Source organism: Microvirga sp. 2YAF29, assembly GCF_052114605.1.
Classification (GTDB): Bacteria; Pseudomonadota; Alphaproteobacteria; order Rhizobiales; family Beijerinckiaceae; genus Microvirga.
The window spans coordinates 1-55489 of sequence record NZ_JBFRFB010000004.1 but is presented as its reverse complement, the minus strand read 5'-3'; the positions used below and the strand labels follow the sequence as shown (position 1 = coordinate 55489).

At 62.6% G+C, this 55489-nt stretch carries 57 protein-coding genes, 2 tRNA genes and 1 pseudogene (1 of these 60 cut by a window edge); 29 read left to right on the top strand and 31 right to left on the bottom strand.

The window, feature by feature from the left end; genetic code table 11:
* Together AB4Y85_RS06580 and AB4Y85_RS06575 are read left to right on the top strand one after the other, a co-directional pair.
* A protein-coding gene (locus AB4Y85_RS06580; RefSeq protein WP_441984073.1) for a magnesium transporter CorA family protein crosses the window boundary here: on the top strand, positions 1-818 show its 3' portion. It extends 178 nt beyond the left edge of the window; the window shows 818 of its 996 coding nt (coding positions 179-996); its start codon lies beyond the left edge, outside the window; its stop codon occupies positions 816-818.
* A gap of 238 nt (positions 819-1056) precedes the next feature.
* Complete coding sequence (locus tag AB4Y85_RS06575; protein ID WP_441984072.1) at positions 1057-1809, top strand: SOS response-associated peptidase; 753 nt, start codon at positions 1057-1059, stop codon at positions 1807-1809.
* Positions 1810-2068: 259 nt separating this feature from the next.
* On the opposite strand, the gene AB4Y85_RS06570 is transcribed toward AB4Y85_RS06575, so the two are convergent.
* Both AB4Y85_RS06570 and AB4Y85_RS06565 read right to left on the bottom strand, forming a co-directional pair.
* On the bottom strand, positions 2069-3937 hold the full coding sequence (locus tag AB4Y85_RS06570) for a TRAP transporter large permease subunit (RefSeq protein ID WP_441984071.1): 1869 nt from the start codon (positions 3935-3937) through the stop codon (positions 2069-2071).
* Between the two features lie 112 nt (positions 3938-4049).
* Positions 4050-5105, bottom strand: coding sequence for a LacI family DNA-binding transcriptional regulator (locus AB4Y85_RS06565; RefSeq protein ID WP_441984070.1), 1056 nt, complete (start codon positions 5103-5105; stop codon positions 4050-4052).
* Between the two features lie 106 nt (positions 5106-5211).
* Between AB4Y85_RS06565 and AB4Y85_RS06560 the strand changes: the two genes are divergently transcribed.
* The 4 genes from AB4Y85_RS06560 to AB4Y85_RS06545 all read left to right on the top strand — a co-directional run bounded on the left by AB4Y85_RS06560 (position 5212) and on the right by AB4Y85_RS06545 (position 9422).
* Positions 5212-6228, top strand: coding sequence for a TRAP transporter substrate-binding protein (locus AB4Y85_RS06560; protein ID WP_441984069.1), 1017 nt, complete (start codon positions 5212-5214; stop codon positions 6226-6228).
* Between the two features lie 85 nt (positions 6229-6313).
* Positions 6314-6853: a VOC family protein gene (locus AB4Y85_RS06555; RefSeq protein ID WP_441984068.1), complete on the top strand. Its 540-nt coding sequence runs from the start codon at positions 6314-6316 to the stop codon at positions 6851-6853.
* 8 nt (positions 6854-6861) lie between these two features.
* Entirely contained in the window at positions 6862-8121 is a 1260-nt protein-coding gene (locus tag AB4Y85_RS06550; RefSeq protein WP_441984067.1) for a ribulose-bisphosphate carboxylase large subunit family protein, read from the top strand.
* A 14-nt stretch (positions 8122-8135) separates the two neighbouring features.
* Positions 8136-9422 carry a four-carbon acid sugar kinase family protein gene (locus tag AB4Y85_RS06545; protein ID WP_441984066.1) on the top strand — a complete coding sequence of 429 codons (1287 nt, stop codon included), beginning with the start codon at positions 8136-8138 and terminating at the stop codon, positions 9420-9422.
* A gap of 10 nt (positions 9423-9432) precedes the next feature.
* Here AB4Y85_RS06545 and AB4Y85_RS06540 read toward each other — a convergent pair whose 3' ends face one another.
* Both AB4Y85_RS06540 and AB4Y85_RS06535 read right to left on the bottom strand, forming a co-directional pair.
* The gene (locus AB4Y85_RS06540; RefSeq protein ID WP_441984065.1) at positions 9433-10689 is read right to left on the bottom strand and encodes a class I SAM-dependent RNA methyltransferase; all 1257 of its coding nucleotides are present in this window, start codon (positions 10687-10689) and stop codon (positions 9433-9435) included.
* Positions 10682-11410 carry a TlyA family RNA methyltransferase gene (locus AB4Y85_RS06535; protein ID WP_441984064.1) on the bottom strand — a complete coding sequence of 243 codons (729 nt, stop codon included), beginning with the start codon at positions 11408-11410 and terminating at the stop codon, positions 10682-10684. Before AB4Y85_RS06535 ends, AB4Y85_RS06540 begins: the two co-directional genes overlap by 8 nt.
* Positions 11411-11517: 107 nt before the next feature.
* On the opposite strand from AB4Y85_RS06535, the gene AB4Y85_RS06530 reads away from it, so the two are divergent.
* Positions 11518-12231 carry a superoxide dismutase gene (locus AB4Y85_RS06530; protein WP_441984063.1) on the top strand — a complete coding sequence of 238 codons (714 nt, stop codon included), beginning with the start codon at positions 11518-11520 and terminating at the stop codon, positions 12229-12231.
* A gap of 188 nt (positions 12232-12419) precedes the next feature.
* On the opposite strand, the gene dxs is transcribed toward AB4Y85_RS06530, so the two are convergent.
* The 9 genes from dxs to ygfZ all read right to left on the bottom strand — a co-directional run bounded on the left by dxs (position 12420) and on the right by ygfZ (position 23213).
* Positions 12420-14330, bottom strand: a complete 1911-nt coding sequence (gene dxs / locus AB4Y85_RS06525; protein WP_441984062.1) for a 1-deoxy-D-xylulose-5-phosphate synthase — start codon at positions 14328-14330, stop codon at positions 12420-12422.
* A gap of 95 nt (positions 14331-14425) precedes the next feature.
* The gene (locus tag AB4Y85_RS06520; RefSeq protein WP_441984061.1) at positions 14426-14674 is read right to left on the bottom strand and encodes an exodeoxyribonuclease VII small subunit; all 249 of its coding nucleotides are present in this window, start codon (positions 14672-14674) and stop codon (positions 14426-14428) included.
* A gap of 36 nt (positions 14675-14710) precedes the next feature.
* Entirely contained in the window at positions 14711-17401 is a 2691-nt protein-coding gene (locus AB4Y85_RS06515; RefSeq protein WP_441984060.1) for a DUF2339 domain-containing protein, read from the bottom strand.
* 47 nt (positions 17402-17448) lie between these two features.
* A complete protein-coding gene (locus AB4Y85_RS06510) occupies positions 17449-17967 on the bottom strand; it encodes a tyrosine phosphatase family protein (RefSeq protein ID WP_441984059.1) in 519 nt (172 codons plus the stop codon).
* 176 nt (positions 17968-18143) lie between these two features.
* Complete coding sequence (locus AB4Y85_RS06505) at positions 18144-18737, bottom strand: YfbR-like 5'-deoxynucleotidase (RefSeq protein ID WP_441984058.1); 594 nt, start codon at positions 18735-18737, stop codon at positions 18144-18146.
* A complete protein-coding gene (locus AB4Y85_RS06500; protein WP_441984057.1) occupies positions 18737-19345 on the bottom strand; it encodes a DNA-3-methyladenine glycosylase I in 609 nt (202 codons plus the stop codon). Before AB4Y85_RS06500 ends, AB4Y85_RS06505 begins: the two co-directional genes overlap by 1 nt.
* Positions 19346-19534: 189 nt before the next feature.
* Positions 19535-20170: an FMN-binding negative transcriptional regulator gene (locus tag AB4Y85_RS06495; RefSeq protein WP_441984056.1), complete on the bottom strand. Its 636-nt coding sequence runs from the start codon at positions 20168-20170 to the stop codon at positions 19535-19537.
* A 95-nt stretch (positions 20171-20265) separates the two neighbouring features.
* Positions 20266-22212 carry a PAS domain S-box protein gene (locus tag AB4Y85_RS06490; RefSeq protein WP_441984055.1) on the bottom strand — a complete coding sequence of 649 codons (1947 nt, stop codon included), beginning with the start codon at positions 22210-22212 and terminating at the stop codon, positions 20266-20268.
* Positions 22213-22319: 107 nt separating this feature from the next.
* A complete protein-coding gene (ygfZ, locus tag AB4Y85_RS06485) occupies positions 22320-23213 on the bottom strand; it encodes a CAF17-like 4Fe-4S cluster assembly/insertion protein YgfZ (RefSeq protein ID WP_441984054.1) in 894 nt (297 codons plus the stop codon).
* A gap of 74 nt (positions 23214-23287) precedes the next feature.
* On the opposite strand from ygfZ, the gene AB4Y85_RS06480 reads away from it, so the two are divergent.
* Entirely contained in the window at positions 23288-24622 is a 1335-nt protein-coding gene (locus AB4Y85_RS06480; protein ID WP_441984053.1) for a dihydroorotase, read from the top strand.
* 166 nt (positions 24623-24788) lie between these two features.
* Here the strand turns inward: AB4Y85_RS06480 and AB4Y85_RS06475 are convergent, their stop codons facing one another.
* From AB4Y85_RS06475 to pdxH, 7 genes are all read right to left on the bottom strand, one after another.
* A complete protein-coding gene (locus AB4Y85_RS06475) occupies positions 24789-25205 on the bottom strand; it encodes a GIY-YIG nuclease family protein (RefSeq protein WP_441984052.1) in 417 nt (138 codons plus the stop codon).
* A 55-nt stretch (positions 25206-25260) separates the two neighbouring features.
* Positions 25261-25524, bottom strand: coding sequence for a hypothetical protein (locus AB4Y85_RS06470; RefSeq protein WP_091135465.1), 264 nt, complete (start codon positions 25522-25524; stop codon positions 25261-25263).
* Between the two features lie 235 nt (positions 25525-25759).
* The gene (locus AB4Y85_RS06465; RefSeq protein ID WP_441984051.1) at positions 25760-26341 is read right to left on the bottom strand and encodes a TIGR02301 family protein; all 582 of its coding nucleotides are present in this window, start codon (positions 26339-26341) and stop codon (positions 25760-25762) included.
* On the bottom strand, positions 26338-26787 hold the full coding sequence (locus tag AB4Y85_RS06460; protein WP_441984050.1) for an NUDIX hydrolase: 450 nt from the start codon (positions 26785-26787) through the stop codon (positions 26338-26340). Before AB4Y85_RS06460 ends, AB4Y85_RS06465 begins: the two co-directional genes overlap by 4 nt.
* Complete coding sequence (locus AB4Y85_RS06455) at positions 26784-27218, bottom strand: hypothetical protein (RefSeq protein WP_441984049.1); 435 nt, start codon at positions 27216-27218, stop codon at positions 26784-26786. Before AB4Y85_RS06455 ends, AB4Y85_RS06460 begins: the two co-directional genes overlap by 4 nt.
* A gap of 10 nt (positions 27219-27228) precedes the next feature.
* Positions 27229-27984 carry an SDR family NAD(P)-dependent oxidoreductase gene (locus AB4Y85_RS06450; RefSeq protein ID WP_441984048.1) on the bottom strand — a complete coding sequence of 252 codons (756 nt, stop codon included), beginning with the start codon at positions 27982-27984 and terminating at the stop codon, positions 27229-27231.
* 62 nt (positions 27985-28046) lie between these two features.
* The gene (gene pdxH, locus AB4Y85_RS06445) at positions 28047-28655 is read right to left on the bottom strand and encodes a pyridoxamine 5'-phosphate oxidase (RefSeq protein ID WP_441984047.1); all 609 of its coding nucleotides are present in this window, start codon (positions 28653-28655) and stop codon (positions 28047-28049) included.
* A 45-nt stretch (positions 28656-28700) separates the two neighbouring features.
* On the opposite strand from pdxH, the gene AB4Y85_RS06440 reads away from it, so the two are divergent.
* The 5 genes from AB4Y85_RS06440 to AB4Y85_RS06420 all read left to right on the top strand — a co-directional run bounded on the left by AB4Y85_RS06440 (position 28701) and on the right by AB4Y85_RS06420 (position 32705).
* Complete coding sequence (locus tag AB4Y85_RS06440) at positions 28701-29216, top strand: RT0821/Lpp0805 family surface protein (RefSeq protein ID WP_441984046.1); 516 nt, start codon at positions 28701-28703, stop codon at positions 29214-29216.
* 95 nt (positions 29217-29311) lie between these two features.
* Entirely contained in the window at positions 29312-30256 is a 945-nt protein-coding gene (locus tag AB4Y85_RS06435; RefSeq protein ID WP_441984045.1) for a DnaJ C-terminal domain-containing protein, read from the top strand.
* A 135-nt stretch (positions 30257-30391) separates the two neighbouring features.
* Complete coding sequence (gene fabI / locus AB4Y85_RS06430; RefSeq protein ID WP_441984044.1) at positions 30392-31216, top strand: enoyl-ACP reductase FabI; 825 nt, start codon at positions 30392-30394, stop codon at positions 31214-31216.
* A gap of 29 nt (positions 31217-31245) precedes the next feature.
* On the top strand, positions 31246-31839 hold the full coding sequence (locus AB4Y85_RS06425) for a histidine phosphatase family protein (protein WP_441984043.1): 594 nt from the start codon (positions 31246-31248) through the stop codon (positions 31837-31839).
* A 473-nt stretch (positions 31840-32312) separates the two neighbouring features.
* The gene (locus tag AB4Y85_RS06420) at positions 32313-32705 is read left to right on the top strand and encodes a hypothetical protein (protein ID WP_441984042.1); all 393 of its coding nucleotides are present in this window, start codon (positions 32313-32315) and stop codon (positions 32703-32705) included.
* 47 nt (positions 32706-32752) lie between these two features.
* On the opposite strand, the gene AB4Y85_RS06415 is transcribed toward AB4Y85_RS06420, so the two are convergent.
* Entirely contained in the window at positions 32753-33676 is a 924-nt protein-coding gene (locus AB4Y85_RS06415; RefSeq protein WP_441984041.1) for a DMT family transporter, read from the bottom strand.
* 103 nt (positions 33677-33779) lie between these two features.
* On the opposite strand from AB4Y85_RS06415, the gene AB4Y85_RS06410 reads away from it, so the two are divergent.
* The 3 genes from AB4Y85_RS06410 to ribB all read left to right on the top strand — a co-directional run bounded on the left by AB4Y85_RS06410 (position 33780) and on the right by ribB (position 37809).
* Positions 33780-35192, top strand: coding sequence for an aminotransferase-like domain-containing protein (locus tag AB4Y85_RS06410; protein WP_441984040.1), 1413 nt, complete (start codon positions 33780-33782; stop codon positions 35190-35192).
* A 141-nt stretch (positions 35193-35333) separates the two neighbouring features.
* Positions 35334-36449, top strand: coding sequence for a chorismate synthase (aroC, locus tag AB4Y85_RS06405; RefSeq protein ID WP_441984039.1), 1116 nt, complete (start codon positions 35334-35336; stop codon positions 36447-36449).
* Positions 36450-36516: 67 nt separating this feature from the next.
* A complete protein-coding gene (gene ribB / locus AB4Y85_RS06400; RefSeq protein WP_441984038.1) occupies positions 36517-37809 on the top strand; it encodes a 3,4-dihydroxy-2-butanone-4-phosphate synthase in 1293 nt (430 codons plus the stop codon).
* A gap of 160 nt (positions 37810-37969) precedes the next feature.
* On the opposite strand, the gene AB4Y85_RS06395 is transcribed toward ribB, so the two are convergent.
* Entirely contained in the window at positions 37970-38911 is a 942-nt protein-coding gene (locus tag AB4Y85_RS06395; protein WP_441984037.1) for a histone deacetylase family protein, read from the bottom strand.
* Between the two features lie 201 nt (positions 38912-39112).
* Here AB4Y85_RS06395 and AB4Y85_RS06390 point away from each other — a divergent pair, with 201 nt between their 5' ends.
* Positions 39113-39700: a L,D-transpeptidase gene (locus tag AB4Y85_RS06390; RefSeq protein ID WP_441984036.1), complete on the top strand. Its 588-nt coding sequence runs from the start codon at positions 39113-39115 to the stop codon at positions 39698-39700.
* 67 nt (positions 39701-39767) lie between these two features.
* Here AB4Y85_RS06390 and AB4Y85_RS06385 read toward each other — a convergent pair whose 3' ends face one another.
* The 4 genes from AB4Y85_RS06385 to AB4Y85_RS06370 form a co-directional block, all read right to left on the bottom strand.
* A complete protein-coding gene (locus AB4Y85_RS06385; protein ID WP_441984035.1) occupies positions 39768-39959 on the bottom strand; it encodes a hypothetical protein in 192 nt (63 codons plus the stop codon).
* Between the two features lie 130 nt (positions 39960-40089).
* Positions 40090-40575, bottom strand: coding sequence for a DoxX family protein (locus tag AB4Y85_RS06380; RefSeq protein WP_441984034.1), 486 nt, complete (start codon positions 40573-40575; stop codon positions 40090-40092).
* Positions 40576-40634: 59 nt separating this feature from the next.
* Entirely contained in the window at positions 40635-41480 is an 846-nt protein-coding gene (locus AB4Y85_RS06375) for a patatin-like phospholipase family protein (protein ID WP_441984033.1), read from the bottom strand.
* A 5-nt stretch (positions 41481-41485) separates the two neighbouring features.
* Positions 41486-41974, bottom strand: coding sequence for a MarR family winged helix-turn-helix transcriptional regulator (locus tag AB4Y85_RS06370; protein ID WP_441984032.1), 489 nt, complete (start codon positions 41972-41974; stop codon positions 41486-41488).
* A gap of 200 nt (positions 41975-42174) precedes the next feature.
* On the opposite strand from AB4Y85_RS06370, the gene AB4Y85_RS06365 reads away from it, so the two are divergent.
* The 3 genes from AB4Y85_RS06365 to AB4Y85_RS06355 are packed head-to-tail and all read left to right on the top strand — an operon-like array spanning position 42175 to position 45257.
* A complete protein-coding gene (locus AB4Y85_RS06365; RefSeq protein WP_441984031.1) occupies positions 42175-43389 on the top strand; it encodes a DUF898 family protein in 1215 nt (404 codons plus the stop codon).
* Between the two features lie 9 nt (positions 43390-43398).
* Positions 43399-44478, top strand: coding sequence for a M48 family metallopeptidase (locus AB4Y85_RS06360; RefSeq protein ID WP_441984030.1), 1080 nt, complete (start codon positions 43399-43401; stop codon positions 44476-44478).
* Entirely contained in the window at positions 44478-45257 is a 780-nt protein-coding gene (locus tag AB4Y85_RS06355; RefSeq protein WP_441984029.1) for a DUF1499 domain-containing protein, read from the top strand. The genes AB4Y85_RS06360 and AB4Y85_RS06355 overlap by 1 nt, the downstream gene beginning before the upstream one ends.
* 7 nt (positions 45258-45264) lie before the next feature.
* Here AB4Y85_RS06355 and AB4Y85_RS06350 read toward each other — a convergent pair whose 3' ends face one another.
* Positions 45265-46176, bottom strand: a complete 912-nt coding sequence (locus AB4Y85_RS06350) for an MBL fold metallo-hydrolase (protein WP_441984028.1) — start codon at positions 46174-46176, stop codon at positions 45265-45267.
* Between the two features lie 176 nt (positions 46177-46352).
* On the opposite strand from AB4Y85_RS06350, the gene AB4Y85_RS06345 reads away from it, so the two are divergent.
* The gene (locus AB4Y85_RS06345) at positions 46353-46955 is read left to right on the top strand and encodes a biotin transporter BioY (RefSeq protein ID WP_441984027.1); all 603 of its coding nucleotides are present in this window, start codon (positions 46353-46355) and stop codon (positions 46953-46955) included.
* A gap of 75 nt (positions 46956-47030) precedes the next feature.
* Here the strand turns inward: AB4Y85_RS06345 and AB4Y85_RS06340 are convergent, their stop codons facing one another.
* On the bottom strand, positions 47031-47321 hold the full coding sequence (locus AB4Y85_RS06340; RefSeq protein WP_441984026.1) for a hypothetical protein: 291 nt from the start codon (positions 47319-47321) through the stop codon (positions 47031-47033).
* 201 nt (positions 47322-47522) lie between these two features.
* Here AB4Y85_RS06340 and AB4Y85_RS06335 point away from each other — a divergent pair, with 201 nt between their 5' ends.
* A complete protein-coding gene (locus tag AB4Y85_RS06335; protein WP_441984025.1) occupies positions 47523-48209 on the top strand; it encodes a hypothetical protein in 687 nt (228 codons plus the stop codon).
* A gap of 164 nt (positions 48210-48373) precedes the next feature.
* Here AB4Y85_RS06335 and AB4Y85_RS06330 read toward each other — a convergent pair whose 3' ends face one another.
* Positions 48374-48775, bottom strand: a complete 402-nt coding sequence (locus AB4Y85_RS06330; RefSeq protein ID WP_441984024.1) for a DoxX family protein — start codon at positions 48773-48775, stop codon at positions 48374-48376.
* 580 nt (positions 48776-49355) lie between these two features.
* Here AB4Y85_RS06330 and AB4Y85_RS06325 point away from each other — a divergent pair.
* Positions 49356-49679, top strand: a complete 324-nt coding sequence (locus AB4Y85_RS06325; protein ID WP_441984023.1) for a hypothetical protein — start codon at positions 49356-49358, stop codon at positions 49677-49679.
* Between the two features lie 63 nt (positions 49680-49742).
* Here the strand turns inward: AB4Y85_RS06325 and AB4Y85_RS06320 are convergent.
* A tRNA-Pro gene (locus AB4Y85_RS06320) sits at positions 49743-49819 on the bottom strand.
* Positions 49820-49963: 144 nt separating this feature from the next.
* On the opposite strand from AB4Y85_RS06320, the gene AB4Y85_RS06315 reads away from it, so the two are divergent.
* The 6 genes from AB4Y85_RS06315 to AB4Y85_RS06290 all read left to right on the top strand — a co-directional run bounded on the left by AB4Y85_RS06315 (position 49964) and on the right by AB4Y85_RS06290 (position 55295).
* Positions 49964-50038 (top strand) — tRNA-Gln (locus AB4Y85_RS06315).
* 189 nt (positions 50039-50227) lie between these two features.
* Positions 50228-50866, top strand: coding sequence for a glutathione S-transferase family protein (locus AB4Y85_RS06310; protein WP_441984022.1), 639 nt, complete (start codon positions 50228-50230; stop codon positions 50864-50866).
* Positions 50867-51122: 256 nt separating this feature from the next.
* Entirely contained in the window at positions 51123-52184 is a 1062-nt protein-coding gene (gene rfbB / locus AB4Y85_RS06305; RefSeq protein ID WP_441984021.1) for a dTDP-glucose 4,6-dehydratase, read from the top strand.
* Positions 52185-52205: 21 nt separating this feature from the next.
* Positions 52206-52763 carry a dTDP-4-dehydrorhamnose 3,5-epimerase gene (gene rfbC, locus AB4Y85_RS06300; protein ID WP_441984333.1) on the top strand — a complete coding sequence of 186 codons (558 nt, stop codon included), beginning with the start codon at positions 52206-52208 and terminating at the stop codon, positions 52761-52763.
* A gap of 52 nt (positions 52764-52815) precedes the next feature.
* Positions 52816-53688 carry a glucose-1-phosphate thymidylyltransferase RfbA gene (gene rfbA, locus AB4Y85_RS06295; protein ID WP_441984020.1) on the top strand — a complete coding sequence of 291 codons (873 nt, stop codon included), beginning with the start codon at positions 52816-52818 and terminating at the stop codon, positions 53686-53688.
* Between the two features lie 149 nt (positions 53689-53837).
* Entirely contained in the window at positions 53838-55295 is a 1458-nt protein-coding gene (locus AB4Y85_RS06290; RefSeq protein ID WP_441984019.1) for a phosphomannomutase, read from the top strand.
* 45 nt (positions 55296-55340) lie between these two features.
* On the opposite strand, the pseudogene AB4Y85_RS06285 reads toward AB4Y85_RS06290, so the two are convergent.
* Positions 55341-55489: pseudogene (locus AB4Y85_RS06285) on the bottom strand (UDP-glucose 6-dehydrogenase); the annotation flags it as partial.

Below are 55489 nucleotides of genomic sequence, written 5' to 3'. Positions count from 1 at the left end.
GCGAGGAAATGGCGGATATCGAACCGTCCGAAATTCTCTATCGCGAGAACAACGCGAGCTACATGACCGCGCGTGTGCTGTGCAGCTCCGATACGGACAATCCCAAGCTCATCGACGTGTCCTTCATCCTGACCGAGCGCGCCCTCGTGACCGTGCGCTACGGCGAGCCGCGTTCGTTCAACATGTTCATGGCCCGCGCCGGCAAGCCTGGCGGCTGCCGCCACCAACCGGAGGCGGTTCTGGACGGGCTGATCGAGACCATCATCGACCGGGCAGCGGAAATTCTTGCCCTGATAGGCAAGCGGATCGACCGGCTTTCGCAATCGATCTTCGAGACGGAGAGGCATAAGGCCCGACGCACCGCCGCCTTCCGGGCGGCCCTGAAATCCATCGGGCGCAAGGGCGATGTGATCTCGAATGTGCGCGAGAGCATGGTCTCCGTGGAGCGCCTGCTGCTGTTCCTCTCCGCCACCATGCCGCGCCCGCAGAAGGCGCGCGGCTATCAGGCCGAATGGCGTACAACCTTGCGCGACGTGCAATCCATCGAGGAGCATGCGACCTTTCTTTCCAACAAGGTCCAGTTTCTTCTGGATGCGACCCTCGGACTCGTCGCCATCGAGCAGAACGACATCGCCAAGATCTTCTCGGTGATGTCCGTGATCTTTCTGCCGCCGACTCTCGTATCGTCGCTCTACGGCATGAATTTTCACAACATGCCGGAGCTGGAGTGGAAGCTCGGCTATCCTTGGGCCATCGCACTTATGATCTTTGCCGCCGTGGTGCCTTACCTGATCTTCCGCTGGCGGCGGTGGCTGTGAGGATTTGACTTTCGCGACCTATTCTGGACGCTTAGACCTCACCCGTTCCACCACACAGCCTCACCCTGAGGAGGTCACGGAGTGACCGTCTCGAAGGGCGGGGCGTCTCCAGTGTTCTCTGGACGATCCTTCGAGACGCTGCCTTCAGCGGCTCCTCAGGATGAGGGCGGAGGGGTGGAAAGCAAGTAGGCGTGGATGGCCGGATCAAGTCCGGCCATGACGAGAGGGGTCATCAACCATGTGCGGACGCTACGCGATCACCCTGCCTCCCGAGGCCTATCGGGATTTCTTCGGCTATTCCGAGCAGCCGAATTTCCCGCCGCGCTTCAACGTAGCCCCGACGCAGCCGGTGCCCATCGTGCTGGAGGAAAAGGGCGAGCGTCATTTCATGCTGGTGCGGTGGGGCTTCCTGCCGTCCTGGGTGAAGGACCCGAAGGATTTTCCGCTCGTCATCAATGCGCGTGGCGAGACGCTGGAAACGAAGCCGACCTTCAAAGCGGCGGTCAAGCGGCGGCGCTGCATCTTTCTCGTGGACGGTTTCTATGAATGGCGGCGGGAGGGGCGCGAGAAGACACCGTTCCTCATTCGCCAGCGCAACCGCAAGCCGCTGCCGATGGCGGGATTGTGGGGGACCTACAGCAGTCCCGATGGTTCCGAGATCGACACCGCTGCCATTGTCACGACGGACGCCAATGGCATCATGTCCGCCGTTCACGACCGGATGCCGGTCATCCTGTCGGAGGAGGATATCGCCGCCTGGCTCGATGTGCGGGACGAGCGCGCCGATGTGATGCGTCTCGTACGGCCGTGCCCCGACGACTGGCTCGATCTGGTGCCGGTGTCGAGCCGCGTGAACAAGGTCGAGAACGACGATCCCGGCCTGCTGGAGCCGCTTTCCGCGCCCGAGCCTGCGCCGGTCAACGAGAAGAAGCCGAAAGCGAAAAAGCCACTCTCCAGCGATGAGGACGATCAGGGGCAGTTGCCGTTCTGAAAGAGGTGCGGCGCTATTTTCATGTATCGCCGCTAAAGAATGAAGCGTGGGTTTCCCTCCCCCCCTTGTGGGGAGGGCCAGGGTGGGGGTGGCGGCGGCACGCTGGTCCAGTTCGTCGCCAACACCCCCACCTCCAACTCCTCCCCATCGCAAGTCGGGTGTTCCCGACTTGCGATGGGCGAAAGACAAGTCTCGGGCAAGCCCGAGGCTTGTGGGGGAGGAGGGTTAGGTCGGTGCATCCAGAACTAGCTTGTCATGCTCAGAGATAAGCAATCGACAGGGCGGGCACCAAGGCGATGATCAGCAGACCGATGAACAGGGCGCCGATATAGGGCCAGATCGCGCCCATGGCCTCGTCCGGCGAGACATTGCCGATCTTGCACGCGATGTAGAAGCCGACCCCGATGGGCGGCGCCATCAGGCCGATATTCATCGCGGTGACGACCACCATCGAATAATGGATGTCGTTGATGCCGAGATTCTTCGCGATGGGGTACATGATGGGCGCCAGCAGCACGATGGCGGGCAGGCCCTCCAGCACGCAGCCCAGCACCATGAACACGGCAATCGTGACCATCATGTAGGTGACCCAGCCGCCCGGAAGATCGGTCACGAGGGCAGCCATCTTGAAGGCGAAGCCGGTCTGGGTGAGTGCCCAGGCCATGGCCGAGGCCGTGCCGAGAATGATGAGGATCGCGCCGGAGAGGGCGGCGGTCTCCACCAGCATGTCGTAGATTTTCCCGGGACGGATGCCGCCATAGAGCACCATGCCGATGACCATCGCGTAGACGACGGCGATGGTGGAGACTTCCGTCGCCGTTGCGATGCCGCCGCCGACCGCGCTGCGGATCAGGAAGGGCAGAACCAAGGCAGGGGCCGCAACCACGAGGGCCTTGCCGACCGCTTTCATCGGAGCGCGCCGAATGCCGTCCATCACTTCTCCGCGTGCCTTCCAGCGCGCGAGGATGGCGAGCACGGCGAGCAGCACCATCGCGATCACGAAGCCGGAGGTGAAGAGGCCCGCAATCGAGACACCCGCCACGGAACCCAGCACGATGAGCACGATAGAGGGCGGCACCGTATCGGCCATGGCCGCGCCCGTTGCGAGAAGCGCGATCATCTCCTTTGGCTTATGTCCGCGCCGCTTCATCTCCGGGAAGAGGGCGGGCGCGACGGTCGCCATGTCGGAGACTTTCGAGCCGGAAATTCCGGATACGAGGAAGAGCGAGCCCAGCAGAACATAGGACATGCCGGCTTTTACGTGGCCCAGAAGAGAGGCCAGGAATTCCACGATGGCCTTGCCCATGCCCGTCGCGTCCAGGATGCAGCCCAGCAGCACGAAGATCGGAACGGATACGAGAACAAGGCTCGACATGCCTTCATCGATGCGCCCGATCATGACGATGTTCGGCAGCGGGCTCGTGAAGGTCATGAAGGCCAAAGCGCCGAGGCCGAAGCAGAAGCCGATCGGCACGCCGATGGCGAGGAAGAAGGCCACAAAGCCGACGAGGAAGATGAGGATGTTGAAATAGCCGAGGGAGGGTAGCGATGGCGACAACAGCCACAGGATCAGCAAGGCTACCGCAATCACGCCAGCTGCTGCCGCGAGATTCGTGACACTGGAATTGCGGACCGCGTCGCGGAGAGCCAGCGCTGCCATCAATGCAATGCCGACAGGAAGTGCCGAGACGCGCCAGCTCATGGGAATGCCGAGCGCTGCTGCGGTAATGTATGATTCCTCGATGACGTAATCGATGGCAGGCCAGAGCATCCCGAGCAGGAACACCGCGACGAGCAACGGACCGAGCGCCGAGAAGAAACTGCGGATCCGCTCCGGCATCATCTGGAGGAAAAGGGTGAGGCGCAGGTGCTCGTTGCGGTCGATGGCGATGACGGCGCCGAGCATGGCGAGCCACAGGAAGCAGATCGCCGCGGCCTCATCGATCCAGACTACGGGAAGCGAGAGCACATAGCGCGACGTGACGCCCATGAGCAGGAGGCCGACAATCGTCACCAGAAAAAGCGCGGCGATGAATTCGACCGGGCGTAAAAACCGCGATCCGCCTTGAAGTCCGATAGGCGGCGCTTCCAGCGCCTCCATTTGCATGCTCTCAGTGGCCATGGTCATTTGCTCCTCCCAAAATCTTTGCCGTTATCTTCGTCTGCATGGCTGTGACAGTCGTCATTGAAATCGTGCGGCGCTTGATGATGCGCTCTTCTTGGTCTTGTGATGCTGCATGTCAGGGCAGGTTTTCCCTAAATACCACCTCGACCCGCATCGGGTCCGAGGCGCTTTCCACCTTGCGGCCTTCGCGCAGATCCCTGAACAGGGTCGCGCATTTGAGGATGGTGTCTTCCGCGCTCTGCGTGATGACGGCATCCATCGTTCCGTCGAGCAGGAATTCGCGCGTATCGCTCGTCAGGCCGTGGCCGACGAAGACCACATCGCTCTCGCGCCGCGCATCCTTCAGCGCACGCCCGATGCCGGAAGCGCCGCCGCCGATATTGTAGATGCCGTCGAGATCCGGGTGATGCGTGAGCAGCGCGCGCATCTGTCGGTAGTTGAGAGCCTCATCGTCGTGGCCTTCGCGCAGGCCCACCACGTTGATGTCGGGGTAGAGCTCCTGAAGGATGTCGAGGAAGCCCATCTCGCGCTCGCCATGGGCGCGGTAGCTCAGGCTTCCGGCAATCATCGCCACTTTCGCCGGACGCTTGCTGATGAAGCGCGCGAGAAGATAGCCGGCCATGCGGCCCGCCGCGCGGTTATCGAGGCCGAAATAGGCGGTGCGGCCTGGGCTCGCTACATCGGAGATGAGCGTCACCACCGGCGTGCCCGCCGCCGTGATGCGATTGACGGCTTCGCGCACCATGGGATGCTCGATAGCCATGAAGGCAATGCCGTCCGCCTGCTTGGCGTGGCGCTGGAGCGTTTTCGCTAACAGGTCCGGGTTGAAGCTCGGGATGTATTCGACAGTCGGCTTGATGGAGAAGCGCTCGAGTTGCGGCCCCATCTCGGAGACCATGCGGCCGAGCATCGTGATGTAGCGGTTGTTCCCCTCGGGCAGGATGAACGAGATCTGCGACAGCGGGCGCACATCGCGGGCGCGCTCATCGCTCTCGTCCACATAGCCGAGTTCCGCCGCGGCCTTCATCACGCGCTTGACCGTCAGCGCTTTCACGCCGGAGCGGCCGTTGAGCACGCGGTCTACGGTGGCCGTCGAGACATCGGCCAGCTTGGCGATATCCACGATGGTGACCTTGCGGCTCAGAAGGGAAGTGTTGATGAGAATGCTCATTTAGTTACATCAAAAACCATCAAATTTATGATTTGACCACATCAGTAATATGACTGATTTTTGTTTTCGGAAAGAGCAAAACATCTTTTTGGGAGGATTTACGCCAATGACGATCTCCAGAAGGTCACTCATCAAAGGCCTCGCCGCAGCACCTGCCGCCGTCAGCCTTTTCACGATTCCGCGCTATGCGAAGGCCGCTGAAATCACCCTACGCTACGGCAACAATCTGCCGCTCTCGCATCCGCTGAACATCCGCGCCAAAGAAGCTGCGGACCGGATCGCGAAGGAGACGGATGGCCGCGTGGAGATGCTGATCTTCCCGGCGAACCAGCTCGGCGGCGACACCGACATGCTGTCGCAGGTGCGTAACGGCGCGCTCACCTTCTTCACGCCTTCCGCGCTCGTTATCGCGACCCTCGTGCCGGTGGCGGCGATCAACGCGGTCGGCTTCGCGTTCAAGGATTACAACCAGGTCTGGGCGGCCATGGATGGCCCCGTCGGCGCATATGTGCGCAAGGCCATCGCCGATTCGCGGCTGTATGCGCTCGAGACCATGTGGGACAACGGCTTCCGCCAGATGACCACGAGCGGCGCGCCCATCGAGAGCGCCGCGAGCATGAAGGGCCTGAAGATCCGCGTGCCGGTGAGCCCGATCAGCGTATCGATGTTCTCCGGCCTCGGCGCCGCACCCGCCAGCCTTCAGTTCAGCGAAGTCTACACCGCGCTCCAGACGAAGGTGGTGGACGCGCAGGAAAACCCGCTGCCGATCATCCAGGTCGCGAAGCTCTACGAGGTGCAGTCTTCCTGCGCGCTCACCAACCACATCTGGGACGGCTACTGGTTCATCGCCAACGGTCGCCAATGGGCCGGGATGCCTGCCAATGTGCAGGAGATCGTCTCTCGCGCCATCAACGAGGCAGGCCTCAAGCAGCGTGGCGACATCAAGGCGCTCAACGACTCGGTTCAGGCCGATCTGCAGAGCAAGGGCCTCAAGTTCAACCAGTGCGACACCGAGAGCTTCCGCGCGAAGCTGCGCGAGGCGGGCTTCTACACTGAGTGGAAGCAGAAGTTCGGCGCCGAGGCTTGGGGCCATCTCGAAAGCGTCGTCGGAACGCTCGCTTAAAAACCATCACGGGATCCGGGCGAAACCCGGATCTCTTCTTTCCCTGCGCGGAGTTGTCCGCGCTTAAAGATTCCGCAGGTCGAGAATGAGCCGATTTCTGGGTGAGATCAGGCAGGCCGGTTATGTCGTCGACGACATCGAGGCCGCCATGGATTATTGGACGCGCGTGCTGGGCGTCGGCCCGTTCTTCTACAAGGAACGCGTGCCGATCGTGAATTACACCTATCGCGGCAAGTCCTACGAGCCGCACAATTCGGTGGCGCTCGCGAATTCCGGCCCGCTCCAGATCGAGCTGATCCAGACCCGCAACGATGCGCCGTCCATGTATCGCGACTTCAAGCAGGCCGGTCATCGCGGCCTGCAGCATATGGCCTATTGGACTGAAAACTACGACGCCGATCTCGAACGCCTGATGATTCAGGGCTTCAAGCCCGTCATGAGCGGCGAAGTGGGCGAGCGCGGACGCTTCGTCTATTTCGATACCGAATACCACCCTGGTACAGTCATCGAGCTGTCGGAAGTGGCTGGCCCGAAGGGCAAGATGTTCCAGATGATCCGCGACGCCTCCGAGACATGGGATGGAAGCGATCCCGTGCGTCCGTTCCCGGATCTTTCCCAACTCTGAGAAGCGCGATGTCTGACGCACATTACGAGGCCACATATCTCGTCGAGACGCCTCTGCCGCTGGAAAAGGTCGCCGAGGTCATGGCCGGCGAGCAATCCTGCGGCACCTTCACCCGCGTCGAGGGTGAAACCGATGAGCTGCGTGCGCGAGCCCGCGCCACCGTCGTTTCGATCCACGACAAGGGCGAAGTCGAAGGCGCTGTGCGCAGCGCCTGGCTCGACCGCAAGGGTTATCCGACCAAGTCGCGCCAGGGCGTGATCGTGGTGCGATTTCCGGTGGCGAATGTGGGCGTCAACCTGTCGACGTTGGCTGCCACTGTCGCGGGCAACCTCTTCGATCTCGGCGAGGTCACGGGCCTGCGTCTGGAATCGATCAGGCTGCCGAGTGCCTATCGCAATCAATATGTCCTGCCGCGTCATGGCGTGCAGGGAACGCGTAAGCTTACCGGTGTCGCGTCGGGCGCGCTGATCGGCTCGATCATCAAGCCCAATGTCGGTTTGTCGGCTGAGGACATCGCATCCCTGGTGGAGCGCCTCTGCGCAGCCGGTCTCGACTTCATCAAGGACGATGAGATCGCGGCCAATCCGGTTCATGCGCCGCTCGCCAAGCGCATTCCCGCCGTGATGGCAGCCGTCCGTCGTCATCAGGACAAGACCGGCAAGCATGTGATGGTCGCGTTCAACATCAGCGACGAGACCGACGCCATGCGCCGCCATGCTGACCTCGTCGCGCGAGAGGGCGGAAGCTGCGTGATGGCGAGCCTCAACTGGTGCGGCTATTCCAGCGTTGAGACCCTGCGCCGCAGCACCGATCTCGTGATCCATGGACACCGCAATGGCTACGGCGCTTTCTCGCGCCACCCCGCGCTCGGCATCGGGTATCAGGCCTACCAGACGCTATGGCGTTTGGCGGGCGTCGACCACATGCATGTGCACGGCCTTGGCGGAAAATTCGCGCAGGAAGACGCGGAAGTTGTGGCGAGTGCGCTCGACTGCCTGAACCCGATGTCCGATGTGGACGATAGGGTCATGCCCGCCTTTTCGTCCGGCCAATGGGCTGGAACCGTGGAGCAGACCTATCGCGCGGTCGGCACGTCCGATCTGCTGTTCATGGCGGGCGGCGGCGTGATGGCGCATCCCGGCGGTCCTGCCGAGGGTGTGGCGAGCATCCGTGAGGCTTGGCGCGCGGTCGAGGCGGGCGAGGATCTGGCATCCGCGCGCAAGCAGCACCGCTCGCTGGACGATGCCTACGCCTTCTTCGCCAAATAAAACGGGAGGCAGCATTGGCCCCGTCCTACGGATGGTATGGCGACGATTTCACCGGTGCGACGGATACATTGGCAACAATCGCCCGTCGGGGCAGGCGCGCCTTTCTGTTCTTGCGCGTGCCGGAGGAACGGCACCTTTCCGAGCTGAACGATCTCGACGCCATCGGCATCGCCGGTGCGGCACGCACCATGACGCAAGCCGAGATGCAGGCGGAGCTTGCACCCGTCGGCGCGTTCTTCCGCAAGACCGGCGTGAGCGTGCTGCATTACAAATGCTGCTCCACTTTCGACAGCGCGCTGGAGCGCGGAAACCTTGCGGCGGCGGTCGCAACTCTGCGCGATTATGTGGAGAGCACGACGATTGCCATCATCGGCGGTCAGCCATCGCTGGGGCGCTATTGCGCCTTCTCCAATCTCTTCGCAACGTTTGGTGCGAAGGGAGAAGCATTCCGCCTCGACCGTCACCCGACCATGAGCCGCCACCCGGCGACGCCGATGAATGAGGCCGATCTGGCGAAGCACATCGCTTCGCTCGGGCTGTCAGATGTCGGTTCCGTTCACTGGCCGCTCATCGATCAGGGCGTTGAAGCTCTTGCCGCCGAGTGGGAGCGCTTGTCAGGCAGCGCCTCCGCTGTGCTGTTCGATGCGCTCACGCCGGCGCACATCGCAGCTATCGGGCAGCTGTGCCGCGCGGTGAGCGGCAAGCGTTCCTTGCTGATCGTCGGCGCAAGCAGTGTCGCGCAGGCCTGTTTCGAGGAGACGGGGGCAGCAGCCGTTAGGCCAAATGTTTCAGCCGAGGGGCCGGTTCTCGCTTTCGTCGGCAGCTTGTCGCCCATGACGCGGATCCAGGTTGCCGCCGCGCAATCCTATCACCGCATCTCCATCGATCCTGAGAGCCTCACCGCGAGCGAAGCCGCGCGTGAGCAGATCATCGGGAAAGCGGTTGAGGGGCTGTCGCAAGGTCTCAACGTCATGCTTTCGACCGCGCCGGAATCGGGCGAAGCGCCGAAATCTTCCATGGATACCCTCGCGGATTGCAGCGCCGCTCTCGTCGATGGCGTTCTCAAGCGCCATCGCGTGAGCCGCCTCGCGGTCGCGGGCGGCGATACGTCGAGCAAGATCGTCGGACAGCTTGGCTTCTGGGGCCTCGCCTATCACGGACAGATCAGCAACGGCGTCGCGGTGAGCCTTGCGCGTAGCGACGACCGGGACCGGGACAACATGATCGTCATGCTCAAAGGCGGCCAGATGGGTCACGAGCAGCTGTTCGAGACATTCCTTGAACGGGATCCGGCCTGGTAGAGAGCCAACGTCACCGCCTGCGCGTGGGCTTCGCTTTCTCGCGCGTCAAGATTCCGACGACCTCCAGATGCGGAGAGTGCTTGAACTGATCAACGGGGATCACCCGTTCCAGCTTGAAGCCAGCGCCGATCAGGATCGCCGCATCTCGCGCGAAGGTCGCGGCATCGCAGGAGACGCTCACGACGAGCGGCACCTTCGACGCGGCAATCTGCTTCACCTGCGCCTCCGCACCCGCGCGCGGCGGGTCGATCACCACCGCATCGAAGGTGTTGAGTTCGAGCGTCAGCAGCGGTCTGCGGAAAAGGTCGCGCGCTTCCGTGCTCACGCGGCGCAGGCCCGGTGTTGCCCGAAACGCCTTGTCGAGGGCCGCCATGGAGCCTTTGTCGTATTCGACCGCATGCACTTCCGATTTTTCGGCAAGCCGCAGCGAGAACGGTCCCGATCCGGCAAAGAGATCGGCCACGCGCTTCGCGCGTCCGCAAGCCTCGGTGACGTAAGCAGCCAGCGTTTCCTCTCCGAGGCGCGTCGCCTGAAGGAACGTTCCGGCGGGCGGCACTACCGAGGCGCGGCCCATCGCGATGGCGGGCGGGCGTCTTTCTACGATCACGTCGCCATGCATCGACAGGCGCGACACGTCGAGCTTGCCCGCCAGATCGATGAGGCGCAGACGTTCCTGATCCTTGATCGGACCATGCCCGCGCACATCCACGTCGAAGCCGGTCTGCGTGTTGGTGATCTGAATGTCGAGCGGCTTGCGGGCGCCCTTCAGGTGCTCGCCGATGGCGCGCGCGATGACGGGCGCTTGCTCCTTTAAGGCGGGCTCGGCGATGGGACAGAATTCGATCTCGACGATTGTGTGGCTTCGCGGGGCCATGAAGCCCACATGCATGGCGCGATCCGGGAAGCGCACATGCAATGTCACGCGGCGGCGGCCTTCTCCATGTGCATCCACCATCGCATCGATGGGCGCTTCGAGGCGGGCCTGACGCAGGGTGTGAACGAGCGTTTCCTGCTTCCACGCCTGATAGAAGCCGTGCTTCATGTGCTGCGTCGCGCAGCCGCCGCATTCATCGAAATAGGGACAGAAGGGTGTCTCGCGCTCAGGCGATGGAACATCCACGCTGATGAGATGCGCATGCGATCCGTCGCGTTCGATGGTGACGGTCTCACCCGGCAGCACCTTCGGCACGAAGACGGGGCCGGATGCGGTATCCGCAATCCCGTCAGCCTTTGCGCCGAGGCGCTTGATCGTTACCTGCTCAGCCACGGCGAGCTCCCAATAAGAATTCACGATTGCCGTCACCGCCTTCGATGGGGGAGGGCACGATATCCATTACATTAAACCCAAGCGAGACGACGAAGGCCTTGATGTCATCGCACACGTCGCGATGCACGGCCTCGTCGCGCACGATACCCTTCTTCACGCGCTCGCGCCCGGCCTCGAATTGCGGCTTCACCAGCAATGCCAACTTGGCACGCGGCTTCAGCAGCGCGATGGCGGGCGGCAGGACGAGTTTGAGCGAGATGAAACTTACATCGGAAACCAGAAGATCCGCCGGTTCGGGGATGAGTTCCGGCGTCAGCGCCCGCGCATCGGTGCCCTCAAGGTTGGTCACGCGTGGATCGTCGGCCACCTTCGGATGCAGCTGGCCGCGGCCGACATCGACTGCGTAGACATGGGCGGCATCCCGCATCAGCAGCACTTCGGTAAAGCCGCCTGTGGAGGCACCGATGTCGAGGCAGGTCATACCTTTGGGGTCGATGCCGAACGCATCCAGGGCGGCTGCGAGCTTCACCCCGCCGCGAGAGACGTAAGGATGCGGCTGCACCGCCGTGAACACCGCATCATCGGGCACGGTCTCGGAAGCCTTGCGGACGGCGATGCCGTTTACAGTCACGAGGCCGGCCGTGATCGCCTCCTGAGCCCTGGCGCGGCTCTGGAAGAAACCTCGCTCGACCAGAACCACGTCGGCACGCTTATTCGTCATGGCTGGGTACTTCCCAAGACATCACAATTCCTTCAGGGGTCGGAACCAACCTCCGCCCTATCTCATATCCGTTCAACGCCCGAGATTGGCCAAGCGGAGACCGCCCCATGATGAGCCGCCGACATCTTCTTGCCGGAGCAACCCTGCTCGCGACCAGCGCTGCCATCCCGCGCGCCTGGGCGCAAGCCCCATCAGCGCCCTTCAAGCTCGATCCTCTGCCATATGCTCCGTCCAAGAACGAGCCGCATATCGACGCGCAGACCATGGAACTGCACCATGACAAGCACCATGCGGCCTATGTCAACAATCTCAACACGGCGCTCAGCCAGAACGGCGAGGCCGCGAATGTGCCGTTGCATGAGATGCTGGCCAATCTCGATAAAGTGCCCGAGAGCATCCGCACCACTGTCCGCAACAGCGGCGGAGGCCACGCCAACCACACCATGTTCTGGCAGATCATGGGCGGCTCCGGCGGCGAACCGAGCGGCAATCTGAAGAGCGCCATCGACCGGGATCTCGGCGGTTTCCAGAAGTTCCAGACCGATTTCAACACGGCGGGCGAGAAGCAGTTCGGCTCCGGCTGGGTCTTCGTGACGGTTGCCCGCGACGGCAAGCTCGGCATCATCGCCAAGCCCAACCAGGACACGCCGCTCATGGACGGCCAGCGCGTGCTGATGGGCAACGACGTGTGGGAGCACGCCTATTACCTGAAGTACCAGAACCGCCGGCCGGAATATCTGAAGGCGTGGTGGAATGTGCTTGATTGGAGCAAGATCGGCCAACGCTATGCGGCTGCGAAGGCGGGGACGCTGACGATTTGAAGATCGGTTGTCATTCCGGGGCGAGCAATAGCGAGAGCCCGGAACCCATAAACACGGCGATGCAGAAGAAAGCCGTACGCCTATCGCGTCATTCTGCGATGTTGGCGGTTATGGGTTTCCACGTCTTCGGCGCGGCCCTTCGGGTCGGGCTCGCCTGCGGCGCCCCGGAATGACAGAGGTTTTGTGCTTCAAGCCCGCGCCTTGCGCGTCTCTTCCCGGCCGAGCGCCTCGAACACCTTGGTGACGATCCCTGCCGCGTCGAGGCCCGCCTGCGAATACATGCGCTCGGGCTTGTCCTGATCCTGATAGATGTCCGGCAGCACCATGGAGCGCACCTTCAGCGTCCCGCGATCCAGCGCGCCCTTGTCGGCGAGCAATTGCATCACGAAGGAGCCGAAGCCGCCGATGGAGCCTTCCTCGATGGTGACGAGAACCTCGTGGTCGCGGGCAAGGCGAAGGATCAGTTCCTCGTCGAGGGGCTTGGCGAAGCGGGCATCGGCCACGGTGGTGGAGAGGCCTCGCGCCTCCAACTCCTCGGCGGCCTTCAGTGCTTCGGCAAGACGCGTGCCGAGCGAGAGAAGGGCGATGCGGCTGCCTTCCTTGACGATGCGGCCCTTGCCGATCTCCAGCGGAATGCCCTTCTCGGGCATGTCGACGCCCACACCTTCTCCGCGCGGATAGCGGAAGGCGATGGGTCCGGTATCGTAGGCCGCGGCGGTCGCCACCATGTGCACCAACTCCGCCTCGTCGGCGGCGGCCATGATGACCATGTTGGGCAGGCAGCCGAGATAGGCGATGTCGAAGGAGCCTGCATGGGTCGCGCCATCGGCGCCCACAAGGCCCGCCCGGTCGAGGGCGAAGCGCACCGGCAGGTTCTGGATCGCGACGTCGTGCACGATCTGGTCGTAGGCGCGCTGCATGAAGGTGGAATAGATCGCGCAGAACGGCTTGTAGCCTTCCGTCGCCATGCCGGCGGCAAACGTCACCGCGTGCTGCTCGGCGATGCCGACATCGAAGGTGCGGGCCGGGAATTCCTTGCCGAACATGTCGATGCCCGTGCCGGTGGGCATGGCGGCTGTCACGGCGACGATCTTGTCGTCGGCTTGCGCTTCCTTGATTAGGCTCTCGCCGAACACCTTGGTGTAGGAGGGCGCATTGGCCTTGGCCTTGGTTTGCGCGCCGGTCACCACGTCGAAGGTGACGACGCCGTGATACTTGTCGGCGGCGGCTTCCGCGGGCGCGTAGCCCTTGCCCTTCTGCGTGACCACATGGACCAGGATCGGGCCGGTGCCCGTATCGCGCACGTTCTTCAGGATCGGCAGCAGGTGGTCGAGGTTATGGCCGTCGATGGGGCCGACATAATAGAAGCCGAGCTCCTCGAACATCGTGCCGCCGGTCCAGAAGCCGCGGGCGAATTCCTCGGCGCGCTGGGCCTTCTCGTAGATGAATTTCGGCAACTTTTTCGCCAGCTGCTTGGCGGTCTCGCGGATGCCGCGATAGGTGCCGCCGGAAACGAGGCGGGCGAGATAGGACGACATGGCGCCGGTGGGCGGCGCGATGGACATGTCGTTGTCGTTGAGGATGACGATGAGGCGCGAATGCATGGCGCCTGCGTTGTTCATGGCCTCATAGGCCATACCGGCGGACATGGCGCCGTCGCCGATCACGGCGATCACGTTGTTCTTCCGGCCCTCCAAGTCTCGCGCCACGGCCATGCCGAGGCCCGCCGAGATCGAGGTGGAGGAATGGGCCGCGCCGAAGGGGTCGTATTCGCTCTCCGAGCGCTTGGTGAAGCCCGACAGGCCATCGGCCTGCCGCAGGGTGCGGATGCGGTCGCGGCGGCCGGTGAGGATCTTGTGCGGATAGGCCTGATGGCCCACGTCCCAGATCACCCGGTCGTTGGGGGTGTCGAACACGTAGTGCAGGGCCACCGTCAGTTCCACGACGCCTAAACCCGCGCCGAGATGGCCGCCGGTCACAGACACGGCGCTGATCGTCTCGGTCCGCAGCTCATCCGCCACCTGCCTGAGCTGATTCTCAGGAAGCTGACGGAGGTCTTCCGGGGTCTTGATGGTGTCGAGGAGGGGTGTGGACAACATACTCTCGCGCGGATTTACGCCCAGGGGCAAACCATGGAGATAAGGAGGAGGGCAGGCCCGGTCAAATGAAGTCCAGGCATTTCCTCGAACCTTGACTATTCGGCCACGTCGAGCGGGGCCGTGCCGGAGGCGACGCCGTCGGGGCCGATGGTGATCTTCTCGATGCGGGCTTCCGCCTTCTTGAGAAGCTGCTCGCAATGCTTCTTCAGGGCTTCGCCGCGCTCGTAGATGGCAATCGAATCTTCCAGAGGCACGTCTCCGCGCTCCAGCCGGCGGACGATATCCTCAAGCTCGGCTAGGGCCTTCTCGAAGGGGAGGGTCTTGATGGACGTGGTATCGGTCATGCAGTGATCCGCCAGAAATGTCGTTGGGCCGCTCTCTCACGAGATTGCGGCATTGCTCGGTCGTTGTGCGAGGAGCCTCTGATAAACGAGGCCGATGCCGATGAGAACAAGCCCGAGGCCGATAAATGACAGGGCTCGCATCACGCCCTCCAGGTTAGCGAGGTCGATGATGAACACCTTCAGAACGGCGAGAACAAGGTAGACCGCCGAGGCGAGGCGCGCAAAGCGGTTGTCCCGCAGCAGGCCGAAGCCGAGCAGGGCGATGCCGATGACGAGGAGCGCCACCGAATAACTCCATTGCTCGCCCTGGCTGAAGCCTCGCCAGAAGATGCCAAGGTGAGGACCCTGGAAAATCAGCCGAATTTGCAGGGCCACATAGGCCCATTGCAGGGCGAGAGCGAGAATTGCGGAGGCCATGGAATACGACCATGGCCGGACATTCCGCTCCGTCAGGGCCAAGGCTCCGGCCAGGATCGAGGGCAGCAGATAGGCGATGATCAGGCTGTTGAAAACGATCCCACCCACAATCTCGTCGTTGGTGATGAGCGGGTTCTCGACCACGAGGAGCCCGATGGCCGCGAGCCCGAAAGAGACGACCTTGAAGATCAAGGAACCCCAACGGTAGACCGGATCGGCCCTTCTCACGTCGAGGCGGGTGAGCAGGATCGCGAAGACGAGACTTTCTGTCGCAAGGAGGCCCGCCTCCATGAGGCTGAAATCCGTGGCCAGAGGATTGCCCGCGTGGAGCGCGTGGCGGATCTCGAAGAAGACCAGGAAGACCGCAAAGACGATGCTCAAGCTCTCAGTCAGCTGCACGATACGGTCGCGACCGGAGCGCTCCAGCAGGCGGCTTGCCAGCAGGAAGGCAATTGCCGGAAAGCCATAGCCCCATAGCAGCCAGTTGAAGATCACCGGCCCAGGGTCCCCACCGACGATGGTCGGGCTCCAGATGAGGCGGCCGAGGATGATGAGGCCGATGGCACCCACCGCGTAGCGAAGGGTCGGGATTGCGATGCGCTCCGAAATCCAGGCTGTGCCAAGCGCGGCGAGCGCGAAGGCGACCGTCAGCATGCCCTTGTCGAGAGCGAAGGTGAGGCCGAGCGCCAGGGCGGCCAGCGCGGCGGAGGCCGTTGCGCCGAGGCCGAGGCGGATGGCGCCGTTCTCGCTCCGGCGCATCAGCCATTGCGAGGCCAGCACGAAGGCAAGGCCCACCACGCCCGCGACCACGGCAAAGGACAGGCTGCGCTCGAAATTCGTGACCCGCCAATAGGCGGCGATGAGCGCGAGCAGCGGCCCGACGCTTGCGGCACCGGCATACCAGGCGGCAACCGGCAGGCGCAGGTTTCGCGATATGGCCAGCCGCAACAGGGACGCACAGGCGATGAAAGCCGGCAGAAGCGCGGCGAGGATCAGGTAGGTGCTGAGCGCGTGCGGACGAACGGCGAAGGCGTCCCCGGACTGGTAGAACAGGTTCTCCGGCGTATCGCCGATGTCGCTTGCGAGCGGCCAGACCAGAAGGGCTCCCGCTGCCAGCAACGCCGCGCTGGCTGTCGCCGAAGCGACGGAAGCGGCGCGAAAGCCCGCCGCCAGCAGCACGAAGGCCAGGGCCGTCACGAAGACCGGGCGTCCGTCGCCCGTCACGACGGCACTCGCCACGACGATGCCCGTTGCCGCAAAGGCGGCGAGCACCGCGCTCGCGAACCTGTCTGTCCGTGCCTCTTCATCCGGCACATGACGATAGGGATCGATGCCGAGGAAGAAGGCGGCGAGACCGGCCTGGAGCACGAGATGCACCATGGCGGGCAGGGTGTTGGATGGTTCGATGAAGAAAATCGGGAAGGCCCACATCAGGGCTCCGACAGAGGCGGCGAGCGCCAGCCAGCGCCAGAGGCGCAGGCGCGCCACGCCGAAGGCGGGCAGCATCACGAAGGCGAGATAGATCACGAGTGCCCAGGGCTGCGGATCGTCCGAGGAGACGAGGAGCGGGCTTCCCATGGCGCCAATGAGGCCGAGCGCCGCCAGCACCGGGCCATGGAGCGTCGCGGCCACCATGGTCAGGACTGCGATGATGCCGAGCAGCACGAAGGTCGCGGCAGAGCTGATCAGGTCGTAGAGCGCATAGGCCGCGTAGGCCGTGGCAAAGGCGGTGCAGGTTCCGGCGGCGGTCAGGATGCTCGGCACATTGGCGCTGGGAATGCCGGGCAGCGCGAAAGCGCTCTCGCGGCGGCGCAGCCACTCGCCGGTGCCGATGAGCGCCAGAGCGAAGAGACCGCCAAGCGCAATGCGGGTTTCCGGCTGAAGAAGATTCTGCTCGATGGAATAACGCACGAGGAAGATGCCGCCGAGCGCCAGCGCCACGCCGCCGACCCACACGGCCCAACGGGAACCGAGCTTTTCCTCGAAACCCTGGCGCGGTGGCGCAGGCTGTGCCGGTGCTGCCGGAATGGCGGGAACAGGTGCGGTGAAACGAGGCTCTTCCGGTTGCGCAGGATGCGTTTCAATGATCGGGGCCGCTTCCGCTGCCTGCGTCGTCGGCTCCGACGGGGGAGGAGCTGCCTGCGCTTTCAACAGGCGCAACTCACCTTCCATCCTGTTGAGACGATCCTGAAGAACAACCAGGCTCTTCTTGGCGGATATCCCGACCACGAGGGCCACGATCACGCCGACGATGATGCCCAGCGGCAGCACGCCGATGGCCAGGATGAGAAGAAGTTCGAGCGCGTCCACGGATGGCCTCTTGATGGTCCGGGACGGCCCGGCATAAGCGGAATCGGTTAGTTCCTGCTAAGCTGTAACATGAAGGGCGTGCCCTCCATAGCGTCCGCCCCGCGCCCGATGGCGCTGATGGCATCGACCATGCGGCCGTTGCGGCCGAGAAGATCGTCGGCCAGGGCCACGAAGCGCGCATTCGGCGTGGCCATGGGCGAGGCGGCTCGAAGTGTATTCGCGATCTCCGCCTCGTCGCGCTCCGGCGCCAGGGCGCAGGCGGCGATATAAGCGCCCGCGGTCGAGCGGCTGATGCCGGCCCAGCAATGGATCACGATGGGACGCTCCCGATCCCAGCCTCGCACGAAGGTGAGAACCTGCTCCATGTGACTGGCTTGAGCGAGAATATGCCCCTCCAGCGGCTCGACGATATCGCTGACGCCGATGAACAGATGACGATCCGCCGCAATGGCGGCAGGCCGCTCGATCTTCGCTCCCGTTCCCATGAGGCTGAGCACATGAGAGGCGCGCGTTTCGGCAACCGTAACGTGGAGGCGGGAGAGGGGGCTGACGTGGAGAGTGGGCATGTGATCCGGCTCGTGTGAGGCGGAGACTTACACGATTCCGCAAATTGGCGCACGCGTTGGTGAGCACGGGCTCTCAAGTCAAGAATTGAGCGACTGAAGCGTCCGCCAGTTTACCCACGTCATCACCGGCCATAACGTCGAGGGGTGGTTGTCTCTTCACCCTATAAGACTCCGCCTCAACTCCCCAAAGCCGCAACCACATGCTCCTGAAACATCTCCTCCGCCTGCGCCACGGGCCAGGGTTCGAGGAATGTGAGCACGCTGCGGGGCAGGGGATCGGGTCGGCCGAAGAACTTGATGGCTTCCTCGTGGCCGAAGCCTGCGAGATGCGTGGCTTCGAGAAAGGCGGCCTGCCGGTCTGCCTGCTTGATGAAACGCTTCAGGGCCGCGCTTTGCGATGCAGGCAAGCCGAAATGCAGATGGATCGCGCCGAGCAATCCTGCCTCGATGGATTTATAGGCATCGCCGATCACTGCCTTGAACGGCGAGATGATGTCGCCGATCACGTATTCCGGCGCGTCGTGCAAGAGCACCGCAAGCCGCGTGGCGCGCGGCATTTCGGGGTCGAGATGGTTTGCGATCGCTTCGACAAGCAGGCTGTGCTGCGCGACGGAGAAGATATGCGCGCCGATTGTCTGCCCGTTCCAGCGCGCGACGCGCGCAAGGCCGTGGGCGATGTCGTCGAGTTCCACGTCGAGCGGCGAGGGATCGAGCAGGTTGAGGCGGCGGCCTGAAAGCATCCGCTGCCAGACGCGGGGTTCCTTGGCCATCAAAGCTTCTCTGCGAGCGCCGCACATTCCGCGTGACGATAGCAGCCGGTAAGATGGTCATTCGCCATGCCGACCGCCTGCATGAAGGCGTAGACGATAGTGGGGCCGACGAAGTTGAAGCCTTCCGCCTTCAGAGCCTTGGAGATGCGCCGCGACACATCCGTTTCAGGCTGTACGTCGCGGCGGCTTTTCAGGTTGTTCTGAATCGGGCGACCGTCGATGAAATTCCAGAGATACTGCGAGAAGCCGCCGCGCTCCTGGATATCGAGCCATGCGCGCGCTCCTGCAATCGTCGCAACGATCTTGGCGCGGTTGCGCACGATGCCGGGGTCTAGCATCAGCGCTTCGACCTGGGCATCGTCGAAACGGGCGATGATTGCAGGATCGAAACCGGCAAAGGCGCTGCGGAAATTCTCGCGCTTGCGCAGGATCGTGATCCACGACAATCCGGCCTGGAAACCGTCGAGGATCAGCTTCTCGAACAGGGCGCGGTCATCGAATTCGGGCACGCCCCATTCGGTGTCGTGATACTCGACATAGAACGGGTCCGTGCCGGGCCACCAGCAGCGGGTCTTGTTATCGGGATGTAGGATCAGGCCATCGGTCATGGGCAAGGTTTATCCGCAACCGGCGCAAACGGGAAGAGGCGGGTCAAGTGCCACAATCACCAACCTCATCCTGGGAGTCTGGCCGGAAAAGGATAGAGCGCAGGTTTCCCTCCCCACAAGGGGGAAGAGGGTTGCCAGCGCTTTATCGGCCAGACACTCAGGATAAGGGCTATGGGGTAGAGGAAGGCGCTATGCGCCCCGCTTGTCCACCAGCTCCGCCATGCGATGCGCGGCCTCATCGCCCGCGACACGCAGTCCCTCCGCAACTCCACGGCGGTCGGCCTCCGACCGGTTCTGGCTGACCTTCCATTTGCCCTCGATCCGTGTGATCTCGACCTCAATGCCGACGATGCCCTTGAGCTGTCCAGCCAGATAATCGGAAGGTGCGTCGTTGACGGACCAGGGCTCTGCGCGACTTGCTTCCCGCACATCCGTGATCGCGGTGATCTGCTGCAGGAGCCAAGCGGGATCATCGACGGTCTTCATGCGGCCATAGGCCTGCACGATGGCGTAGTTCCAGGTCGGCACGACCTTGCCGTGCTCGCGCTTCGTCTCGTACCAGGATGGTGTGATGTAGGTCTCGACCCCCTGGAACACGACCAGCACTTCCTGCTTAGGGTCGAAATCCTTCCATTGCGGATTGGCTCGCGACAGATGAGCCCGCAAGGTGCCCAGCGACGATGCGGTCGGATCGAGTGCGAACGGAATCGGATTCGCGAACAGCCCCGACCTGCCGTTCGTGACGAGTAGCCCGAGCGGATGGGCTCTGATGAGGGCGTGCTGGACCTCGAGGCGGTCTTCGCGGAAATGGGGCGGCTGGTACATGGCAATCCTGCTTTCGCAGGAAAGCTAGCGTCAGGAGCAGGCCGGACGCCAATCAAATTTCCCGATCCTTCCCATCACCGGAGGCGATGAATTGCCTACCCCGTTCGCAGCAGGCGCAGCTTGTCGGCGAGTTCGGTCCATCGATAAGGCTTGCTGATGAAGGAAACACCATCGTCGAAACCATGCGATGGTAGCGTCGACATGGGGTAGCCCGAGGCCAGCAGGACCTTGATCCCGGGCCGCATCTCGCGGGCCCGGCGGGACAGTTCCACACCGTTCATGCCGTTGGGCATGATCACGTCGCTGAAGAGCACATCGATGGATCCCTCGCGGCCGAGGACATCGAGCGCGGCGATGGCGTCGGTCGCGGTCAGGACATCGTAGCCGAGGCTGTCGAAGATCTGGGTAGCGACATCCAGCACTGCCGGCTCGTCCTCGACGATCAGCACAGTGCCGGCGCTGTCGCGGGTCACATAGATCTCGTCCGGGGCCTCGTCTTCGCTCTCTCCTCCACCGCCCTCGATGGCCGGCAGAAGCATGGTGATCGTGGTGCCGAGGCCGGGCACGCTCCCCACGTCGATATGGCCGCCCGACTGGGTGATGAAGCCGTAGACCTGGCTCAGGCCGAGACCTGTGCCCTTGCCCACTTCCTTGGTCGTGAAGAACGGCTCGAAGACCCTGGCCGCCACATCCGGCGCCATGCCGGTGCCCGTATCCTGAACCTCGATGCTCACATAGCGGCCCACCGGCATGCCGAGCGCACGGGCCTCGCCCTCTTCCAAGGTCCTGTTCCTGGTTGCAATTGTCAACATGCCGCCTTCCGGCATGGCATCACGCGCGTTGACGACGAGGTTGAGGAGGGCAGCCTCGAACTGCGCGCCGTCCACGCTGATGGAGGCTGTCCGCGAACCTAGGGAGAGGTGAAGACTCACCATCTCACCGCATGCCCGGCGCAGTACCGACTCGAAGCCTCCGATGAGCATATTTGGATTGTGAGACGAAGGCTGGAGCGGCTGGCGGCGAGAGAAGGCGAGAAGCTGCTGCGTCAGCTTTGCACCGCGCGCAGCGGCATGCTGCGCGCTCTCGATCAGCTTGATCTCGCGCGACCCGGTTATGTTGCGGGTGAGGAAGTCGAGATTGTTGACGATGATCGTCAACAGGTTGTTGAAATCGTGGGCGATGCCGCCGGTGAGCTGACCGATGGTCTCCATTTTCTGGGCCTGAAACAAGGCAGCCTGAGCCTCCTCCAACGCCTCCTGCGTCTTGCGGCGCTCGGTGATGTCGCGGGTAATCTTTGCGAAGCCGATCAGCTCTTTCCGCTCGTCGTAGATCGGATCGATGATGACGCTGGCCCAGAACCGGGTACCGTCCTTGCGGATGCGCCAGCCTTCGGCCTCGAACCGCCCGTCGCGTTTCGAGATTTCGAGCGCGCGTGCGGGGCGCCCCGAGGCACGATCCTCTTCAGTATAGAATTGTGAGAAATGGCGGCCGGTAATCTCTTGTTCCTGGTAGCCCTTGATGCGCTGCGCCCCGGCGTTCCAGTTCGTGACATAGCCCTCCGGATCGAGCATGTAGATGGCGTAATCGGTGACGCCCTGCACAAGCAGGCGAAAGCGCTCTTCGCTTTCCTTAAGCTCCCGTTCCGCCTTACGGCGCTCGGTAAGGTCACGGGTGATCTTGGCGAAGCCGAGCAGATTGCCTTTCGAGTCGATGATCGGGTCGATGACCACATGGGCCCAGAAGCGGGTGCCGTCCTTGCGGATGCGCCAGCCTTCGGCTTCGAACTTGCCCTCACGATAGGCCGTATCCAGGGCCCGCTGAGGCATACCCGCCGCGCGATCTTCCTCTGGGTAAAAGCGTGAGAAATGTTGCCCGAGAATCTCGCTCTCGACATAGCCCTTGAAACGCTGGGCTCCGGAATTCCAGCTCGCGATGATCCCGATTGGATCGAGCATGTAGATCGCGTAATCGGTGACGGAGTCGACAAGAAGCTGGAAGCGCTCCTTCTCAGGCGCCGCATCGTGCGCTTTCTCGGCAATCATTCAATAAACCCCTTGGCCGGCCCACCCCGCACCTTCATTTTTGCGCATCGACGGCCCGATTAGAGTCAACGCACAACGGCGATTGAAGTTCCTGGAAATGGAGTCCGTCAGCCATGCCCCGCCTCGGTTCCGGTAGCAACTTCCCCAGGGAAAGGAAAGCCGATCCAGGAGGGCTTTTCGAGGGTCACGGGAATGCCCCCGGCCCGAATGACATGGCCCGCCGCCAGGGCATCGGTTGCGCGGTCGAGGCGGATCATGATGAGGCCACGCCCGTTGATGCCGGTGCCGGTGGTGCCCAGCGCCTTGTCTCCCGCCGTCACCTCCACGCCTACATCCGCCGCGAAGCCGCCTTCATAGACGGCAGGCACGATCCGCGTGCGGGCCGTGCCCCGGTGCTGCATGCGGGAGACGACTTCCTGGCCCACATAGCAGCCCTTGTCGAAATCGACCCCATGCAGCTGGTCCATGAGGGCTTCGTGAGGGAATGCATCGCCGAACAGGAAATCCCGTCCGCCCTCCGGTACGCCGAGCGCGATCCGACGGACGTGGTAATGTTGAGCCTCTTCGCCCGCGAATTCCGCTGCGTCCTGCGCGGCGATGATGGCACGCCAGCCAAGCTCCGGCAGGCGAGGGTCTTCCGACACCAGGCCGACCTCGTCGTCGGGTTTCGGATCGACCCAGCCGGCCACGACGGCCATGGCATCCGACATATCCTCGACCGTCACCTTGGCGCGGAGCTTGTAGAAGCCAAGCCGCTTGGCCAGATCGGGTGCGAAGACCTTCAAAACATCGAGATAATAACCGCCGCCGATCTCGTCGGGGGCCTGGAAGACGATGAAGTCGAACAGAATCTTGCCCTGGGGCGTCAACAGGGCGCCGAACCGGGCTGTGTGCAGTGACACACGGCCGAGATCGCAGGTGATCAGGTTGTCGAGAAAAGTCTTGGCGTCCTCGCCCGAAACCCTTACCACGCCCCTGTCGGCTAAATGGACTGACGGCATGTCCCGCTCCGGTTGCAATGCTTCAAGGCGAGACATATGCCCCCTTTGCTTCAGCCTCAAGGGATGAGATTGCCATGCCCCAAACCTTCGACACGATCCTCAAGGGCGGTATCGTCGTAAACCACGATGGACGCGTCGAGCGCGATGTCGGAATCAGGGGCGGCACCATCGCCGCCATCGGGGACCTGTCCCAGGCCTCCGCGGGGCGGGAGATCGATTGCCACGGGCTGCATATCCTTCCCGGCGTCATCGACACCCAGGTCCATTTCCGCGAGCCCGGCCTCGACCATAAGGAAGATCTGGAATCCGGCTCCCGCGCCGCCGTCATGGGCGGCGTCACGGCGGTGTTCGAGATGCCCAACACCGACCCGCAGACCACCACGCCCGAGACGCTCGCCGACAAGGTGCGGCGCGGCCATCTCCGCATGCATTGCGACTTCGCCTTCTGGGTCGGCGGCACGCACGAGAACGCGAAGGACGTTGCCGAACTGGAGCGTCTGCCGGGTGCTGCCGGCATCAAGGTCTTCATGGGCTCCTCCACCGGCTCGCTCCTGGTCGAGGACGACGAGGGCATCGCCAAAATCCTCCGCAACACCCGCCGCCGCGCCGCCTTCCATTCGGAAGACGAGGCGATGCTGCGCGACCGGAAAGGTTTGCGCGTCGAGAACGATCCGCATTCCCACCCCGTCTGGCGCTCGGCGGAAGTGGCGCTCGCCTGTACGCAGCGACTCGTGCGGATTTCGCGTGAAACCGGCGCGCGCATTCACGTGCTGCACGTCACGACGGCGGAAGAGATGGCGTTGCTGCGCGACTACAAGGATCTCGTCTCCGTCGAGGTCACGCCGAACCATCTGACCCTCGTCGCGCCGGAAGATTACGAGCGGCTGGGCACCTTCGTGCAGATGAACCCGCCCGTGCGCGACGAACATCACCGCGCCGCGATCTGGCAAGGGCTTGATGAAGGCATCGCCGACATTCTCGGCTCCGACCACGCGCCGCATACGCGCGAGGAAAAGGAGAAGGCCTATCCCAACACGCCGTCCGGCATGACTGGCGTGCAGACGCTCGTTCCCATCATGCTCGATCACGTGAACGCCAGCAGGCTCACGCTGGAGCGTTTCGTAGACATGACGAGCGCGGGCCCCAAGCGCCTTTTCGGCATCGCCCGCAAAGGCCGCATCGCCGTGGGCTACGATGCCGACTTCACCATTGTCGACCTGAAGCGCACCGAGACGATCACCAAAAACTGGATCGCATCGAAATCCCAGTGGACGCCCTTCGACGGCAGAAGAGTCACCGGCTGGCCCATCGGCACCATCGTGCGCGGCAATGTGGTGATGTGGGATGGCGGGTTGGAAACACCTTCGAAGGGTGAGGTGGTGCGGTTCGAAGAGACGATCGGCGGGTGAAATGGTAAGAGTTCATTCACTTACTCGCGCTCGTTGAGAATACCACCACAGCCTCATCCTGAGGAGGTCGCATGTCGACCATCTCGAAGGCCGAGGCGTCTCCAGCGCTCTCTGGATGATCCTTCGAGACACCTGCTTCGCAGGTTCCTCAGGATGAGGGTGGAGGTTATGAAGACTGTGTAGATGGGCTTCTCTTCGAGAGCCTCTGCAACGACTCGAAATCACCTCTGATCAACGCTTCCTTCTTGGCTCTCGACCAGCCTTTGACCTGCCGTTCGTAAGCGATGGCATCCGTAATCCGATCGAAGTGCACAGAGTATGCGAGTGTGACGGGAAGGCGTTTCGCTGTGTAGCCACCGAACAAACCTGCATTGTGCTGGCTCAGGCGTGTCTCCAGATCATCTGACCGGCTCGTACCTGTGTAGTAGCTGCCGTCAGTGCACCGCAGGATATAGAACCAGCAGCCGCTAATGCTTCTCGCGCCTCCAACACCGCCCTCATCCTGAGGAGCAGCCGTAAGGCTGCGTCTCGAAGGATCATCCAGAGAGCACTGGAGACGCCTCGTCCTTCGAGACGCGAGCAAGCTCGCTCATCAGGATGAGGCTGTGGTGGGAATTGGGTCGGATTTCGTGCTTGGCCTAATGCTTCAGCGAAACCGCCATTGAGAACGCACCGCTGCGGATCTTGTCGGCGAGCGTGGCGGCATATTCCGCCACCGCGTCCTCGCCGTAGGTGGTGACGAGTTCCGTGAAGGCGGCGAAGAGCGCGGCCTGGGCCATGCAGTCGGCATCGAGGCCGTCGAGCTCGGCCTCGGCGAAAGCCTCGGTCACATAGCTTAGGGCCGCCTGCTTGATGGCGCTGAGTTCGGGCAGCTCGGTGAGGGGGACGTCGTTATCGTTCATGATCCAGGCCCCTTTATAAAGGGGCGACGCGCGGGTTCGGTTGATTCGAACTTAAACATCGCGCCGCCCCGAGGCCAGCATCACCTTGCAACGAGGTTAATGCGAGGGGTAATGGGCCGAAAAATGTGGATAATAAGGGGAGTGCGTCGTTTTTGCCACATTCCCGAGAGTGGGCCTTGAGATGGTGTGCCGCATTTTTTGACGGCAAATCGGATCCACTTTGCCGAAAAATACTCTAGCCGCCGTAGCGCCCGGTGATGTTGCGGGCGAGCTGCTCGCCTTCCTGGAGGAAACGGGTGGAGGCCTCCTGCGCCGCAGGTGTGCACACCCGGTAGGTGAGGGCATAGGCCTGGTAGCCCTTGTTATAGGAACCGGCAAGGCGCTCCTTGCGGCCGGGTGTCGTGCCTTCCGTATCCAGCAGGATCTGCATGCGCCGGCTCCATTCCTTGGCGTCGGGCGCGGTGCAGAGAGGGCGCAGCATCGCGAGCGAACCCATGATCTCGGCAAGCCGCAAGAGTTCCTTCTCGTAGGGCGCTGGCGGCGGTTCGACCACGGGCGCGGGCTCGGCCTGTTGCTGCTGGCTGGGAGCCTGCTGCTGCGGGGCCGATTGCTGCGGACGCCGCTGCTGCGGCTGCGGGCGATACTGAGGTTGAGGCCTGTATTGCGGTTGTGGTTGTGGTTGTGGATAGGGCTGCTGCGGCGCGTTCGGCTGGCGCGGCGGTCCGAAGAGGCGCTCGAAGAAGCCCTGGGCCGAAGCCGGCTGGATCGTCGAAACAAGTACCGCGAGACCGGCGATGAGGAGACGCGAAAGCCTCATGCGGGTGCGTCCTCGCGAGCAAGCCTGAAGGCCTGTTTCAGGATTACGGCAAGGCCCTCTGTCATGGGCAGGTCGACGATGTCGCGTTGCGTAACCCAACGGATGTCCTTTGCTTCCGGTCCTGTCTGGGGCTCGCCGGACACCCAGCGGGCGGCATGGGCGGCGATCACGACATGGTGCTTTATATCGCCCTTCTCATCCCTTTCAATGAACTCGACAGGGGCGATCAGGCCGATAAGCTTGGCCTCAACTCCGACCTCCTCGCGAAGTTCCCGCAAGGCTGCCTCGCCCAGGAGCTCTCCCGTCTCCACCATGCCGCCAGGGAGCGAGTAAAGCCCTTCGCTCGGTGGCTTGCCTCGGGCCGCCAGCAGAATGCGGCCATCGCGGATCACCGCCACGGAGGCAGCGAGGACGGGGCGGGAGGGATAGAAGCGTTCGCTCGTCATGGTGAGCCCAGCCGATGGGCAAGGCATGGATCGAGAACGATGAAATCGGGATTAGGCCGGCTATAACCGCCGGTTACCACGACCTCCTCGCCGACCTTCATGTCATTGGTGTTGTAAGTAATGCATAGAACCTTCGGGTTAGAACCATCGCCGCACAAGCCGAGATAGGCGAGGGTGCCGTCGAAATGAACAAGGGCGAGCGGGCCTAAGGCGCTGAAATCGATGCGGTTGGCCCCGGTCTCCCGATCCTTCGTCAGTTCACGGATCTCATGGCACCGGGCCTGATAGGAGGGAGGCGTGTCGGCATCGGCGAATGAATTCTTGTCAGTGTTCTCCTGACCGGCCGCTCCCGACGCGGTGCAGATTACCGAAATTGACAGGAAGGATTGAAGAAGAGCCCGCACATGAAATGTTGGGAACGCGAAGGGCATGGATCACCCGTTAAACGTGCTGGCCGCCGTTGATGTGAAGCTCAGCGCCGCTCACATAGGAGCTGGCATCGGTGCAGAGGAAATAGATCGCCTTGGCGACCTCGTCCGGCGTGCCGAGGCGGCGCATGGGGAGCTGCTCGACAATCTTCTCGGTGCCGGGCGACAGGATGGAAGTGTCGATTTCGCCGGGCGAGATCGCGTTCACGCGAACGCCAAGGGGGCCGAAATCGGCGGCCATCTCACGGGTAAGCGCCGCGAGCGCCGCTTTCGACGTGGAATAGGCAGCACCCGCGAAGGGATGCACCCGGCCGCCCGCGATGGAGGTGACGTTCACCACCGATCCCTTGGCGCGGGTCAACTCGTCCTTGAGGCCGCGAGCGAGCATGATCGAGGCGAAGAAGTTCACCTGGAACACCCGCAGCCAATCCTCGTGGGTGGTATGAAGTGCATCGAGCCGCGAGCCGCCTTCGCCCTTGGGCGAGATGCCCGCATTGTTCACGAGGGCATGAAGGCATCCGCCCTCGACTGTGAGCCGTTCCTTCACGACCTCGATGGCGCGCAGCGTGTCGGCTGCATCGGTGAGATCCACCTGAAGGTGATCCTCCGGCCCCATCTCCCACGGGCAGTTCTCGGGGAAACCGTGGCGCGAGCAGGTGATCACCCGCCATCCGGCGGCGGAAAACCGCTTGACCGTGGCGTGTCCGATCCCCCTGCTGGCTCCGGTCAGCAGCATGACGCGGCGGGAGTTATTGGCGGAGGAGGACATGAGTTCAATCTCTGTAAGAGGGAGCGGACCCTTAGCCTGAGACGAAGGCCGGGTCCATGGGCTCACGGATAAAGCCGCACCTTCCGCCAGCCGTTGCCCTCGCGGTTGAAGACCACGCGGTCGTGGAGGCGGAAAGGCTTGTCCTGCCAGAATTCGATGGACATGGGCGCGATGCGGAAGCCCGTCCAATGGGGCGGGCGCGGCACCTCGCCGATGGCGTATTTCGCGGTGTTGACGGCGACCGCCTTTTCCAGCGCGAAGCGGCTTTCCAGCGGGCGCGATTGCTGGCTTGCCCAGGCGCCGATGCGGCTGTCGCGCGGGCGGCTCTGGAAATAGGCGTCCGCCTCGGCATCGCTCACGATGGTCACGGGTCCCCGCGCGCGGATCTGCCGGCGCAGGCTTTTCCAATGGAGCACGAGGGCGGCCTTCTTCTGGCCCAGCAGCTCGCGGCCCTTGTTGGACTCGGTGTTCGTGTAGAAAACGAAGCCGTTTTCGTCGAAGCCCTTCAGCAGCACCATGCGGACATTCGGAAGTCCGTCCTCGTCCACCGTGGCGAGCGCCATGGCGTTGGGGTCGTTCGGCTCCGAGGCTTCCGCCTCCTTCAGCCACGAGGCGAAAAGGGTGAAGGGCTCTTCCGTTTCCGTGAAGTCACCGGTTGTTAACGGGTTCAATGTTTTATCTCGCAGTGTGACTTTTCGTTCAGGGGGACCCGACGCGTGCCGTGGACCAATACGCGCCGTTATAGATCAGATGCATTCCTGAGCGAAGCCATCAAAATCCTGGCGGTCGGCATGATCGCCATGACTGCCGGCGCGTGCAGTTTTTCCTTCGGCGTGGCCGGTTTGGATGAGGACGAGCCCAAGGCGACCGGCTCCGTCGTTTCCACAGTCGCCGCGCCCCTGTCTCCCGACCTGAACGAGGAAGACTGGCGCCGCGCCAAAGCCGCTCTCGCCGTCGCTCTCGATCCGCAGGGCCCCGGCACCCAGGTGTCCTGGGACAATCCGGACACGAACATGAAGGGCACCTTCACGCCGACCGGAGGGCCTTTCGTGAAGAACGACGAGATCTGCCGCGCCTTCACGGCTCATCTCAACGGGGCAAACCAAGCTTCGCTCCAGGGCACGGCCTGCCGTCTTTCGGGCGATGAATGGGCGATCAAGGACGTGAAGCCGGCCAAGGAAGATTCCAAGAAGGCCGATATCAAGCCGGTCAAGGTTTCTTCCAAGACCTAGCCAGCAGGCGTTGCAAAGGCGCAACACTTTGCCCATATGATCGTCAACTCCGTGGGGCATCTTCAGCCCCAATCCGACGGTTCATGGATTCCACGATGCGCAACCCTTACGACGTTCTAGGCGTAGCCCGCTCCGCGAGCGAAGCGGAGATCAAGAAGGCGTTTCGCAAGCTCGCCAAGGCACACCATCCCGACAGCAACCAGAACGACCCGAAGGCCAAGGACAAGTTCGCAGAGGTGAACTCGGCCTATGAGATCCTGGGCGACGCGGACAAGCGCGGCCAGTTCGACCGGGGCGAGATCGACGCTGAGGGCAAGCCGCGCTTCCAGGGCTTCGAAGGTTTCACAGGCGGTAGCCGGGGCGGTGCCCGCGCGGAGGATTTCGCAGGTTTCGGTGGCGGCAACCCCTTCGGAGGGCGCCGTAATGCGCGGGGCTTCTCCGCCGACGCGGGCGAGGACATCTTCTCCTCGCTCTTCGGAGAGGCGTTCCGCTCGGCTGGCACTGATGGCATGCGCCAGGGCCGCGCCCGCCCGAAGAAGGGCGAGGACGTCTCCGCGACCTTGACCGTGACTCTCGAAGAGGTCGCCGAGGAGGCGAAGAAGCGCCTTCGCCTGTCCACCGGGCGCGAGGTCGATGTGGTGATCCCGAAGGGTGTGACGGATGGACAGGTGATCCGCCTGCGCGGGCTGGGGCAGGGCGCTCCAGGCGTCGAGCCGGGCGATGTGCTGCTGACCATCAAGCTAGCGCCACATGAGCGCTTCACGCCCGAGGGCTCGAACCTGCGGGTGCGCCTGCCGATTCAGATCGAGGAGGCTGTCCTCGGCGGCTCGGTGCGCATCCCCACGCTCACCGGCGCGGTCAACATGAACATCCCGGCCAAGACCGATTCCGGCCGCACCTTCCGCCTGCGCGGCAAGGGGCTGCCGACCAAGACAGGGCATGGAGATCTGCTGGTGACCACGGAGATCAAGCTGCCTGAGATATTGGACGAGGAGCTGATGGAATACGCCCGCAAGCGCCGCTCGGCTCAAGCCGAATAACCTGTCCCAAATACAAAAATTTACATTATTGCACCTGGATTCGGGCGCTCCGTCTTAAGAGGGCTTCCCCCTCGTTGCCGGGTCGGCTAAAGAAGCCGCTCTTTCCAATCTGTCCAGCGACGATCTAGGTGAATCATGGCGGAGACAAAGGCCCACGGCATCCTGGCCGGTAAGCGTGGCTTGGTGATGGGCGTGGCGAACAACCGTTCGATCGCCTGGGGCATTGCGCAGGCTGCCCGCCAGCACGGCGCGGAACTCGCCTTCACATATCAGGGCGACGCTCTCAAGAAGCGTGTCGAGCCACTGGCGAAGGAACTCGACGCCCATGTCGTCGGCCATTGCGACGTGACGGACGGCGCCACCATCGACGCCGTGTTCGAGGAAGTGAAGCGCCTCTGGGGCTCCATCGACTTCGTCATCCACTGCATCGCCTTCTCCGACAAGGACGAGCTGACGGGCCGCTATGTCGAGACCACTGAAGGCAACTTCACCAAGTCGCTGCTCATCTCCTGCTATTCCTTCACAGCCATCGCGCAACGCGCCGAAAAGCTGATGACAGACGGCGGCTCCATGCTGACGCTCACCTATTACGGTGCTGAGAAGTGGATGCCGCACTACAATGTCATGGGCGTGGCCAAGGCCGCTCTCGAGGCTTCGGTGCGCTATCTCGCTGCCGATCTGGGCCCCAAGAACATCCGCGTCAACGCCATCTCGGCGGGGCCGATCAAGACGCTCGCCGCCTCCGGGATCGGCGATTTCCGCTACATTCTGAAGTGGAACGAGTACAACTCGCCGCTGCGCCGCACGGTCACCATCGAGGAAGTCGGCGAGACGGCTGCCTATCTCGTCTCCGACATGTCCCGCGGCATGACCGGCGAGATCCTGCATGTGGATGCGGGCTACCACGTGGTCGGCATGAAGAACCCGGAAGCGCCGGACCTCTCCCTCGACAAAGAGTAACCCCTTTAAGAAGAGTAGCCTGACCTGCCATGACCTTGTCTCGCCCGACGATCTACTTCATTCGCCATGGCGAGACGGACTGGAATCTTGAGGGCAGGCTGCAGGGGCAGAAGGACATCCCGCTCAACGATCTCGGCCGCGTTCAGGCCGAGGAGGCAGGGCGGCGTCTGCAATCCATCGTTCCGCATTACGAGGACCTTGCCTATCTGGCGAGCCCGATGCTGCGCACCCGCGAGACCATGGAAATCCTGCGTACCGCCATCGGCCTTCATCCGGAGGGCTACAGGCTCGACGAGCGCCTGGTCGAGATCACCTTCGGTTCCTGGGAAGGCATGACCTGGAAGGAAGTCCGCAAGGCCGAGCCGCAGATGGCGGCGCTTCGCGAGCGCGACAAGTGGAACTACGCGCCTCCCGGCGGCGGCGAGAGCTACGCCATGCTCACCGACCGCCTGCGCCCCGTTATCGACGACCTCACCCGTGAGACGGTCATCGTCGCCCATGGCGGCGTCGCCCGCGCCTTCCTCGCCGTCTGTTGCGGCATCAACTCACGCCAGGCCGCCAGCATGGATATCTGGCAGGGCAGGGTGCTCGTGATCGAAGGCCGCAATCACCGCTGGGTGTGAGGGGGCTTGCAGCGTCCTGCTGATTTAGCACTTGTCCTCCCGGTCGGGCTTGGCCGGGTTACCCGCGCCTCACCTTGCTCCTTATCCTTCATTCTGAGTGTCCGGCTGATCAAGCGCCGGTAGCCCCCTCCCCACAAGCCTCGGGCTTGGCCGAGACTTGTCTTCTGTCTGGCGCAATCGGGAACACTCGACTTGCGATGGGGAGGAGTTGGAGCTGGGGGGTGGCGACGAACTGGACCAGCATACCGCCGCCACCCCCACCCTAGCCCTCCCCACAAGGGGGAGGGAAACATGCGCTTTATCCTTTTCCGGCCAGGCCCTCATGATGAAGTATCCCGAATAGAAGATGGCATAGACCACCGACACAAAGCCGGGGATGCTGTGGGGAGCTTACGCTCTCCATATTGCCGTCTTTGGGAAAGTATGCACATTAAGACACAAAGTATCATATGTGCATAAAAGGTTTCTCCACCATGTATCGCGCACTCGTCGTCCTGGCCGGCCTCACCCTCGCCGCAGGTTCTGCCTCCGCTCAAACGGCGGATCGGAACGTCAAGGCGAATACCCCTACGGCCATCGGTGGTTTCTTCGGGTATGAGGTCGATACCTGCTATCCGTCGATCATTCCCGACGTAAAGATCAAGCAGGCTCCGGCGAACGGCGCTCTCAAAATCGTGCCGTACCAGACCACGCTTGGTAAGGAAGACCGCTGCGCTGGCAGAACGATAAAGGGGCTTGCATACGTCTACACGCCGAACAAGGGCTTCAAGGGCACGGATGAGGTCTCTCTGAATGTCCCGTGGAGCTCCAACGACCTCAACGTTCCGACGCTCCGCACCTACACGTACCGCATCACGGTTCAGTAAAAGCCGCGACCAGAGTGACAAAGGCGGCCTCGCATCTGGGGCCGCCTTTATCGTTGGAGAGGGGCACCGGCTTCTGTCTCCGGAATGCTTTCGGCATCCGCGTCTTGCGGCTTGGCGAAGCGCTTGGCTCCGATGACGCAGAGAATGACGGCGGCGGTCACGGCGACCATCTGCCATCCGACCGTCTCCTTCAGAAGCAGAGCGGCCAGCATGAGTCCCAGGAAGGGTTGCAAAAGCTGGAGCTGTCCCACTCCCGCGATGCCGCCAAGGACAAGGCCCCGGTACCAGAAGACGAAGCCGATCAGCATGGAGAACAGGGAGACATAAGCGAGGCCGAGCCAGGCCGGCATCCCGATTCCGCTCCAACTCGCGGGAAGGGTCAGGAGGGTCCCCGCAACCATCAGCGGCAGCGTGAGGACGAGCGCCCACGAAATGACCTGCCAGCCTCCGAGCTTGTGCGACAGCTTCGCGCCTTCCGCATAGCCGAGACCGCAGAGCAGGATCGCTCCCAGCATCAGGCAATCTCCCATCGCGGAAGCGGAGCCTCCATTGGCCAGGGCATACCCGGTCACCAGCGCCGCGCCTAGACTTGAAAATATCCAGAACGCCACCCTTGGCCGCTCCCCGTTCCGGATGACCCCGAAGATAGCTGTCGTGAGGGGGAGGAGGCCGATGAACACGATGGATCGGCTGGCGGCGATATATTGCAAGGCAAGGGCGGTCAGAAGCGGAAAGCCGATGACCACGCCCGCCGAGACCACGGCGAGCGGGATGTAATCCTCCCGATCGGGCTTTCGCTGCCTCAAGGCAGCGAGAAGGGCCGCCGCCAGAACGCCCGCGATGGTAGCTCGTGCAAGGGTGAGAAAGAACGGATCGAAATCCGATACGGCGATGCGCGTTGCGGGAAGCGATCCGCTGAAGATCACGACGCCCAGCAGCCCGCAAATCCATCCCTCGGTCGTTCTGTCCATATGCCCCTCCCGGTTTCGTTCCCTTTTCCATCAAGCGGCATGGATTTCCCAGATACGGTCCGGTACAGTTTGTTCAAACTGTCATGGGATCGGGAGCAGTACAGTGGATGATGCCTCCATCGGGCAACGCTCCGAAACGCAGATCGAACGGGTCATGCGGGGGATCCGCAACCAGATCGCCAGCAGGCTTCTGGCTCAGGGCGCGAAGCTTCCCTCGATCCGCTCCACCGCCGAGGCGATGCAAGTGTCCAAATCGACGGTCGTGGAAGCCTATGACCGGCTGATGGCGGAGGGCATTATCCGCTCCAAGCCAGGTTCGGGCTTCTACAGCGCGGCCCCTCATTCCCCCGTGTCCCTGGCGGATATCGCTCCGCGTCTCGACCGCTCCATCGATCCGTTCTGGGTCTCGCGGCAATCGCTGGAGGCGGGCGGCTCTATGCTGAAGCCGGGTTGCGGCTGGCTTCCGAGCCACTGGATGCCCACGGAGGAGATCCGCCGCTCATTGCGCTCCCTCTCCAGGATGAAGGATCCGGTCGGGCTCACGGATTACGGCTCCCCTCTCGGATTGCCGGCCCTGCGACAGTACCTGTCGCGGCGCATGATGGAGCAGGGTTTCGCGGCAGCTCCTGACCAGATCCTGCTGACGGATTCGGGCACGCAGGCCATCGACCTCGTCTGTCGGCTGCTGCTGCGTCCCGGCGACACCGTGCTGGTGGACGATCCCTGCTATTTCAACTTTCTGGCGCTGCTGCGCGCCCATCAGGTGAAGGTCGTAGGCGTTCCCTATACGCCTACCGGCCCCGATATCGGCCTCTTCGAGGAAGCGCTCTCCGCTCATCGGCCGCGCCTCTACATCACGAATTCCGGGATCCATAATCCCACGGGCGCGACCCTGTCCGCCGTGACGGCTCACAAGCTCCTCAAACTTGCCGAGGCTCACGAGCTTCTCATCGTCGAGGACGATATTCTCGCGGATTTCGAGATCGATCCCGCGCCGCGACTGGCGGCTCTCGACGGTCTCAGCCGCGTGGTGCGGGTCGGCAGCTTCTCCAAGACCCTGTCGGCGTCGTTCCGGTGCGGCTACATCGCGGCCCGGCCGGATTGGATCGACAAGCTCATCGATCATCGCATCGCGACGGGCTTTTCCAGCAATCGCCTCTCGGAAGAGCTGGCCTTAAGCGTTCTGAGCAGCGGCGCCTATCACAAGCACAAGGAAGCCCTTCGGGTGCGGCTTGCCAAGGCACGGGCGTCTGTCGTCCCGCGGCTGAGGGCGCTCGGGATCGAGCCGTGGCTCGTGCCCAAGGCGGGCATGCTTCTCTGGTGCCGGCTGCCGGACGGCGTGGACGGCGCTGAGGTTGCGCGTCTCGCTCTGGCCGATGGCGCCGTCCTTGCGCCGGGCAATGTCTTCAGTCCATCCCAGACGATGGCCGGATTTCTCCGGTTCAACGTGGCCCAATGCGAGGACCGGGTTTTTCCGATCATCGAGAAGGCTATACGGCTCTCATGTGGGGCGTGACACCCGCCCGCTTTGGTTCTAGAGCCGTTTCCACATTCGTGGAAACGGCTCTCGTCTTTGATGTTTCGCATTTTTTGGCGGCGAACCGGGTCCACTTCGCCGAAAAATGCTTTATGACGCCTTGAACCTCGAAGAAGCGCCATGTCCCACAATACCTTCGGTCACCTTTTCCGCGTCACCACCTTCGGCGAAAGCCATGGGCCAGCTCTCGGCTGCGTCATCGACGGCTGCCCGCCCATGATCCCCATCGATGCGGCGGAGATTCAGGCGGAGCTCGACCGGCGCCGTCCCGGCCAGTCGCGGTTCACGACACAACGCCAGGAGCCGGATCAGGTAAAAATCCTCTCCGGCGTGTTCATGGATGAGCGCACGGGCCAGCAGGTGACGACAGGCACGCCGATTGCGCTTCTCATCGAGAATGTGGACCAGCGCTCGAAGGATTATTCCGAGATCAAGAATTCCTACCGTCCGGGCCATGCCGATTTCACCTATGACGTCAAATATGGCATCCGCGATTATCGCGGCGGCGGGCGCTCCTCGGCGCGCGAGACAGCGGCAAGGGTCGCGGCGGGCGCGGTCGCACGCAAGGTTCTCTCCGGCGTCACCATCCGTGGCGCGCTCGTGCAGATGGGGCCGCATGCCATCGACCGGGGCAATTGGGACTGGGGGGAGATCTCCCGCAACCCGTTCTTCTGCCCGGATGCGAAGGCGGCCGCTTTCTACGAGGAATATCTCGACGGCCTGCGCAAGGCCGGCTCCTCCATTGGCGCGGTGCTCGAAATCGTGGCCGAGGGCGTCCCGGCAGGCCTGGGTGCGCCGATCTACGGCAAGCTCGATTCCGATCTCGCCTCCGCGCTCATGTCCATCAACGCGGTGAAGGGCGTCGAGATCGGCGACGGTTTCGCGGCGGCGGCGCTGCGCGGCGAGGAGAATGCCGACGAGATGCGCTCCGGCAACCAGGGCGCGCCGACCTTCCTGTCAAACCATGCTGGCGGCGTTCTCGGCGGCATCTCCACGGGTCAACCGGTCGTGTGCCGCTTCGCCGTGAAGCCCACATCCTCGATCCTGACCCCGCGCTCCAGCGTCACGCGCTCAGGCGCCGAGGCTGAGGTCATGACCAAGGGGCGGCATGACCCCTGCGTCGGCATCCGTGCGGTGCCGGTGGGCGAGGCCATGGTCGCTTGCGTACTCGCAGACCACGTCTTGCGCCATCGCGGACAGGTGGGCGCAGGACCATCCTGGCCGTTCCCGGCCTGAGAGGCGCTGCCTAATAATCAGCAAATTTTAGTTTTACTAAAATCGACTCATCGGCTAACCAATCGGCATGAAACTGGCTGAATGGTTGTCCCGCAATGGCGTCTCGCGTGTGGAATTCGCACGGCGGATCGGCGTGACTCCCGGTGCCATCACCCAGATGTGCAATTCCGAACAGGCCTGGCTGTCCCGGGACACGGCGGAATTGATTGCCCGTGAAACCCGTGGCGCCGTCACGCCTAACGATTTCCTGCCCAAATCCGCTCAGGAGGCCTTGATGCCGAATTCCGTCAATGAAGCCATCGAGGCTTTCGCCCGTGGTGAAATCGTCATCGTGACCGATGACGACGACCGCGAGAACGAAGGCGACCTGATCGTCGCCGCCTCACTCTGCACGCCGGAGCAGATGGCCTTCATCATCCGCAACACTTGCGGCATCGTCTGTGCTCCGTTGACCGTCGCGGAGGCGCGCCGCCTGCGCCTCGATCCGATGGTGGCCTCCAACGATGCGCCGCTCGGTACGGCCTTCACGGTCACCGTCGACGTGAAGCACGGGCTCACCACCGGTATTTCCGCCGAGCAGCGCTCCAACACGGTGCGGGCGCTCGCCAACCACAATATGGGCGCCACCGATTTCGTCCGCCCTGGCCACGTGTTTCCGCTCATCGCCAAGGATGGCGGCGTGCTCATGCGCTCCGGCCATACGGAGGCGGCGGTCGATCTGTGCAAGCTCGCGAGCCTGCCGCCGGTGGGCGTGATCTGCGAACTTGCCAACGATGACGGCACCGTCATGAAGGGCGCGCAGATCGATGCCTTCGCCGAGAAGCACGATCTCAAGCGCATCTCGGTGGCGGACCTCATCTCCTATCGCCAGTCGCGCGAGAAGCTCGTGGAGCGTATCGCCACCTTTCCGGTGGAGACGCAATGGGGCTCGTTCACGGGCTATGCTTATTCGACGCCGTTCGACAGCGTGCAGCACATCGCGCTCGTGCATGGCCGCATCGGCGACGGCACGAATATTCCCGTGCGCCTGCACCGCGCCAATGCGCTCACCGACGTGTTCGAGGGCGGCAAGATGGTGAATGCGTCGCTCCAGCGTTTCGTGAAGGAGGGCAGGGGCGTGCTGGTCTATCTGCGCGACGGCACGGCTGGCGTTCCCACCATCAGCTTCTCCGAGATGGACGAGACCGCATCGGAAGCCCAGCGACAGAGCCAGTGGCGCGAAGTCGGCCTCGGCGCGCAGATCCTCAAGGATATCGGCGTCAGCTCCATTCTCAACCTGACAAGCACATCGAGCCGCTCCTTCGTGGGTCTCAGCGGCTTCGGCATCGAGCTTGTCGGCCAGGAGCCTATCGAGGGCTGATGGCTCTCAAGCTCTCGGGCGAAATGGTACTGCTGAGTGGATGGACACCTCTGACGTCATCACCGGCCTTGTGCCGGTGATCCCGATGCATCGAGGCGCCGTGCTCTTCGGAACGGGGTGGCCGGGACAAGCCCGGCCATGACAGCGACGTGTGTGAACGTTAAGTATTAATCTCACGTCCCATCAGGGCGTCGAGATGAAATGCAACCGACTTCGATAATCCCTCGAGATCGTAGCCGCCCTCGAGCACCGAAACGATGCGATGGCCGCAATGGCGGTCGGCGAGGTCCATGAGCCTGCGCGTGGCCCAGGCGAAATCCGTTTCCGTGAGGTTGAGGCTGGCGAGCGGGTCGCGCCAATGGGCGTCGAAGCCGGCCGAGATGATGATGAGATCGGGCGCGAAGGCATCGATGCGCGGCAGCACGATCTGCTCCACCGCCATGCGGAACGCCTCGCTGCCGTCGCCTGCGCTGAGCGGTGCATTGACGATGGTGTTGTGCTCGCCCCTCTCCGAAACCGCGCCCGTGCCGGGATAGAGCGGTGCCTCATGGGTCGAGCAGTAGAGAACGCTGGCATCGCTCCAGAAGATGTCCTGCGTGCCGTTGCCGTGGTGGACGTCCCAATCGAAGATGGCCACGCGCTCCGCGCCAAACCGCTTCTGCGCATGGCGCGCGGCGATGGCGGCGTTGTTGAAGAAGCAGAAGCCCATGGCTTTGATGCGCTCGGCATGATGGCCGGGCGGACGCATGGCGACGAAGGCATTGGTCGCGCGGCCGGACATGACGTCATCGACAGCCTTCACGGCCCCGCCCGCGCCCCGCAGGGCGGCCTCGTAAGTGCCGGGGGACATGACCGTGTCCTCATCGATCCGCGCCCAGCCCTCCCGGGGACTGATGTCGCGTAAGCGAACCACGTAATCCTCAGGATGCGCGAGGGTCAGACTGTCCATTTCGGCCATTGGGGCACTGTCACGGACGAGGGTCGTGAAGCGCTCCTTCTCAAGCGCGCGCTCGATGGCGCGGATGCGGTCGGGCCGCTCCGGATGGCCCGGAGGCGTCAAGTGATCGAGGCTGGCAGGATGGCTGACATAAAGTGTGGACATGAATGCCCTTAAATGGCGTGGACAAAGAGTGTCGCAGCCTCTCAAGCCGTTGTCCATGTTGTTGCAATGCAACACCCATTCGGCTGCAGCCGTGCCATTGTTCGGATGATTCGTCGGGATGACGTAAGGTAAGTTGTTCCTGTGTCGCGACGTAACGTTTCAACAGCTGCTTTTTTGAGCAGCGCAGTAGAGCTCTTTCCAATGCGCCTCTCTCGCCTTCTCGTTCTCGCCGCAACCCTGACCGTCCTGGCCGGCTGTACTTTCCAAGGCGTGCCGGAACCCCAGGTTTCTGCTCGCGATACGGAATGGATGGCGCAGGTGCCGAAGGCCCAGGAAGAGCCGCGCTATGCCCGCTATATCGTCGAGGATCCGACCGGCGAGGCGCCCGGCACCATCGTCGTGGATACCAAGAACCGCTTCCTCTACTACGTGCAGGACAACAAGAAGGCCATTCGCTACGGCGTTGCTGTCGGCGACGAGGCTTATGGCTTCACCGGCACCACGCGCATTGCCCGCAAAGCGGAATGGCCGGATTGGAACCCGCCCGCCGAGATGAAGGTCCGCTGGCCGCACGTGCAGTTCACGAAGGGCGGTCCCAACAACCCGCTCGGCGCCCGTGCTCTCTACCTCTACGAGGGCAATCAGGACACGCTCTACCGCATCCACGGCACCAACGAGCCGGAGAAGATCGGACTGGCCGTGTCGTCCGGCTGCATCCGCATGCGCAACATCGACGTGATCGACCTCTACAACCGGGTCGCCCTGAACACGAAGGTCATCGTCCGATAACGGCGAGCCTGCTTTCGCTGATGCAAGAAAAGAAAAGCGCCCCGAAGGGCGCTTTTTTGTTTGGGGCTTAGCGGCCCACCACCGCTTCCTTGCGAAGGATCGCCGGCGGTGCGGTTTCCTTCGGCTTGCTCGGTTGCGTCCGAGCCGAGCGCATGGCGGCGGCGAGGGCGGGAAGGGCGACGGGCTTGAAGGCCGGGACGACCGACGCGTCGGTTTCGCCGTTGGAGCGTTGCTCCAGGATCTGAGCTTGCTTGGTCATGGCGTATCCTCCTGTTCGGGTGCAGCCTTTGGTCCACCCCGATATTTTGTTCCGCCGTGGCCCCATCAGGGCGGCGGGCGGCTTTTGCTCTGCTTTTCCAACAGATGCTGGATTCAAGCTTAATCCAAGATTAATGGCGCAACAATCTATCGTCTTGCAGAGGGGCGCCAGGCAGGGGCAGGCCAAATGTCTCATCCTCCGATGCAGGCGCGGGCTTTGAGCGCACAGCCAGAATGGAGACGAGAACCAGCGCGCCGATCATGCCCATATGCTCGCCGGAGGTATGGAACGCCCTGATCGCCTGCTCGCCATCGAAACGCCAGAAGGCATGGACAATGGGAATGGTGAGGAAGGTGAAGATGCCGAGCGCGCCGGCGCCGAGCCAGGTCAGACGATTCGTGATGATGAGGGCCGAGCCCGTCAGTTGAACGAAGATCGTCAGGCTGTTGTAAAACCACGCGGGCTCCAGGCCAAACTGGCTCATCTCCGCCATGCCGCCCGGGAAGTTGAGCAATTTCGCAAGCCCGCTTCCCCAGAATGGGAAGGTCAGGACGATGCGAGCCGTCGTTTCCGTCATGCTGCTCGACAGAAGGGATTCGATCCAGCGTGGTGTCATATGCGTGCCCTTCAAAGCTTACGTTGCGATAGGTATGCAGCTTTAAAGGCTACGTATCGTCAGGCTCTGTGTGCCCGCACACGCTTCGCGAAAGCCTCGCCGTCCCTCAGACCCATCTCATAGGCTCCCCTGATCCCGGCCGGGTTGGTGATGTCGAATTGCCCGACGGGGACCGGTCCGGACGGCTGGATGTAGGTGCGGCCTTCGACCTGCGGAAAGGTGCGGTAGAGCCGGGAGAGAATGACCAATGTCCTGCCGCCTTCGGCCTCCACCGGCAGCAGCGGCTCGATGGGCACGTTGTCGACGAGGCCGCCATCGAGCGCCGCCATGCCTCCGACGCGGCCTATGGGCATGAAGGGCGGCACGCTGGCGCTTGCCATGAGCGCCGCCGAGAGTTCGGCGGCTGATGACAGATCCTGCATGTGCAGGAATTCAGGGCTGAAGCCGAGCGCCCTGCCGCCGCGCGGATGCACGGGAGAGCGCCATTTCTTCTCGATCTGGTAGGTGGCGATGCCGAGCGGCACCGCGAGGGCCAGCGGAAGGCGTCGCGGCTTGCGGGCGAGTCCGATCAGGACGTCGGGACCGCGCTTGAGACGCTCTAGCGCCGCATCGTCGATGATCGCCTCGATAAGGCTGCGATACATGAAGGCGACCGGCCAGGGCGAGCCCTCGCTGCGCCATGCGCGCCACTCGAAATTGCGCCGCCCCTGGCTGCATCCTTCCACGACCATGGCATTCACGCGTTGGCCGAGGCCGAGCAGGCTGTAGCAGGCGGACCAGGCGCCCGCGCTCACGCCGGCGATCAGGCTCGGCTTGAGGCTGAGCAGGGGAGACGCGGCCTCCCAGAAGCCGCCTTGCCAGTAGCAGCGGTTGCCGCCTCCCGCGAAGGCGATGGCGTCGAACATGAGGGTTATCCCCGCAATCGGGCGAGCGTCGCTTCCTCGTCCGCGCGGGCCCGCTCGCGCCACGCAAGGACGATGCGTTCGAGATCGGCCAGATCCTCGGCGGGGAGGGACCCGAGGCTCCGCGTCACATAGGCGCGCTGGGCCGCGATGCCCTTCTCGGCAAGGTCGCGGCCTTTCTTCGTGAGATAGAGAGCGTTGGAGCGCCGGTCTCCCGGAATCGCGCGCCGCTCCACGAGGTCGGCCTCCACCATGCGATCGAGCAGGCCGGAGACATTGCCCTTCGTCACGTAGAGCCGTTCCGCCAGCTCCTGCTGACTCATGCCCTCGCGCTCGGTCAGGGTGGAGAGCAGGTCGAATTGCGGGATCGAGAGGCCCAGCACCTTCAGCTCGCTGGCGACCGTGTTCATGGCGCGGCGATGCAGGCGGATGAAGCGGAACCAGATGCGAAGCGGATCCGCTTCCTGGTCGAGAGTGGCAGGGGACGGGGACGTCAAAGGCAGGCTCCTGATACAGACTGACAGTTTACATCGAAACAATCTGTCCCGTCATCCCTCGAAGTTTGTGGGCTCGCGATCTGGCTCTTGAGACAAACGTCACGGAAAGAGTGAATAATGCTGAGCGGTCGGAAAGCATAATGTTCCAAAATAACAAGATCATGCTAAGGCGTTGTGAGACTTCCCTGTAGGTTGAAACCATGAACGCCCCAGCCAGCTTTCGGCTCACCGCGCCACAACCATCCCGTATGTCATTCGCGGGCATGCGGGGTGAATTCCTGAAGATGCTGATCAAAGGAAGCCTGCTTCAGATCCCCACGTTCGGTTTCTACCGTTTCTGGCTCAACACGAAGATCCGCCGCCATCTCTGGGCCAATACACAGGTCGAGGGCGAGGCTTTCGAGTATACCGGCACTGCGAAGGAGTTGCTGATCGGCTTCCTGATCGCGCTCGCCGTTCTGGCGCCGATCTATATCGGCAATTTCATTGTTGCCTTGATGCTTGAAGAGCTAAGAGCTTTCGCGAGCTTGCCGCTCTTTTTCATCATGTACGTGCTTGCCCATTTCGGGAGCTATCGCGCCCGCCGGTATCGCGCTACGCGAACGATCTTCCGGGGCATACGCTTCTGGATGAAGGGCTCCGGCTGGGCCTACACGCTCCGCGCGGTTTTGTGGGATCTCGCGGTGATTCTCACCCTCGGCCTTGCTCTTCCATGGGCAATGGCCTCTCTTGAGCGCTACCGGATGCGTCATACCTATTTCGGTACGGTTCAGGGCGACTTCCTAGGAACCGGCTGGACGCTGTTCAAGCGCGGTTGGTGGATTTGGGCTCTAGGTCTTGCGGTCTTCATCGGCAGCGTCACTACCAGTTTCATGCTGACCAAGGTTTATCCTACGCATGCATTGGCTTTTGGCACGTTGGCTTTCCTAGCTATTTTCTCGTTGATTTTCTTTTGGCCGCTGATGCTTGCTGTGTTCACGCGTTGGCATATCGACGGCTTGCGCTTCGGCGGTGTCATCGTGACTAGCAACCTTCGGGCAGGCTCGATCTATGGTTTGTTTTTCAAGGTGCTTTTTTCGTCCATTGGGCTCATCATCGTGGCACTCCTCGCTGCCGGTCTTCTGGTGGGATTGAGCGCATTGTTCCTCGAGGACCCTCTGGATGTCTTGAAGGCTGAACTGATCGCTGCCTCTGTCAGCATCGGCATCATGACCATGGTTGCCGTTTTGGTCTTTTTCTTTGGGTTCGGCGTGATCAAGCGCTACTTCTTCACTCGCGGTCTCTGGGCTGCCGTCGTTAGCTCGACGAGCGTGTCCAACCTGCCCGCGCTCGATGCGGCTGTCGCTGCCGGCCAACCTTCGGGCGTGCTGGGCGAGGGCCTCGCCGACGCGCTCGATTTCAACGCAGGCATTTGAGGTCGAACCATGGATGCGGTGTTCTATGATGGCGAGAGCGCCCGGCGCAGGACGGTCTCCCTCAAGGTCACCGCATCCAGCCTCGACATTAACGAGGGAGGCGAGTGGATTGCCTCCTGGCCGACAGGTGCCGTGCGCCGCAAGGATGCGCCCGAGGGCATGCTGCGTCTCACCTGTGATGGCGGCCCATTGCTTGCCCGGCTCGATGTCACCGATCCCACCGATCAGGCCGCCATCCGCGCGCATTGCCTTCGCCTCGACGGTGGAGAATCGAAGGAGCGCACGGGCCGCATCCTGTTCTGGTCGCTTGCGGCCGCAGCCTCCATCATCCTCTGCGTCGCGTTCCTGATCCCCATTTTCGCCGAGAAGCTGACGCCGCTCATTCCGCCTGCCATCGAGAAGCGGTTCGGCACGGCGGTGGACAATCAGGTGAAGGCGCTGCTCGGCGGCAAGGTCTGCAGCGAGAAGCCCGGAATCGCTGCATTAGAGACGCTCACGAACCGTCTCAAGAAAGCAAACGGCGTCGAGCTCGATCTCGACATCGCCGTGCTCGAATCCAAGATCCCCAACGCCATCGCGCTTCCGGGCGGCAAGATCTATGTCTTCCAGGCGCTTCTCGACAAGGCGGAAACCGCCGATGAACTAGCGGGCGTCCTTGCTCACGAGATCGGCCATGTGGCTAATCGCGATGGCTTGCGCAAGATGATCCAGTCGGGCGGAACGTCCTATCTTCTCGGCCTGCTCTTCGGCGATGTGACGGGTGGCGGCGCGATCGTCTTCGCCAGCGAATATCTCATCAACAGCGCTCACTCCCGCGAGGCCGAGACGGCTGCGGACGACTTCGCCGGGCAGGCCATGATCACTCTCGGGCGGCCCGCGCATCCGATGGCACAGTTGCTCAAACGCATCGAAGGCGATGAAGATGACGAGGATGGGAACGAAAGCAAGCTTCCCGCTTTTCTGTCTACCCACCCGGTTACCGATCAGCGCTTGAAAGCTCTGGAGAAACTGGTGCCTTCCAAGCCCGGCGAGCCTCTTCTCACACAAGAGGAGTGGCGCGCCATCAAAGAGATCTGTAAACCCACCTGATGCGTCGCCTCATCCTCGAAGAACCTTATTCCCGTCCGGCAAAGTGGTCGCCCAGGCTGGCGTGGTTCTCGCTCGTCGTGACGGTGATCGCGGTCTTGCTGATCCGCTTCGCGCGCATCGATTATCAATCGGGCTTCATCGCGCTCGGGACCGGCCTCGCCGTCGCGGTTCTTGCCGTGATCCTATCGCTCGTGGCCTTCATCCGCATCTGGCAGGAGGGAAGGCGGGGCCTCGGCAGCGCCATCAAGGGCCTCGTGCTCGCAGCCCTCGTGCTCGGTTATCCGGCCTATATGGGCCTCAAGGCCGTGACGCTCCCCGCGATCAGCGATGTCAGCACCGATACGGACGACCCGCCTCAGTTTTCCCGCTCCCGTGCCGCGCTCGACGCGCGGGCAGGGCGCGTGCCGCCCGATGCAACGCCGGAAGCGCGCGAGCTGCAGCGTGAGTCCTATGTGCAGATCGCGCCTCTTACCCTCGATGTCGGTCCGGAGGAAGCCTTCGGTCTCGTGCAGAAGGCCGCGCAGAATTTCGGCTGGCAGGTGATTGAGGCCGTGCCCCCCGGCGGGCGCACCGGTGCGGGCCGCCTCGAAGCGGTGGACCACACATTCCTCCTGAAAATTCCCGAGGACGTGACGATCCGCATCCGTCCGCGCGTGGACGGCACCCGCATCGATATCCGCTCGGCCTCACGGTTCGGCACTCACGATCTCGGCACGAACGCCAAGCGCATCCGCGATTTCCTGGAGGCAACCGCCGACCTCGCGATCGCGCTGAACTGATCGGAATTCAAGCAGGCCGGTAAACACTGTCGAGGGCGGGCATGCCATCCGTCACGGCTTGCCCCCTTGCGACCAGATCTTCCAGATGCGCGAAGACCGAGAGGCCTGCCGCTCCCACGAGGGCCGGGTTCAGTCCCTGGTAGATGGCGGCCACGATCTCGGGTATCGTCCGGTCGCCTGCATTCAGCCGGTTCATGATCGAGGCTTCCCGCTGGCGGCGGTGATGGGTGAGGGCACGCACGAAGCGCTGTGGATCCTGGACGGGGCCGCCATGGCCAGGCCAATAGAGCGTCTCGTCCCGGCCTTTCAGCTTGTCGAGGGAAGCCATGAAGTCGCTCATCGAGCCATCGGGCGGCGCAACCACGGTGGTGGACCAGGCCATCACGTGATCGCCGGAAAACAGCGCCTTTTCTTCCGGCAGGGCAAAGGCGAGGTGGTTGGCCATGTGGCCGGGAGTGGCCAGGGCTTCCAGCGTCCAGCCGGGTCCCCGGATCGCATCGCCCTCGGTCATCTCCTGATCGGGCGCGTAATCCTTGTCGGAGCTTGCTTCAAGCTTGTTGATCTCGCCGGAAAAGAGCGGGCGGGCGCTCCGGTGCGGCCCGCAGCCGACGATGCGCGCGCCCGTGGCGGCCTGGATCGCCCGGGAGGCGGGGGAGTGGTCCCGATGGGTGTGAGTGATGACGACATGGGTCACCGTCTCGCCCTTCACGGCATCGAGCAGGGCCGCGATATGCTCCGGGTTGTCCGGTCCCGGGTCGATGATCGCGACCTGGCCGGTGCCGACGATGTAGGTGCAGGTGCCGGTGAAGGTGATGGGCCCAGGGTTGTTGGCGACGATTCGGCGGACGAGGGGGCTCACGCGCATGCATTCCCCCGCGAGGGCAGGAGGGCGAGTGTCGAAGGTGAGGTCGTCTGCCATGAAAGGTCCTTGGAAATCTCTGCCGGTTCGCCGTCGAAAATGCGACGCAACGAAGAAATAGAGATGATTTCACGCAAGTGGAAACAACTTTAGGACCGCTTGAGGCCCCGGCCAGACCCACCTATAAGGCTTATGAGTCCGCCTGCGAATGGCGGAATGATCTGGAGTTTTCATTCATGACGACCGGCGCTTCTTCGCTGTCCTCTCCGTCGACCCTCGCCGGCCTGATCTGGCCGTCCCGGAACGACGCCCGCTTCGCCGCGCTGCGCGCCATTGCCCTCATGGCCATTGGTGTCGTGCTGCTCACTCTCTCGGCCAAGGTGCAGGTGCCGCTGCCCTACGTCCCCATGACGCTGCAAACCCTGGCGGTGCTGGTCATCGGCGCTTCCTACGGCTGGCGTCTCGGCGGCGCTACCATCGCGGCTTATCTGCTCCAGGGCGCCATGGGCCTCCCGGTCTTCGCCGGCCCGGTGGCCGGCATCGGCTACCTCATGGGCCCCACGGGCGGCTTCCTCTTCGGCTTCCTGGCAGCTGCCGTCGCCGTTGGCTTCATGGCCGAGCGCGGCTGGGACCGTTCGCTTCTGCGCGTCATCGTCATGATGACCGTCGGCCACGCCCTGATCTTCGTGGCCGGCCTCTCTCAGCTCTCGCTGGTGATGCCCTTCGCCAAGGCCTGGACCGTCGGCGCAGCACCCTTCATCGCCGCAACCCTGGTCAAGACGGGTCTCGCCGTCGCCCTGATGCAGGCCGCCTGGTTGGTGAGCCGCCGCAACGGCTAAGCTTAGGCGCCTAGACCAAAAAGCATTGAAGCCGCCCTCGGGCGGCTTCTTTCGTTTGGGGAAGAGAAAGGGCTCTCAGCCTACCGAATGAACGAGCCGGAGGTTCGGCTTCGACTTCACGCTGTGATGGCGGAAGGTCAGGTCGATCCATTCCTCATCGCTGCCGTTCTCGATCACGCGATAGCCCATCTGCTTGGCGATGGCCTCGACCTGGCCGAGATTGACCTTGGAAATCCAGCGGGTGAACTCGGGCATCTCCTGATCCATCAGGACCGCCAACATGCCGATCTCGACACCCTGGTCGAAATCTTCGCTTCTGCCCGGAAAACGCAAACGTAAGCCCTCGTCGAGATGGATGTGTCGCATGGATGACGCCCCTGAATCGCCTTGCCCGGCATTGTTTTGCTGAACAATAGCAACATTCTTTCCATATCGGAAGGTGGCATGGAGGCGCATGTCCGCAAAGGCCGCTTGCCTGACAGCACGGTCTATGAGCCGCCTACGAACGGAACCTCATTGCAGAGGGTACATTAGCCTTGAGACATGCCGAATATTGGGAGGGACCTCATGGCCGAGCGCAGAATCACCGCCTTCTTCAACACCTATGACGAGGCCGCCAAGGCGGTGCGGCGCCTTGAGGCCGCGCAGATTCCGGGTTTCGAGATCAGTCTGATCTCGAACAACGCCGACAATGTCCATTCCCATCATGCCGGGCGGGACTACGACGAGACAGCCGATCACGATTTCGCAGGGGCGGGCGCTGCGGCGGGAACCATCGCAGGCGGCGGCGCCGGCCTACTGGCCGGGCTCGGAACCGTGGCGGTGCCGGGCCTGGGCCCGGTGATCGCAGCAGGTTGGCTGGTATCGACCCTTGTTGGCGCCGGTGCGGGCGCAGCCCTGGGCGGATTCGTGGGCGTTCTCGCGGATGCTGGCCTCAGCCACGAGGATGCGGAGGCCTATGCCGAGGGCGTCCGCCAAGGAGGCGCGCTCGTGACGGTACGGGTTGACGAGGCCGACATGGACCGGGTCGTGGATATTCTCGACGACGAGGGACGGGTCGAGCCCGGCAGATCCGAGAGTGACTGGCGCTCGGAGGGGGCGGCTCCGCCCATCGGCGCCGCGGCATCCACCACGACCGGCCTGACGACGGACCTCATGCCCAATCCTCTCGACGAGGATGACGACACCCTTCATGTAGAGCTCGAAGACGAGCGTCTTCGCCGCATGACGGGCACGGACCCTGACCGGACCTGAATAAAAAAGCGGGAGGCTATCGCTACAGCATCGATCCAAAAAGTGGATTTGCACTTTTTGGATCGATCCGATGCTGTCTCTCTGAATAAGAGCATCGTGCGCAAAACCGGGTCCACTTTTGCGCACGATGCTCTAGCCTCCCGCCTTCTTGTCGGCCTCGGAGCTTAACGGCTCTTGCGCATCATGTTGTCGAGGCTCCATGCGCCGCCGCCGGCCGCGACCAGGAACAGGAACACGAAGCAGTAGAGGATTGCCGCATCGCCGCCATTGAGCGCGGGGAAGGGGCTCTTCGGAGCGTGGGCCATCCAATAGGCGACGGCCATCTGGCCGGAGAGAACAAAGGCCACCGGGCGCGTTAAGAGGCCCAGGATCAGAAGCGCACCGCCGAACAATTCGAGCATGCCCGCGATCCAAGGGAGGCTGAAGGCTCCCGGCAGATCGCCGCCTGAGGAGGGGAAGCCCAGGATCTTCTGCGTGCCGTGCGCCATAAAAATGAGGGCTGCGACGATGCGCAGGACGCTCAAAAGGCGCGGCGCCCACACGGTCTCGAGATTGGCGGTATTCATGAAGTCGTCTCCAAAAAAGAAAGGGCCGCGATTCAATGTCGGAGGCCCTGTGCGGCGAACTCTTAACGGTCGCGCTCGACGGTTTGAAGGTGCGGCAGAACACCTTGCAGTAACGAATTGCTTACCATGATCCCAAAGCCGCTTGATCCTTCAGGCCGGTCGTACGTTCTCCTCATGCCAAGAGCACAGGAGGCCAACATGACGATCCTCGATCCCAGAACCGGTCAACTCGTGACGATCGACCTCTCGCCCAGACCCCGCAGATCATAAAAGATATTTTTTCGCTTTTTCCTGCCGGGTACCCGCGCTCTCTTCTTGTTTTGTCTGCCGATTTTGAAGTTTCCTTTATTTAGTAGTCCAGCTTTGCCTTTTTAAACCGGCAAAGTTCTGCCGCTCAACTTCTCCCAAATGTGAAGCTTCGTTTCGTCGTGCCGCCGGAACCCATGCCGCGTAAGGGCATTTGCCTATCGGTGACAGGTTGTGGGCTTTCAAAAAGGTCAAGATTTCCTTGAGCAGTCGCGCAGCAATCTCACTAACGGATGCAGTTTTTATCTTTAAGTGAAAGCATTGGGAGAGTTGAATGGCTCTGACGGGACGCTTTAATCTCCGCAAGACCTTTACCGGGCGCATCGTCCTGCAGGTGGAGGAAGAGGTTCAGGGCATGTGGGGCCGCATGACGGGGAAGCCCAAGATGCATCGGCGCTGGCGCGATGCGAATGTCCTCGATCTGGCCGCTCCCGAGCTGCGCGCCCTCGTGGACCTGCGCTTCCGCCCGCGCTACATGCCGCAAGCGCCGGAGCCTCCCCAGGACTGGCCGCGCGCGTCACGCCAGCTCGAGGCGATTCCCTCGCAGACGGTGCATTACGAGACTTATCAGGACGATAATCGCTTCTCGACGCATTGATGGAGGTGCCCTCACGGGCATCTTCTCGCCATCTGTTGGGAATGATGTGTCGAAGTGATGGAATGGTCGGAGTGATAGGATTCGAACCTACGACCCCCTCGTCCCGAACGAGGTGCGCTACCAGACTGCGCTACACTCCGACACCGATAATCATCGGGAGGCCGGACTTATAGCGGCGGGTTTGGGGCACCGCAAGGGGAGATTTGCGCGTTGGGCATATATATTTTCCCTCATAAAACCCTGTTGCCAGCGCCGCCCGGCCCGATTATGTACAGCCCCGTCGTTGGGGCGTCGCCAAGTGGTAAGGCAGCGGTTTTTGGTACCGCCATTCCCAGGTTCGAATCCTGGCGCCCCAGCCAAACCTCTGCATTTCAAAAAATTTGCCGGTAAGTCGTCGATCACTCGAAGCGTTGCGCGGCGGGGCAGGGCTCCAAGGAGCGTCATGCGACGCCCAGCTCAAGCGGAAACTCCGTGCCGATCGGATACGGTTCAGGCTCGTATCGTCTCGCCCATCAAGCTGAGCTGAAGCGCGACTTCGGGGAACGTCCATGCACTACACACTTCATGCCGCGCCGGGCGCTTGTTCATTTGCCCCTCACATCATCCTCGAAGAGCTCGGTGGGCCATATACGCTTGCTTTGATGTCCAGCGGGCATCCCGAGGCCAAAACCGAAGAGTTTCGCCAGCTCAACCCAAAAGGCCGCATTCCCGTCCTGACCGCCGATAACTTCGTGCTCACCGAAGCGGCTGCCATTCTGCTTCATCTCGGCCTGACGAATCCCGATTCGAACCTGTTAGGGACTGATGCGGAAAGCATAGTCCGATCCGTGGAGTGGTTTAATTGGCTCTCCGGTTCGGTGCATGCCGTAGCAGTTCGCATGATCTGGCGGCCGGACTACTTCTTGCCTGAGGAGACGATGTTCCCGCCGCTCGTCGAGAAGGGAGAAGAGCACCTTTCGTCAGCCTACGCCTTGATCGAGGCGAAATTGACGGAAAGAACCTGGGCCGTCGGTGACCGCTACTCGGTCGTCGATCCTTACCTTCTGGTGTTCTACCGTTGGGGGAACCGCATGTCCCGCAACATGCAAGGCGCCTATCCAGCGTGGACCGCTCATGCCCGCCGCTTGGAGAAACGAGAGGCCGTGCAGCGCGCCATTGCCCAAGAGGGTATCTCCCTATGGAAATGAGCCCCTCCTTCAAACAGGAATAAATGCGAACCAAGTGGACCGATTGCGTGCCAAGAGGCGCTGGCCTTCTTGAGTGGACTCCCGAAACCATACTGGCTATCCGTTCTTGGGGATTGTTGTTGGCTCCGAAGGGGTCATAATATAGCAACAGCATGAAGAAAATGTGAGGGTTTTTGAAACACCAGATGGTTTCAGCTGAATGGAACCGCTGCTTCGGCGCGCGCCTCTGCCATTGACCAAGGTTTATGAAACGCCTATGACCAAACGCTTTCTCGTTACCGGCGGAGCCGGGTTCATCGGCTCGGCGGTCGTGCGGCGCCTTATCGAGGGCACGCCCCACCATGTTCTGGTGGTGGACAAGCTGACCTATGCTGGAAACCTGGATTCTCTGGCTCCCGTCTCGGACGATCCCCGCTATTCCTTCGAGCGCTGCGACATCGCGGATTCCGCGCGCATGCAGGAGGTCATCGAGCGTTTCGCGCCGGACGTGATCATGCACTTGGCCGCAGAGAGCCACGTGGACCGCTCCATCGACGGACCGGGCGCCTTCGTCCAGACCAATGTGGTCGGCACTTTCGCGCTGCTGCAGGAGAGCCTGCGCTACTGGCGCAACTTGGGCGGCGAGCGGCGCGACAATTTCCGCTTCCACCATATCTCGACGGACGAAGTTTTCGGTTCGCTGGGGGAGGATGGCTTCTTCCACGAGACCTACCCTTATCAGCCGAACTCCCCGTATTCCGCCTCGAAAGCGGCCTCGGACCATTTCGTGCGCGCATGGCACCACACTTACGGCCTGCCGACCATCATCACGAATTGCTCCAATAATTACGGGCCCTACCACTTCCCCGAGAAGCTGATCCCGCTGATCATTCTCAATGCCCTGGAGGGCAAACCTCTGCCGGTCTACGGCAAAGGTGAGAACGTGCGCGACTGGCTTTATGTGGACGACCACGCCGATGCCCTCATCCTCGCGGCCGAGAAGGGGCAGGTGGGCGAGAACTACAATATCGGCGGCTGGAACGAGCGTAAGAATATCGATGTGGTGAAAGCCATCTGCGCGCTCGTGGATGAGCTGGCGCCCGATGCGTCCATCGGCCCGCGCGAAAGCCTCATCACCTATGTGCCCGACCGACCAGGGCATGACCTGCGCTACGCCATCGACGCGTCGAAGATCAAACGCGATCTCGGTTGGATTCCGGCCGAGACGTTCGAGAGTGGGTTGCGCAAGACGGTGGCGTGGTATCTCGAAAACCGGCCCTGGTGGGAGCGTGTGCGCTCCGGCGGTTATCAGGGCGAACGCCTCGGCGTGGTCGCCTAAAGACTTGATTGGATGACGACGATGCTGGGTATCGAGCCTACCGCCATTCCCGATGTGAAAATCCTGACGCCGAAGCGTTTCGATGATGGGCGCGGTTTCTTCTCCGAGGTCTACAATCGCAAGCGCTACGAAGAGGCTGGCGTGGAGCTCGACTTCGTGCAGGATAACCACTCTCTGTCCGAAACAGTGGGTACGATTCGCGGCCTGCATTTCCAGACCACACCTTTTGCGCAGGATAAGCTCGTGCGCGTAGTTCGTGGGCGCATTCTCGATATAGCAGTGGATCTGCGCAGATCATCGCCGACTTTCGGCAGGCACGTGGCCGTGGAATTGTCCGCCGAAAACTGGCGCCAGCTTCTCGTGCCAATCGGTTTCGCCCACGGCTTCTGCACCTTGGAGCCTGATACGGAAGTTCTTTACAAGGTGACGAATTATTACTCGGCGGCGCATGATCGCGGCCTTGCCTTCGACGATCCCGCACTGGGCATTGAATGGCCTGTGGCTCCCGGTGATGCTGTCCTGTCCGAGAAGGACCGCAAGCATCCGCGTCTTGCTGATCTTCCCGCCTGTTTCGATTGAGGGCAGGGAACATGACGCATCGCCTTGTCTTAGACGTGAAAGGAATCCGGCTTTGAAAGGCATCATTCTCGCGGGAGGCAGCGGCACGCGTCTGCATCCGATGACTCTCGTCACATCGAAGCAGCTTCTGCCGATTTACGACAAGCCGATGATCTATTACCCGCTCACCACGCTGATGCTGGCTGGTATTCAGGACATCCTCATCATCTCCACGCCCGACGATCTGCCCCGGTTCAGGCAATTGCTCGGAACCGGAGAGCAATGGGGCATCCGCCTGTCCTACGCGGAGCAGCCCAAGCCGGAAGGACTGGCGCAGGCTTATATCATCGGCGCGGATTTCGTAGGAAACGAGCCTTCGGCACTTATTCTGGGCGACAACGTATTCTATGGCCATGGGCTGCCGGAGCTGATGCGCTCCGCGTCCGGCCGGCCCGGCGGAGCGAGTGTCTTCGCCTATCACGTGAGCGATCCATTCCGTTACGGCGTCGTCCAGTTCGACCGGGAAGGGAGGGCGATCTCCATCGAGGAAAAGCCGAAGCAACCGAAATCCAATTGGGCGGTGACAGGCCTCTATTTCTACGATGCGCAGGTCGTGGACATCGCAGCCCGGCTCAAACCATCCGCACGGGGTGAGCTGGAGATCACGGATGTGAACCGAGCTTATATGGAAATGGGGCAGCTTCAGGTGGAAAAAATGGGTCGCGGATATGCATGGTTGGATACGGGCACGCCCGACGCCTTGCTCGAAGCGGCCGGCTTCGTGCGGGCGCTCGAACAGCGCCAAGGCTTCCGCATCGCCTGCCCTGAAGAGATCGCTTTCAACCTTGGTTGGATCGATCGTGAGCACCTGCAGGCGCTGGGGCGCGAGCTCTCGAAGAGCAGTTATGGCCAGTATGTCCTGGCCATCGCCGAGACAAGATTGTAGTCCGCCTCACGTCTCTTGACCCCTCAGGCGAGGGACGTGAGATGTATTGATTTGGCATACAGCCCCTTCAACTATCCCCGGCCATCCGGGGTAACCTCTCCTTCGAGCAAGCGACACGGCTGCGTTGAAGAAAACAGATAGGCAAAGCAATGAAAACGGGTTCGGGAACGGTCCAGTCTTCCCTCAAATTCGGCACGAGCGGCCTGCGCGGTCTCGTGACCGAACTGAACGGCGTTCCAGCGTTCGCCTATACCCGCGCTTTCGCCGAAATGTTGAAGGAAGACGGTTCGGCCGCCGCGGCGAAGAACGTCGTGCTGGTGGGCCGCGATCTTCGCGAGAGCAGCCCCAGCATCGCGCAGCTCTGCTGCGCAGCCCTGGCTGAATCGGGCCTCGTGCCTCTCGATTGCGGTGCGCTGCCGACACCGGCTCTGGCCTATCACGGCATGCGCTTTGGCCTGCCGGCAATCATGGTCACGGGCAGCCATATCCCCGAGGATCGCAACGGGCTGAAGTTCTATCGGGCGCAAGGTGAGATCGATAAGAAGGACGAAGCCGGCATCCTCGCGTGGCATGGCAAGCTTGCCGTCATGACCGTGCCGGACCATGCGCGCGGCGTTCAGGCGGCGAAGCCCGATATCGATCTGATCGAAGCCTACAAGGCACGCTACAAGGATTTCTTCGGGGCAGGGGCTCTCAACGGCCTCACCATCGGCGTTTATCAGCATTCCTCGGTCGCGCGCGATGTGATCGTGTCGATGCTGGAGGCGTTCGGTGCGCGCGCCGTCGCGCTGGGCCGCGCGACGAGCTTCATCCCCGTCGACACGGAAGCCCTGCGCCAGGAGGACGAGATCCTCGCCAGGCAATGGGCCGGCGAGCAGACGCTCGATGCCATCGTGTCCACGGATGGCGATGCGGATCGTCCTCTGATTTCGGACGGCGCGGGCATGTTTCTGCGCGGCGATCTCGTCGGAGCGATCACGGCAAAATATCTCGGCGCCGATACCATCGTGACGCCGGTCACGTCGAACTCGGCGCTCGAGGATTCGGGCGCCTTCGCGAGCGTGATCCGCACGAAGGTGGGATCGCCCTATGTGATCGAAGGCATGAACAAGGCCGCGCACTCGGGAGCGCGTGTCGTCGTCGGGTTCGAGGCCAATGGCGGCGTTCTGCAGGGCTCCGATGTGGAGCGTAAAGGCCGCAAGCTCTCGGCTCTGCCCACGCGCGATGCCATGCTGCCGATCCTCTGCGCCCTCGGCTCCGTGGCCGAGCAATCGAAGCCTCTCGCGGAGATCGGCGCTGGTTATGCTTTCAAGGCGGCGGCCAGCAACCGGCTTCAGAATGTGCCGACCGAGAAGAGCATCGCGTTCGTGTCGAGGCTCCAGCAGGACGCAGGCTTCCTGTCCGATCTCATGGCGCCCCTCGGCGGCGTTGCAGCTACCAACAACAGCGATGGTTTCCGGATTAACACCAAGAACGGCGAAGTCGTGCATTTCCGCCCATCGGGCAATGCACCGGAACTGCGTGTCTATGTGGAGGCCAAAACCCCCGAGCGTGCGGACGAATTGCTAAATTGGGGAATGGGGGTCGCACAGAAGCAGGTCGGTTGATGGCGTGCTCCCCTCTCCCACAGGGGAAGAGGGGGCTCGTTGTCATTACGGCCGTCCGATTGAGACGTAGTGGAATCCGTGGTGGCGCATTTCCTCGGGGCGGTAGACATTGCGCAGGTCCACCACCACGGGAGCAGCCAGCGCCGCCTTCAGGCGTCGCAGATCCAGCGCCCGGAACATGTCCCACTCGGTCA

Coding starts and splice junctions, on each gene's coding strand:
- AB4Y85_RS06425 (WP_441984043.1), top strand. CDS start 31,246: ATGACCTTGTCTCGCCCGACGATCTACTTCATTCGCCATGGCGAGACG.
- AB4Y85_RS06435 (WP_441984045.1), top strand. CDS start 29,312: ATGCGCAACCCTTACGACGTTCTAGGCGTAGCCCGCTCCGCGAGCGAA.
- AB4Y85_RS06550 (WP_441984067.1), top strand. CDS start 6,862: ATGTCTGACGCACATTACGAGGCCACATATCTCGTCGAGACGCCTCTG.
- rfbC (WP_441984333.1), top strand. CDS start 52,206: ATGCTGGGTATCGAGCCTACCGCCATTCCCGATGTGAAAATCCTGACG.
- AB4Y85_RS06460 (WP_441984050.1), bottom strand. CDS start 26,787: ATGACGAGCGAACGCTTCTATCCCTCCCGCCCCGTCCTCGCTGCCTCC.
- AB4Y85_RS06390 (WP_441984036.1), top strand. CDS start 39,113: ATGCGCCTCTCTCGCCTTCTCGTTCTCGCCGCAACCCTGACCGTCCTG.
- AB4Y85_RS06345 (WP_441984027.1), top strand. CDS start 46,353: ATGACGACCGGCGCTTCTTCGCTGTCCTCTCCGTCGACCCTCGCCGGC.
- AB4Y85_RS06490 (WP_441984055.1), bottom strand. CDS start 22,212: ATGATTGCCGAGAAAGCGCACGATGCGGCGCCTGAGAAGGAGCGCTTC.
- AB4Y85_RS06340 (WP_441984026.1), bottom strand. CDS start 47,321: ATGCGACACATCCATCTCGACGAGGGCTTACGTTTGCGTTTTCCGGGC.
- AB4Y85_RS06560 (WP_441984069.1), top strand. CDS start 5,212: ATGACGATCTCCAGAAGGTCACTCATCAAAGGCCTCGCCGCAGCACCT.
- AB4Y85_RS06465 (WP_441984051.1), bottom strand. CDS start 26,341: ATGAGGCTTTCGCGTCTCCTCATCGCCGGTCTCGCGGTACTTGTTTCG.
- AB4Y85_RS06330 (WP_441984024.1), bottom strand. CDS start 48,775: ATGAATACCGCCAATCTCGAGACCGTGTGGGCGCCGCGCCTTTTGAGC.
- AB4Y85_RS06555 (WP_441984068.1), top strand. CDS start 6,314: ATGAGCCGATTTCTGGGTGAGATCAGGCAGGCCGGTTATGTCGTCGAC.
- dxs (WP_441984062.1), bottom strand. CDS start 14,330: ATGTTGTCCACACCCCTCCTCGACACCATCAAGACCCCGGAAGACCTC.
- AB4Y85_RS06360 (WP_441984030.1), top strand. CDS start 43,399: ATGGATGCGGTGTTCTATGATGGCGAGAGCGCCCGGCGCAGGACGGTC.
- AB4Y85_RS06365 (WP_441984031.1), top strand. CDS start 42,175: ATGAACGCCCCAGCCAGCTTTCGGCTCACCGCGCCACAACCATCCCGT.
- AB4Y85_RS06395 (WP_441984037.1), bottom strand. CDS start 38,911: ATGTCCACACTTTATGTCAGCCATCCTGCCAGCCTCGATCACTTGACG.
- AB4Y85_RS06500 (WP_441984057.1), bottom strand. CDS start 19,345: ATGACCGATGGCCTGATCCTACATCCCGATAACAAGACCCGCTGCTGG.
- AB4Y85_RS06420 (WP_441984042.1), top strand. CDS start 32,313: ATGTATCGCGCACTCGTCGTCCTGGCCGGCCTCACCCTCGCCGCAGGT.
- AB4Y85_RS06530 (WP_441984063.1), top strand. CDS start 11,518: ATGATGAGCCGCCGACATCTTCTTGCCGGAGCAACCCTGCTCGCGACC.
- AB4Y85_RS06415 (WP_441984041.1), bottom strand. CDS start 33,676: ATGGACAGAACGACCGAGGGATGGATTTGCGGGCTGCTGGGCGTCGTG.
- AB4Y85_RS06520 (WP_441984061.1), bottom strand. CDS start 14,674: ATGACCGATACCACGTCCATCAAGACCCTCCCCTTCGAGAAGGCCCTA.
- AB4Y85_RS06335 (WP_441984025.1), top strand. CDS start 47,523: ATGGCCGAGCGCAGAATCACCGCCTTCTTCAACACCTATGACGAGGCC.
- AB4Y85_RS06350 (WP_441984028.1), bottom strand. CDS start 46,176: ATGGCAGACGACCTCACCTTCGACACTCGCCCTCCTGCCCTCGCGGGG.
- AB4Y85_RS06510 (WP_441984059.1), bottom strand. CDS start 17,967: ATGCCCACTCTCCACGTCAGCCCCCTCTCCCGCCTCCACGTTACGGTT.
- AB4Y85_RS06565 (WP_441984070.1), bottom strand. CDS start 5,105: ATGAGCATTCTCATCAACACTTCCCTTCTGAGCCGCAAGGTCACCATC.
- AB4Y85_RS06505 (WP_441984058.1), bottom strand. CDS start 18,737: ATGGCCAAGGAACCCCGCGTCTGGCAGCGGATGCTTTCAGGCCGCCGC.
- AB4Y85_RS06570 (WP_441984071.1), bottom strand. CDS start 3,937: ATGACCATGGCCACTGAGAGCATGCAAATGGAGGCGCTGGAAGCGCCG.
- ygfZ (WP_441984054.1), bottom strand. CDS start 23,213: ATGCCGTCAGTCCATTTAGCCGACAGGGGCGTGGTAAGGGTTTCGGGC.
- AB4Y85_RS06355 (WP_441984029.1), top strand. CDS start 44,478: ATGCGTCGCCTCATCCTCGAAGAACCTTATTCCCGTCCGGCAAAGTGG.
- AB4Y85_RS06455 (WP_441984049.1), bottom strand. CDS start 27,218: ATGCCCTTCGCGTTCCCAACATTTCATGTGCGGGCTCTTCTTCAATCC.
- AB4Y85_RS06325 (WP_441984023.1), top strand. CDS start 49,356: ATGGCTCTGACGGGACGCTTTAATCTCCGCAAGACCTTTACCGGGCGC.
- rfbB (WP_441984021.1), top strand. CDS start 51,123: ATGACCAAACGCTTTCTCGTTACCGGCGGAGCCGGGTTCATCGGCTCG.
- AB4Y85_RS06290 (WP_441984019.1), top strand. CDS start 53,838: ATGAAAACGGGTTCGGGAACGGTCCAGTCTTCCCTCAAATTCGGCACG.
- AB4Y85_RS06480 (WP_441984053.1), top strand. CDS start 23,288: ATGCCCCAAACCTTCGACACGATCCTCAAGGGCGGTATCGTCGTAAAC.
- AB4Y85_RS06375 (WP_441984033.1), bottom strand. CDS start 41,480: ATGTTCGACGCCATCGCCTTCGCGGGAGGCGGCAACCGCTGCTACTGG.
- aroC (WP_441984039.1), top strand. CDS start 35,334: ATGTCCCACAATACCTTCGGTCACCTTTTCCGCGTCACCACCTTCGGC.
- ribB (WP_441984038.1), top strand. CDS start 36,517: ATGAAACTGGCTGAATGGTTGTCCCGCAATGGCGTCTCGCGTGTGGAA.
- AB4Y85_RS06535 (WP_441984064.1), bottom strand. CDS start 11,410: ATGACGAATAAGCGTGCCGACGTGGTTCTGGTCGAGCGAGGTTTCTTC.
- AB4Y85_RS06495 (WP_441984056.1), bottom strand. CDS start 20,170: ATGTACCAGCCGCCCCATTTCCGCGAAGACCGCCTCGAGGTCCAGCAC.
- AB4Y85_RS06575 (WP_441984072.1), top strand. CDS start 1,057: ATGTGCGGACGCTACGCGATCACCCTGCCTCCCGAGGCCTATCGGGAT.
- AB4Y85_RS06470 (WP_091135465.1), bottom strand. CDS start 25,524: ATGAACGATAACGACGTCCCCCTCACCGAGCTGCCCGAACTCAGCGCC.
- AB4Y85_RS06450 (WP_441984048.1), bottom strand. CDS start 27,984: ATGTCCTCCTCCGCCAATAACTCCCGCCGCGTCATGCTGCTGACCGGA.
- AB4Y85_RS06385 (WP_441984035.1), bottom strand. CDS start 39,959: ATGACCAAGCAAGCTCAGATCCTGGAGCAACGCTCCAACGGCGAAACC.
- fabI (WP_441984044.1), top strand. CDS start 30,392: ATGGCGGAGACAAAGGCCCACGGCATCCTGGCCGGTAAGCGTGGCTTG.
- AB4Y85_RS06380 (WP_441984034.1), bottom strand. CDS start 40,575: ATGACACCACGCTGGATCGAATCCCTTCTGTCGAGCAGCATGACGGAA.
- AB4Y85_RS06310 (WP_441984022.1), top strand. CDS start 50,228: ATGCACTACACACTTCATGCCGCGCCGGGCGCTTGTTCATTTGCCCCT.